Below are 56,292 nucleotides of genomic sequence, written 5' to 3' on the forward strand. Positions count from 1 at the left end.
GCCCGAAGAAGCGGTGGCCCGCGGCGCGGAAGCCGGGGGCGCGCATGGCGTAGGCGGCGCCGGTCTCCAGCAGGTCCTGCGGGCGGTCCTGGCGGCGCGGGCGGGTGGCCTTGTCGTGGTTGACGCCGTAGGCGGAGCCGCTCTCGGCGACGTCCTCGGCCGGCTCGCGCCAGATGAAGCCGTGGAAGGGGGCGACGGTGTGGGCGGTGTCGGCGCCGCCGTCGACCACCGCGGCGACGACGCCGTCGATCTCGTCGGAGGTGATGAAGGGGCTGGTGCACTGGACCAGCAGCACCACGTCGGTGCTGTCGGCGGACATCGCCTCGTGGGCGTCCATCGCGTGCAGCACCGCGGCCTCGCTGGTCGCGGTGTCGCCGGCGATGGCGACCGGGCGCAGCACGACCTCGGCGCCGGCGGTGCGGGCCGCCTCGGCGATCGACGGGTCGTCCGTCGAGACCACCACGGCGGTGACGCGGCGGGCCCGTACGCAGGCCCGTACCGCCCGCGCGACCAGCGGCACGCCGCCGACCGGCGCCAGGTTCTTCCCGGGCACGCCCTTGGACCCGCCGCGGGCGGGGATGACGGCCAGCACTCTGGCCCCGGCGCGCTCCGTCTCCGCCGTTCCCGCCGGCGGGCGCTGCGTCTCACTCATCGGGTGACTCCTGTCCTACGTGCGGCTCTTGTGCGGCGCCCCTCCGGGGAGGGGGCGCCTGACGGGCGTGCGGCCTTGTGGCGGCCGGCGCCTCCGGGGGCGCGGAAGCGGGTCACAGCTGGCCCCAGCGGCGGATGGTCGGGGCGACGCGCTGGACTCCCTGCCGGTAGGCGGTCCTGGCGGAATTGCGGACGAATTCGCGGACGGCCTGGCGGACCGGGCCCGCCTCGCGGGGCGCGAAGCCGGCGACGGGCTCGCCCTTGGGGGTGAGGCCGTGGCGGGCCAGGATGGCGGGGAGGTAACCGGGTGCGGTGCGCAACGTGTAATAAGGGGCCAGCGCCGGGAGTTCGGGCAGGTCGAGCAGCGCGGTCACCCGGCCGCGCAGGGCGGCGTAGGGGGCGCTGCCCGCGACGCCGTGGGTGGCGGTCCACTCCTCGGAGGCCTGCGGCAGGCGCCCGTCGTCCAGCTCGTCCCACGAGGCGTAGCAGCCGGAGCCCAGGAAGTGGTGGTTGCCCAGCGACTCGCGGATGCCGAGGTCGGTGAGGACCGCTGTGGGGATGCCGCGGTGCAGCGACTCCAGTGCCGCGGTGGAGCTGACGGTCACCATCAGGTCGGTGCGGTCGAGGACCTCGGCCATGTTGCCGTAGACCAGGCGCAGGTTGGGCGGCGGATCGAGGGTGGCGACCAGCTTCTGGTAGGGCTGCTCCTCGATGTGGGTGGTGTGCTCGCCGGGCTTGCTGCGGAGCTTGACCAGCACCTCGCGCGACGGGTGCAGCCGGGCGTGGCCGACGGCGCGGCGCAGCAGGTGCAGCCGGTCGGCGCGGCTGTCGGGCACCGAGGGCTGGACGGCGAAGGTGACGGTGAAGGGCCGGTCGTCGCCGGTCCGGTAGGGCTCGCCGCCCAGGAAGGGCAGCGCGGTCTCCACGATGCTGCCGGTGCGGTAGCCGACGCCGTCGTAGACGTCCCTGAACCGCCGTGCGTCGTCCGCGCTGTTGGCCAGGACGACGTCCGCGCCGGCCCGCAGCAGCAGCCCGTCGGCGAGCTTCTCGTAGACCACGCCGACGTATCCGGTCACGACGACCGGGCGGCGCTCGCGGCCCTCCCATGCGCGGGACAGGCCGTGCAGCAGCGCCTGGACGGTGCCGCCGACGCAGGAGACGACCAGGACGTCGCAGGTCCCCGCGTGGATCTCGGCCAGCAGTTCGGCCATGGTCGACTCGGCCATCGAGTCGGCGGGGATGCCGAGTTCGGCGAGCTGCCGCGGGGTGGGGGTGGCCCGGCCGCGCAGCAGCCGGGCGTCGAGGCGGGCATCGGGGTCGATTCGGCGCGCGGTCAGCGCACCCCACTTCCACCGGGTGTCCGAGTCGGCGATCACCGTGACCCGCAAGGGCCCTGTCTTACGTTCTGGCACACGCCGACAGTAGGAAGCAGGCGGGTGGAACGCGCTAATCGCAGGACAACAGGAGGTAAACAGAATGCCGCTACTTCGCGAGTATTCCCGCGCGTCGGCCACATCATCCGCTGGCCATTTTCCGTTTACCCAAACGTTCCCCTCCCGCCCATCATGCCGCGATGCGACACCTTAGGATTCGGCGGGTGTTCAAGCTCTCCGTCATCGTGCCCTTTTTCAATGTGCAGTCTTTCGTGCCAGACGCACTGCACAGCCTCCGGGCCAACGCCCGCCCGGATTACGAGTTCCTGCTGATGGACGACGGTTCGACCGACCGGACGCCGCAGCTGCTGGAAGAAGGGGTACGCACGCTCCCCGGAGCACGCATCATCCGCCGCGAGCACACCGGTGTCTCGGCGCTTCGCAATGCCGGCATCGACGAGTCACGCGGGCGCTACGTGACGTTCATGGACGGCGACGACTGGTACGCGCCGGGCTACCTGCCGCAGCTGGTCGCGGCGATGGACGACCTGGACGTGGACTTCGTCCGCACCGACCACCTCAAGTGCACCGGCAGCACCCGCAACATCATGCGGGCCCCGCACGGCCGCCGCAACGCGGTGCTCGACCCGCGCGACACCGTGCTGCCCGCCGACCGGCCCGCGCTGGTCGACTACGCCTACTGCTGGGCCGGCGCCTTCCACCGGCGCATCGTCGACAAGGGCATCGTCCACTTCCCGACCGACCTGCGCACCGCCGAGGACCGGCCGTGGACCTGGCAGCTGCACCTGGGCGCCGAGAGCTGCGCGGTGGTCAACCTGATCGGGGTCCACTACCGGCGCGGGGTCACCACCTCGCTCACCCAGATCAGCGACGAGCGCCAGCTGGACTTCATCCGCGCCTCCGAGCGGATCTTCTCGATGCTGGCGAACGACAAGGACGGCGAGCGCTTCCTGCCCAAGGCCGTCCGACAGTTCTGCGCGCTGATCGTCTTCCACCTCGACCAGATCGACCGCTTCGAGCCGGCGATGGCCCGCCGGCTGAAGTCGTCCTGCGCCGCCGCGCTCGGCCGGCTGCCGTCCGACGTGCTGGCCGGGGTGCTCGACTCGATGGACCTGGAGCGCAGTTCGAAGATCCGCCGGCTGCGCTGGCGCTTCGGCGGCAGGTCGGAGGTGCCCGATCCGGAGATCGGGGTGCCGGACAACGCCGGCACTCCCGGAGCGGTGGTCGCGTGATGGCCGCCACCCGCAGGCACACCCAGCTGCTGCTCGCCTCCACCCTCTACGGCGCCGCCACGCTCGCCGCCGCGATCGACGCGGGCGCGCTGCCCGCCGCCGACCGCCGCGTGCTGGTGGTCAGCAACAACTCCGGCGTGCCGGAGACCACGGAAAGCCTCGACCAGGCACCGGGTTTCGGCGCGCTGCGCAGCCGCTTCGACCAGGTGGTGTCCTGGAACGAGGCCATCTCCCCCCTGCACCCCGGCGGTTGGCAGCCCAGCGCCGACGAGGTGCCGATGTGGGAGCGCTACTTCCGGATGGTGTGGGCGCTCGGCGACGACGAAGTCGACCTGGTCGTGGAGTCGTTGCAGGTCGCGCCCGCGCTGTCCTTCGCGCAGGTCTTCCTCGGCTCGCCGATCTCCGTCTACGCCGACGGCCTGATGTCGTACGGCCCGACCCGCAACAAGCTCGGGCTGCTGGTCGACACCAGGATCGACCGGCTGCTGCACCTGGACCTCGTCCCCGGCCTCGAACCGCTGCTGCTCACCGAGTTCGGGGTGCCCTCGCAGATCGTGCCGGGCGCCGAATTCACCAAGGTGCTCGCCGAGGTCGCCGAGGCGGCCGGCGACGCGGGCGGCGACGCCCTGGACGAACTGCCGCAGAATGCCGCGCTGCTGCTCGGGCAGTACCTGTCGGCGCTGGGCATACTCAGCGCCGAAGAGGAGGAGCAGCTGCACCTGTCGATGGTGCGCGGCGCCGTCGCACTCGGCCACAAGAAGATCGTCTTCAAACCGCACCCGACCGCACCCGCCCACTGGACCGAGCCGCTCACGGCCGAAGCCGCCGCGCTGGGCGCCGAGTTGACGGTGCTGAACACCCCGGTGCTGGCCGAGGTGGTCTACCAGAAGGCGCGTCCCGCGCTGGTGGCCGGCTGCTTCTCCACCGCGCTGCTCACCGCGTCGGTGCTCTACGGCATCCCGGTGGCCCGCACCGGCACCAGGCTGGTGCTCGACCGCCTGGTGCCCTACCAGAACAGCAACCGGGTGCCGGTCACCATCGTGCACGCGACGCTGCCCGACCTGGCCGACCCCGCCGCCGTACGCGGCTGGTCGCCGCCGTCGCCTGAGCAGGTCGCGGCGGAGCTGACGCCGCTGCTGCACACCGTCGGCTACTGCATGCAGTCCCAGGCCCACCCGCGGCTGCGGGACGGGGCCGCGGCCTGGCTCAGCGCGAACCTGACCGCGGAGACCTGGCCGTACTTCAAGCGGCGGCGGCTGACGTCGCTGGCGTTGCCCGGCGCCGTCCCGGCCCGGCTCGCGTTCGTGCCCCGCAACCGCACCGTCCGCCGGGTCGCCCGCCGCGCCCGCGCCCTCAAGAAAGCGGCTCTCGGATGAGTCTGCACGTCCCCGACTCGGCCGGTCAGGCCACGGACTCGATCCCCCGGCCCGGCGCCGAGCCGGAAGCCGCCCCCGGCGCGCAGCCCGAGGCGCTGCCGAAGCCGCCCGCGGAGGCCGCCGCCGCGGTCCGCCCGCGCGGCCGGCTGCGCGCCCTGGACGGGCTGCGCCTGGTGGCCGCGCTGATGGTGGCCTTCTACCACTACGCCGGGCAGGACGGCATAGTCGCCGGCGCCTGGGGGGAGACGCCCCGCGACATCTGGCCGCAGGCGTCCTCGATGTTCAACTACGGCTGCCTGGGCGTCGAGTTGTTCTTCGTCATCAGCGGCTTCGTGATCTGCATGAGCGGCTGGGGCCGCACCGTGAAGGACTTCACGATCTCCCGCATCACCCGGCTCTACCCCGCCTACTGGGCGGCGCTGATCATCTCCACCGTGGTCTACGTGCTGGCGGACTACAAGCGCATCCCGAACACCGACCTGCTGGTCAACTTCTCCATGCTCCAGATGCCGCTCGGCGCGCACCGCGTGCTCGGCGTGTGCTGGACGCTGTGGGCGGAGATGCGCTTCTACGTCCTCTTCGCGCTGGTCATCGTGTGGCCGGGGGCGACCAGGAAGCGGGTGCTGCTCTTCTGCGGCCTGTGGATGCTCGCCGCGGTCTACGCGGACGCCTCCAACGCGTCGTCCTTCATCAAGGTCGCGCTGATGCCCGAGTACGCCCCCTACTTCATCGGCGGCATGGGCCTCTACCTGATCTACCGCTTCGGCCACGACGCGGTGTCCTGGGGCATCGTGATCTGCGCGTTCCTGATCGGCCAGCGCTACGCGGTCGCCGCGAACACCGTCGGCAAGCACGTGCACGTCTTCCACCACCGCACCCCGACCGGGGTGACCCTGGTGGTCTTCCTGTCCTTCCTCGCGGTGGCCCTGGTCACCCTGGTGCCGCGGATCGCCGCGATCAACTGGCGCTGGCTGACCACCGCGGGCATCCTGACCTACCCCTTCTACCTGATCCACGAGCACGTCGGCTGGGTCACCATCGACCAGTTCGTGCACCACACCAGCCTGCCGGACAACGTCATCCTGCCGCTGACCATCCTGGTCATGCTGGGGGTGGCCTGGGTGGTGCACCTGTCCGTGGAGCGCACGGTGGCGCCGCTGCTCAAGCGGGTGCTGAACCGCTCGCTCACCGCGGCGGCCCTGTCCGCCGAGAAGCCGGTACGGCACTGAGGCGCGGTCCGGCGCCGGGCACAGCCCTGCGCTGAGCCCCATGCACGGCGGGCGGGTCACCGGTGAGTCCCCGGTGGCCCGCCCGCCGGCGTGTCAGAAGGCGTCGGTGGGCACGTAGGTGCCCCACACCTCGCGCAGCGCGTTGCAGACCTCGCCGACCGTGGCGCGCGCCCTGAGCGCGTCCCTCATCGGGTAGAGCACGTTCTCGGTGCCCGCTGCGGCCTTCTGCAGCGCGGACAGCGCCGCGTCGACCGCGTCCTGGTCGCGGGCGTCCCGCAGGGCGCCGAGCCTGGCGGCCTGCTGGGCCTCGATCGCCGGGTCGACCCGCAGCGGCTCGTAGGGCTCCTCCTCGTCCAGCTTGAAGCGGTTGACGCCGACGACGACCCGCTCGCCCGCGTCGGTCTCCAGGGCGATGCGGTAGGCGTTCCGCTCGATCTCGCCCTTCTGGAAGCCGTGCTCGATCGCCGCGACCGCACCGCCCAGCTCCTCGACCTTCGCCATCAGTTCGACGGTGGCCGCCTCGACCTCGTCGGTCATCGCCTCCACCACGTAGCTGCCCGCGAAGGGGTCCACGGTGGCGGTGACGTCGGTCTCGTAGGCCAGCACCTGCTGGGTGCGCAGCGCGAGCCTGGCCGACTTGTCGGTGGGCAGCGCGATGGCCTCGTCGAAGGAGTTGGTGTGCAGCGACTGCGTGCCGCCGAGTACCGCGGCCAGGCCCTGGACGGCGACCCGTACCAGGTTGACCTCGGGCTGCTGCGCCGTCAGCTGCACCCCGGCGGTCTGGGTGTGGAAGCGCAGCATCAGCGACTTGGGATTCCTCGCGCCGAACTCCTCGCGCATCACCCGCGCCCAGATCCGCCGGGCCGCCCGGAATTTCGCGACCTCTTCCAAGATCGTCGTGCGGGACACGAAGAAGAACGAGAGCCGCGGTGCGAAATCGTCCACGTCCATACCCGCGGCGACCGCGGTGCGGACGTATTCGATCCCGTCGGCGAGCGTGAAGGCGATCTCCTGCGCGGGCGAGGCGCCGGCCTCCGCCATGTGGTAACCGGAGATCGAAATGGTGTTCCACTTCGGGATCTCCGCCTTGCAGTAGGCGAAGATGTCGGCGATCAGCCGCAGCGACGGCTTGGGCGGGAAGATGTACGTCCCCCGCGCGATGTACTCCTTCAGCACGTCGTTCTGGATGGTGCCGGTCAGCTGCTCGGCGGGCACGCCCTGCTCCTCGCCGACGAGCTGGTAGAGCAGCAGCAGGAGGGCGGCGGGCGCGTTGATCGTCATCGAGGTGGACACCTTGTCCAGCGGGATGCCGTCGAAGAGCACCAGCATGTCGTCGATCGAGTCGATGGCGACCCCGACCTTGCCGACCTCGCCGTGCGCGATGGCCGCGTCCGAGTCGTGGCCCATCTGGGTGGGCAGGTCGAAGGCGACGGACAGGCCCATGGTGCCGTTGGCGATCAGCTGCTTGTAGCGCGCGTTGGACTCCGAGGCGGTGCCGAACCCGGCGTACTGCCGCATCGTCCACGGCCGTCCGGTGTACATCGACGGGTAGACCCCGCGGGTGAAGGGATAGCCGCCGGGCTCCCCCAGCTTCTGCGCCGGGTCCCAGTCGCGCAGCGCCTCCGGGCCGTAGACCGGCTCGATCGGCAGGCCGCTTTCCGACTCGCGCGTCATGCTTCACGCCTCCGCAGTGCTGGTGGGGTGGGATAGAGGGGGGCTCCCGCCACGGACTGTAGCGGCGGGCGTGCACGCGGTGCAGCGCGGCGGGCTGGGACCTTCCTCACAGTCGGCCGTCCGCCCCCGTGTCTCCACCATGCGTGCCGCAACCGCACGCGCCGGAAACGTGTCTAGTGGTTCACAGGGGCCGACTCAGGGGGATGGAGAACGATGTCGACAAGGACCAGGGGCAGACGGCGGGTCTCGGTGACCGTGGCCGCCGCCGGCGCGGCGATCGCCATGGCGGTGCTCGCCGCGTGCGGCCCGCAGGACACCGGGGCCGACCCGAAGCCGCCCGCGGCCACGACCACCGCGGGCACGACCGAGCCGGCCACCGGCAGCGCGGACCCGACCACCGCGCCTGCCACGACCGAACCGGCCACCACGCCGCCGACCACCGCGGCCAGGCCTTCCGCACCGCCGACGACGAAGGCGCCCGCCAAGCCGCCGGTCGAGCCCGCCGTCATGAAGGTCGGCGCGAGCAGCGCCCAGGTCCGCGAGCTGCAGGCCAGGCTCGGCCAGCTGCGCCTCTTCTCGCAGAACCCGACCGGCTACTACGGCACCGTCACCCAGCACTCGGTGAGCGACTTCCAGGAGCGGCACGGGCTCGGCTCGACCGGCAGCGTCAGCCAGGCCACCTGGTCCAAGCTGCGGTCACTGACCCACCAGCCCACGCACAAGGAGCTGTACCCGCCGGTCCCGGCCAAGCCGGCCGGCAAGCTGGACCCGCGCTGCATGACCGGCCGCGCGCTGTGCGTCAGCAAGACCAGCCGCACCCTGTCGTGGGTGGTGGACGGCAAGGTCCAGGCCACCATGGACGTCCGCTTCGGGTCGCAGTACACCCCGACCCGTGAGGGCCTCTTCCATGTGAATTCCAAGAGCCGCGACCACGTCTCGACGATCTACCACACGTCGATGCCGTTCGCGATGTTCTTCAGCGGCGGCCAGGCGGTCCACTACTCGTCCGACTTCGCCGCCCGCGGCTACGCCGGCGCGTCCCACGGCTGCGTGAACGTACGGGACAAGGCCGCGATCTCGAAGCTCTTCGACGAGGTGCGTGTCGGCGACAAGGTCGTCGTCTACTGGTGACCCGCCCTCGGGCAAGGGACCCACGGGGAGGGAGCGCGGCCGGGCAGGGGGAATGCGCCCGGCCGCGCTCCGTGGTACCCGAACCCGATACGGGGAGAACCGGGATCAGGGGGCCGATGACCAGTCGGCCTTACTCCCTACAGCGCACGGACTGTCAGAAGTGTCACCTGCCCCGGGCACGTAACGCGGGGCGCCGCCCGTGGCGGCTGTGGCGGGGGCCGCCGGTGCCGTGCCCCTTTTCCACCCTTTCCGCCGACTGCGGCTTGCTGATCCGGCCGCTGCCCGCACGGCTCGCCGGAGGCACGTGGCGCCCGGCCTTCTGGTCCTTGCCGGCCGAGCGCCCGTAGCCGCTGCCCCGGCCCGATCCGTAGCCGTGGCCGAAGCCCTGGTGGCCGAAGCCGTGCCGGTGCTCGTCGGCGCCGCCGTGCACCGGCGGCGCCGGCGGGGCGGCCGGCGCCGCGGGGCCGCTGCTGTCGCGCCGCCCCGGGCCCGCCGTCCAGGGCCCGGCCGTGCCGCCGTCGGGCGACACCGCCGCGGGCGGCCTGGTGTCCAGCGGCCCGGTCCCCGCGCCTGACCCCGGTGTGAACGACCGGGCGGCCGCCGCCATCCCCACCGCCACCCCGCCGATCGCCAGCGCGGAGACCACGGCGGCGGCCATCACCCGCGGGCGCCGCACGGCGAAGGCGGTGCGCAGCACGGCCAGCGGCCCGCCGCGGGATCCGGCGGCCGCGGCCACCCCCACGGCGAGAGCCGTACGCAGCACCGTCAGCGGGCCGCGGTGCGCCCCCGCCGGTCCGTCGGGGGTGTCGGCCCGTCCCGCGGCCGCGCTGCGGAAGGCGGCGAGGGCGGCGGCCTCCCGGGCCGGGTCGAGCGGTGCGTGGCCGTCGCGGGCCGCGGCCAGCAGGCGGACGAGGCGGTCGGCGGGCACGGTGGGCGGGGCGCAGGACGCGGCGCCGGACAGCAGGACCTCGGCGGTGCGGGCGTCGGGCCAGGTCCCGGCGCGGGGCGCGGCGGCGTAGTGAGGCGGGTGGGAGTGCCGGGCCGGGTGGGGCGGGTCCGTGGATGCGGCTTCGCGTCGAGTGTTGTCGCTCATCCCACTCCCTCAGAGCGCTTTGGACGCGGAAAACGTCACATCCGCGTGCGGCCGGTCCGCGGGCCGCTGCTGGGAGACCGCGCCGGGGGCGTCGCCGTACCCGGCCGCGCGGTCGTCCCCGCGCTCCGTCCGGTCCGTTCGCTCCATGCGGTCCGTCCGGTCGGCGGAGTCGCCGGGGTCCCCGTGGTCGTACTCCAGGATCTCGGCGAGCCGTCGCAGCCCGCGGTGCGTGGCCATTCTCACCGATCCGGCGCGCTTTCCGAGCACTCGCGCAGCACTGGTCGAATCGAGCCCCATCACCACCCGCAGCAGCACCGCCTCCGCCTGCTCGCGCGGCAGCGCCGCGATCGCCGCCAGCGCCCGGTCGGTGGCGACCGCGTCCAGCGCCTCGCCCGCCGTGTCGGCCCGGTCCGGGAGCTGGACGAGGTCGTCCACCCCGCCGCCGTTCACCGGCCGGCGGCTGCGGGCCCTGATGTGGTCGAGCGCCCGGTTGCGGGCGATCCTGGCGGCCCAGCCCCTTATCGAGCCGCTGCCGGTGCGGTAGTTGGGCAGGTCGCGGGCGATCTGGAGCCAGGCCTCCGACGCCACGTCCTCGGCGTCCGCCGGCCCGACCAGGCTGCGGACGTAGTTCAGCAGCTGCGGCTGGACAGCACGGTAGACGGTACGGAACGCGGTGTCGTCGCCCCGCTGCGCCGCGCCGACCGCGGCCTCCAGAGACTCGTGCAATTCCACGTCGGGCCCCACCCCCTCGAACACACGGCCAATCCTGCCTCATGAGCGGCAGTGACACTTTTGGTCTGGGATACGCAGTACAAGTCGGCGGCCGGGGACGCTCCTGTGGGGGGAGGCGGCCCCCGGCCGTCGTCACTTCTCGTGTGCCCCGCCAAGGAGCATTCCTTCATGTCCGTGGCCCGCCTCCCCGACGGCCTCCCCCCAGGGCGGCTGATCGCCGGTTCCTCACCGGGGCTGTGGATCAGCGAGGAGCCCGTCGTCGCGCCCGGCGGCCTGTGGGCCTCCTGCCACGCCCAGCACCGCGCCACCGGCTGGCACCCCGTGCTGATGGCCTGGCCCTGCGCCCACGGCCACGGCCACCGGTCGGCGGAGATCGACACCGTGGACGTGGCCGAGTCGCTGCACGAGTCGTGGCTGACGTACCGCCAGACCGCGTTACCTCCTCCGGCACACCGGGGCGCCGGCGACCCGGCCCCGCATCCGGGCCTCACCGACCCGGCGCCGCACCACGGCCAGGGCGACCCCGCGTCGCACCACGGGCTCGCGGACCTCGCCGACCTCGCCGGGCACCCGGCCCTCGCCGACCTCAGCGACCTGACGGAACTCGCCGCCCAGCTCGGCTTCGCGGGGCCGCCGGACCCGAGGGACACCTCCGCCCGGCTCGGCCTGGCGGGCCCGCCGTACACCCGCTGGCCCGGACTCGCCGCACCCTCGGAGCCGCACCCGGGCCCGTCGCCGGACGCGGTGGCGCGAGCCGGCGTCGGCCAGATGCTGCACTACTTCACGACCCGCTTCACCGCGTATGTCGCGCTGGCGCGGGTGGACCGCAGCGCCGACCTGCCCGCCGCGGTGGGCTGGGACGCGGACGCCCCCGCGCTGGAGCTGTCCGCGCTGCTGCGCAGCTGGGAGGACCGCTTCGGCGCCCGGGTCATCGGCTTCGAGGGCTCGTCGGTCTTCGTGTCGGTGGCCTCTCCCCCGCTGACCTCCCGGCACGCGGCACACGTCGCCCTGGAGCACGTCCTGACCGGCGCGTCGAACCTGAACGACGGGACCTTCCCCTTCCCCGACTACGCGGAGGCGCTGCGCGGCGAGCGGCTCTGGTCGTTCTGGTGGGACTGAGGGACCGGCGGACCGGCGGACAGCCGTAGGGACAGAGCGGCGTACCGGCGTACCGGTCGACTCGCGACGCGCCCGGCCGCGGGGGTCGGCCAGGTCAACACCGGGCCGACCCTTGGCTCCGTACGGGTGAAGTTCGCACACCTGCCTGCGCTGTTCGAACCGGCCGCGCCTACAGTGGAGTTCTCCCCCGCCGAATCCGCCGTACGGGGATGCCGTGCGGCCGTCCCACCACGACCCTGGAGCCCCGCTGCTGCCCAGTGACACCGCGTCCGACGCTCCGCCGTCCCCGCTGACGCGGCTCAACCACGCGCCGCCCACCGCCGCCGAGACGGCGCTGCTGGCCTGCTGCGGCAGCCACCGGTGGGCGCGGCGGGTGGCCGCGCACCGCCCGTATCCGACCGTCGAGGCGCTGCTGGCCGCGGCGGACGAGGCGGCGTACGACCTGACGCCCGGCGATCTCACCGAGGCGCTGGCCGGCGAGGCGACCACGGCGCTGGCCGACCGCGGCGGCCTGACCGTGCACACCGCGCTGCGCGCCGCCCACGCGCACTACGAGGCGAAGTTCGGCCACGCCTTCATCCTCGCCCTGGACGAGCGCACCGCCGCCGACCCGGGCGCGGCCCTGGACCAGACCCTGGCCAGCCTGCGCGAGCGGCTCGGGCACGACGAGGACGAGGAGCGGGTGGTCACCGCCGAGCAGCTGCGCCGGATCTGCCGCACCCGGCTGGTCCGGCTGGCCGGCGGACCCGCGGGATCGGCGGGACCGACCGGTCCCGCAGGGCTCACGGGACCCGCGGGACCCACAGGTTCCGCTTCCGGTGGCACAGGGACGACCAGCGGCGACGGGCATACGGACCAGTCCGTGCGGGCATTCGAGCCGCCCCGTTCACCCGACCGTGCGGGATCGATCACACCTGGCCTACCCCGCGGTACCGACCCCGTATCGCGTCGCTACGATGGCCGGGGCCGGTGGACCGTACCCGGCCGGGCGTGACCGACACCCCTAGCCGGCACCCCTCGCCCCGCTCCCGGAGGGTTTTTTCCGTGCCGGCTGGAACGCTTTACCGCGGCCGGGAAGGCATGTGGTCGTGGGTGGCTCATCGAGTCACCGGTGTCCTCATCTTCTTCTTCCTGTTCGTGCATGTCCTCGACACCGCCCTGGTGCGGGTCTCCCCCGAGGACTACGACAAGGTCGTCGCCACCTACAAGACCCCGATCGTCAGCCTGCTGGAGTACGGCCTGGTCGCCGCGATCCTCTTCCACGCGCTGAACGGCCTGCGGATCATCGCCGTCGACTACTGGACCCAGGGCCCGCGCTACCAGAAGCAGATGCTCTGGACCGTGGTCGGCCTGTGGATCCTGCTGATGCTCGGCGCGATCTACCCGGTCCTGGGCCACGCCGCACGAGTCCTGTGGGGGAACTGATCCATGTCCACTGACGTCTCCGACGCCGTCGAGCTGACCGGCTCCAGCGTCGTCCCGTTCAGCCCGGAGAATCCCGCGCCGGTCATCGAGCCGCCGCGGGCCCGCACCAAGCGCACCCCGCGCGGCGGCCGCACCAACTTCGAGATGTACGGCTGGCTGTTCATGCGGCTGTCCGGTGTGGTGCTCGTCGTGCTGGTCCTCGGCCACCTGCTGATCCAGCTGGTGCTCGACGGCGGTGTGCAGAAGGTCGGTTTCGCCTTCGTCGCCGGCCGCTGGGCGTCGCCGTTCTGGCAGTACTGGGACCTGGCCATGCTGTGGCTCGCGATGCTGCACGGCGGCAACGGCCTGCGGACCGTCATCAACGACTACGCCGAGCAGGCCAACACCCGCGTCTGGCTCAAGACGCTGCTGTTCACCGCAGTGGCGTTCACCATCGTGCTCGGCTCGCTGGTGATCTTCACCTTCGACCCGAACATCCGCTAAGCCAGGGCTGGACAGGGAAAGCGACCCATGCAGATCCACAAGTACGACACCGTCATCGTCGGCGCGGGCGGCGCCGGTATGCGCGCCGCCATCGAGGCCACCAAGCGCAGCCGCACCGCCGTCCTGACCAAGCTCTACCCGACCCGGTCCCACACCGGCGCCGCCCAGGGCGGCATGGCCGCCGCCCTCGCGAACGTCGAGGAGGACAACTGGGAGTGGCACACCTTCGACACGATCAAGGGCGGCGACTACCTGGTCGACCAGGACGCCGCCGAGATCCTGGCGAAGGAGGCCATCGACGCGGTCCTCGACCTGGAGAAGATGGGCCTGCCGTTCAACCGGACGCCCGAGGGCCGGATCGACCAGCGCCGCTTCGGCGGCCACACCCGCAACCACGGTGAGGCCGCGGTCCGCCGGGCGTGCTATGCCGCCGACCGCACCGGTCACATGATCCTCCAGACGCTTTATCAGAACTGCGTCAAGGAGGGCGTGGAGTTCTTCAACGAGTTCTACGTACTCGACCAGCTGCTCACCGAGGTCGACGGCGTGCAGCGGTCCGCCGGCGTGGTGGCGTACGAGCTGGCCACCGGCGAGATCCACGTCTTCCAGGCGAAGGCCGTGATCTACGCGTCCGGCGGCACCGGCAAGTTCTTCAAGGTGACCTCCAACGCGCACACCCTCACCGGCGACGGCCAGGCCGCCGTCTACCGGCGCGGGCTGCCCCTTGAGGACATGGAGTTCTTCCAGTTCCACCCGACGGGCATCTGGCGCATGGGCATCCTGCTGACGGAGGGCGCCCGCGGTGAGGGCGGCATCCTCCGCAACAAGGACGGCGAGCGCTTCATGGAGAAGTACGCCCCCGTCATGAAGGACCTGGCCTCGCGCGACGTCGTCTCCCGGGCGATCTACACCGAGATCCGCGAGGGCCGCGGCTGCGGTCCCGAGGGCGACCACGTCTACCTCGACCTGACCCACCTGCCGCCGGAGCAGCTGGACGCGAAGCTGCCGGACATCACCGAGTTCGCCCGCACGTACCTGGGCATCGAGCCCTACACCGACCCGATCCCGATCCAGCCCACCGCGCACTACGCCATGGGCGGCATCCCCACCAACGTCCAGGGCGAGGTGCTGCGCGACAACACCACCGTCGTCCCCGGCCTCTACGCGGCCGGCGAGGTCGCCTGCGTGTCCGTGCACGGCGCGAACCGGCTCGGCACCAACTCGCTGCTCGACATCAACGTCTTCGGCCGCCGCTCCGGCATCGCCGCCGCGGAATACGCCCACGCCAACGACTTCGTGCCGCTGCCCGAGGACCCGGCCGCCCAGGTCGAGGCCCAGGTCGAGCGGCTGCGCTCGGCCACCGGCAGCGAGCGGGTCGCGGAGATCAGGCGCGAGCTGCAGGAGTGCATGGACGCCAACGTGATGGTCTTCCGCACCGAGCAGACCATCAAGACCGCCGTCGAGAAGATCGGCGAGCTGCGCGAGCGCTACCTGAGCGTGTCCATCCAGGACAAGGGCAAGCGGTTCAACACCGATCTGCTGGAAGCCGTCGAGCTGGGCAACCTGCTCGACCTCGCCGAGGTCATGGCCGTCTCCGCGCTGGCCCGCAAGGAATCCCGCGGCGGCCACTACCGCGAGGACTTCCCCACCAGGGACGACGTCAACTTCATGCGGCACACGATGGCCTACCGCGAGGTGGACGACACGACCGGCGCCGAGTCGATCCGCCTGGACTACAAGCCGGTCGTGACGACCCGCTACCAGCCGATGGAGCGTAAGTACTGATGAGCACCCCGAACTCTCCGACGCTGGACAAGCACTCGTCCGCCCTGGACGCCGCCGAGGCCTCCGCGTCCCACCTGATCACCGTCACCCTGCGGGTCCGGCGCTTCAACCCCGAGGTCTCCGACCAGGCCGAATGGGTCGACTACCAGCTGCCGATCGACCCCAAGGAGCGCGTCCTGGACGCCCTCCACAAGATCAAGTGGGAGATCGACGGCACCCTCACCTTCCGCCGCTCCTGCGCCCACGGCGTCTGCGGCTCCGACGCGGTCCGCATCAACGGCCGCAACCGCCTGGCCTGCAAGACCCTGATCAAGGACATCAACCCCGAGAAGCCGATCACGGTCGAGCCCATCAAGGGCCTCACCGTCCTCAAGGACCTCGTGGTCGACATGGACCCCTTCTTCCAGGCCTACCGCGACGTGATGCCCTTCCTCATCACGACGGGCAACGAGCCCACCCGCGAGCGCCTCCAGTCCGCCGAGGACCGTGCGCGCTTCGACGACACGACCAAGTGCATCCTCTGCGCCGCCTGCACCTCGTCCTGCCCGGTCTACTGGAACGACGGCCAGTACTTCGGCCCCGCGGCCATCGTCAACGCCCACCGTTTCATCTTCGACTCGCGCGACGAGGGCGGCGAGCAGCGCCTGGAGATCCTCAACGACAAGGACGGCGTCTGGCGCTGCCGCACCACCTTCAACTGCACGGACGCCTGCCCGCGCGGCATCGAGGTGACCAAGGCGATCCAGGAGGTGAAGCGAGCGCTCATCACGCGCCGCTTCTGATCCCCCTCCCGTCCCGAAGGCCCGCCCCCTCGTCCAGCGAGAGGGCGGGCCTTCGCGGTTTCAGCGGGTCGCGGCGGCCGCCGGGGCGCTGAATGCGCGGTGTGGGCGGGCTGAAAGCGGGCGGCGGCAAGCTCTGGTCCAGAAGGAAACGGCGCGAGCCCCGCCCGGGGGCCGCGAAGATCCCGAGGAGCACACAGCCCATGTCCGCCACCTCCACCTCCACCTCCACCACCCTCGCCCTCACCGACCAGGACAAGCTCACCCTGCGCACCGCCGCCTACGGGGCCGTCTCCCTGATGGCCGCCGCCGACGCCGCCGGCTCGCCGCACAAGGCCGCCAAGCACGGCTCCATCGCCCTGGCCACCGCGACCGGTCCGGTCGGGCACGTCCTCGCCGAGCGGTCGCGCATCGGAGACCTCGGCGGCAGGTCCACCGCCGAACTCGCCGACCGCGTCCTGCCCGCCCTCACCGCGACCATGAGCCTGCTCGCCGAGCAGTCCCCCGCCGAGGCCGACAACTTCCGCGGGACCGTCATCACCGCCATCACCACTGCCGCCGACACCCGCAAGGGCGGACCCACCCCCAGCGTCATCGAGATGACCCGCAAGATCACCGCGGCCCTCGACGCCGCCTGACCGCGCCGGAGGGGCTCCCTGCCCTACGGGCGGTCGGCCGGCACCGCGCCGAGGGCGGGCCAGCGGGCGAGCATCCGCTCGCGGAAGCTCGACGTGAGGGTGCTCGTGCCGGACAGGGCGGGGTGGCCGGCGGTCAGCCGGCCCACCACCGCCAGCCGGTGCGCGAGCCGCTCGCGGGCGGTCACGGTGCCCCAGGTCCAGTCCTCGGCGGGGAGGCGGGACAGGTGGTCGGTGCCGTCGCGATGGGCGCGCTCGACCAGGGCGTCGCCCCTGATCAGCCACCCGGCACACGCGTCGGCAAGGCCCAGGCCGAGGTCGGCGTCGCGGCCGGGGTGGGGGCCGGAGTCGGGGTCGGCGTCTCGGCCGCGGCTCTGATCGGAGTCGGGGCCGCGCCCGAGGAGGTCCGTGCCGGTCTCCTCGCGCCAGGTCGCCAGATACGCCGCCTCCGCCCGCTCAAGCAGCGCCGCCGGGGCGGCGGTGACGCACCAGCAGGTGGGGAAGCCGATGCGGAGGTAGGCGAGTTCGACCAGGCCGCTGCCCCAGGACGCCTGCTCGAAGTCGATGAACCGGACGCCGTCTGCGGTGTGCAGGTCGTTGCCGGGGCAGGGGTCGCCGTGCAGCAGGGCGTGGCCCGGGGCCTCGGCGAGGCGGTGGACGAGGGCGTCGAGTTCGGCGGGCACGCCGGGCGGGACGGGGGCGCCGAGCCGGTCGGCGAGGCGGAGGAAGGCGTCGGCGTCGGAGCCTTCCGGGCCCTGCCAGCGCGGCAGGATGCCCGTGGCCTCCGGGCCCGCGGAGGCGTGCAGGCGCGCGAGCCCGGTGGCGTAGTCGACGATCCAGTCGGCTGACGGCCGCCGGTCCTCCACGCGTTCCAGCACCATGACCCGCGCGTCCGGGTCGGTCCCCAGCAGCGCCGGCACGACGGGGGCCTTGGCGCGCAGGGCCAGCCGTATCGCCGCCACCTCGCGGTCGTACCGCTCGGCGGCTTCGTGGCCGCCGACGATCTGCTTGACGACCGCGGGCCCGGCGCCCAGCTCGACCCGCCAGACCCGCGAACGCGGACTGCTGCCCAACCGCCGCGCCCGCCGCGGCGGACCGAGCGTGTCCCGCAATCCGTCCCCGAACGGCAACCGCCTCGGCAACCGCACCGGCACCCCCTCCCTCGCCCCGAACGCGTCAAGTCCCGCACCCCGTAAACCCACCGTACCGACAGGCGTGCCGTCACAGCTGGCTCAGGATCGTCCGATCGGTGATCTCGGTGTCCCGGGCCAGCATCAGCGCCTTGCTCAATATCAGCGTGAGCGTCCTGTCCCCCTCGAAGGGCAGGTAGCCGTCGTAGACCACGCCGGGCGCGGACTTCGGGACGATGCACAGATACCGGTCGTGCGGCGCGATCAGGATGTTCCCCGACCCGAGATGGATCTTGTACGTGTGCAGGTCGCCGCGCACGTGCAAGAAGCGGTCCCGCACGCTGCACCGGTCCGCTATGGCGAGCCTCGGTATGAGACGGCTGAGCAGGTCGCGGCGTCCCTGGGCGGTCTGGGTGAGGTCGCCGAAGCCGTAGGACTCCCAGTAGGCGCGGTAGCGGCCCTCGGGCCCGCCGTCCTGCCAGGTCGGGTCGTTGCCCACGCTGGCTACGCCGACGAAGAGGTCGACGTCCCGCAGGACTTCGCTGAGGACCAGCGCGGGGACCTCGCTCAGCTTCACCGCCTCCGGGGGCGCCCCGGCGCCGGTGAAGCTGTATCCGCCGCCGCTCGCATGGCCGTGGCTGACCTCCGCGTCGATCGGGTAGAAGCGGACCTGGTCGGTGGCCAGGTAGAGGTAGCTGCCGGAGCCGGTCGTCTCGTCGCTCGCGCCCTCGACCCGGAATTCGGCCCGCAGCCCCCACTGCGGCAGCTCGCGGGACGTCGGCGGGTAGGTGTCGTCCACGCAGAGCCGCAGCACGTCGGTCCAGCCGCGGACCGCGGCGAGCGAGTGGAACTGGTGCTGGCGCAGGATGTGCGCGGCGAACCGGTTGGAATACCCGCCCGTGCCGCGCTCGGCGTCCGTCAGCAGATACACCTCGCGGTGGGCCTGCTTGAACGGCTGGGTGATCCGGTGCCGTTCGAGCCAGTCGCGCCATGCGACGACCTCGGCGGGCTCGCGGTCCACCGGATGCCACAGCTCGACGGCGGCCCCGGGCCCGGCGGCGACGGGCGCGTCCGCGAGGGTGCGCAACTCCCCGTCGGCATAGCCGCAGGGGGTCCCGTCGACCGTCCACAGCAGGCGGCGGGCGAGGGTGCCGACCAGCGGGTGGTCGAGGACGCGCTCGCGCCAGGCGGCATGAGCCCACTGCCTGCGGGCCAGGAACTGCCGGTCGAGCCGCTCCGCCTGGGCGGTGAGCATCCGGTCGATGTCCTTGGCCGCGGCCTTCAGCTCGGCGACCTCCTCCGGGTGGTCGCGCTTGACGGCCGCGGGGATGGCCTTGACCTCCTTGCCCGCCGGATTGCGCCAGCTCAGCACCGCCTTGCCGGCCCGCACCGCCAGCTCGCCGTGCTCGTGCCGCAGCAGGCCGACCTCGGTGAGGCCGTAGGCGGGCACCGCCAGCTCCTCGACCTCCTCCCGGCTCAGGCCGAGGGCGGCGGCCCGCGTCTCCAGGGCCAGGTCGAGCTGCTTGCGGGTGCCGCGGAAGGTCACCCGGGAGGCCAGCCGGGCGATCTCCCCGAGCGCCGCCTCGCCTTCGCAGCGGGACAGCGCGACCACTCCGGCATTGGCGAGCTTGGGATTGCGCGGGCCCAGACCGGGGACCTTGCGCAGCGCCATGTCCACCAGCGCGCCCAGCGCCCGTGCGACAGCGGGGTGCGGCGGCAGCAGCGAGAGCAGCCAGGCCATTCCGCGCAGCGCGTTGGCGTTGTAAGGGTCGAGCTGCGCGTCGGGGTCGGGGCTGTGGTGCAGCCCCACGAACGGGATGGTCCGCGGCCGCCCGGCCAGCGACAGCCAGTGCACCGCCTTGTCCCGCACGGCGTCGCTTCCGATCCGCTCGATCAGCGCCGCCGCGTCCTTCTCCCAGCGGGCGGACGGCTTCACAGAGGTCGCGGTGGCGGCCAGCCGCAGCAGCCGCGGCCAGGGCTCGCCGAGCAGTGCGGCGGTCGCCAGCGCGTCGTCGGCCCACTCCTCGCCGGGATTGAGCGGCGGGCCCGCGAGCTTCTTGACCACGGTCGCCAGGCCGCCCGAGGGAGGGGCGCCGAGCACGGTCCTGCGCAGGGTGGCCACGACGGCGGGCGGCAGGTCACGGCCCGCTGCGGTCTCCGCGTCGACCAGCCGGGCGAGCCAGTCGTCGTACCAGACGGAGAAGTGGTCGCCCACCTCGGCGAGCCACCCGGAGCGCTCGTCGGCGAGCGGGTCGACGCCGAGGCCGCGGCCGGCGCGGGCCGCGAGCAGCAGCAGGCCGTAGCAGGCGTCGCGATCCCGTCCCGCGTCCTTCTCCAGCGCCCGGTAGCGGTCGACCCAGTGCGCCACCAGCTCACGCCGCTGGTCCGGCGTCAGACCGTCCACCACGTCGAGCAGTTTGGCCGCGTAGTCCCCCGACCTGCCCCGCGTCGTACGGTCGAAGGCCTGGGCGAGCCGGTCGGCCAGCCCTTCGACATCCCCGGCGGCCGCCAGCCGCCGCACCGCCGCCACGTGCTCCCCCGGCGTGGCCATCAGCCACCCACCAGCGGCACGAGCTTGAGGAAGACGACCTCGGTGCCGGCCGGTAGGTCGACCTCGTCGTCCAGCTTCTCGACCTGCCGGTCGGCGACCAGCAGCAGGAAGCCGTTGCGCCCGAAGGCGTCGAGCGCCAGCTCGCACTGCCGCTCGGGGTCGAGGCGGCGCGGGGTGCGCAGCCGGTAGCCGTTGAGCACGCTCTCCGCGTCGGTCGGCTGGACGAGGCCGCGGTAGACCTCGGGCTCCCGCGCGTTGTAGTCCGCCACTTCCCGGAGGACCCGGTGCCGGATCAACTCCCGGGCGCTGAGCCGCTCCTCCGTGAACTCCAGCCCCCAGGAGTCACGGGTCTCCCCTGATGTCGTCTCGTCGACGAAGGTCACCATTCCCATGACCGCGAGCGTAGAGCCGGCCACTGACAGTCGCCCGACGGGTCTCGCCGGAGCCGGCGGGACCCGGCCGTCCCGACGACGGCAGTCCGATGATCTTACCGATTCGGCAAAGTTATCCACAGGATCTTTTTTCCCGTCCGGCAAAACTGCTACGTTGGCAAGCATGAACACCACGGACGGCCCGGCGGGGGCGGCAGAGGCGACCGACGCCGCGGAGGGGCTTCGCGAGCGCAAGAAGCGGCAGACGCGCGCCGCGCTGAGCCACGCCACGATCGCGCTGGCCGTCGAGCGCGGCTGGGAGGAGGTGCGGACCGAGGACATCGCCGCGGCGGTGAATGTCTCGGAGCGCACCTTCCGCAACTACTTCTCCAGCAAGGCGGAAGCGGTCGCCGCCACCCACCTGGACCGGATGCTGCGGGTCGCGCGGGCGCTGGACGAGCGGCCCGCGCGCGAGCCGGTGTGGGAGTCGATAAGCGCCTGCATCCAGGCCGAGTTCGTCCCCGAGGGGAGCAAACCGGTCGACCCGGTGGCGGGCAGGCGGCACACCGACGCGATCTGGAAGCTGCTGTCGGACCCCGCCGTGCAGGGCGAAGTACTGCGGGCCGACCAGTCCGCCCAGGTGGCGCTGGCCGAGGCGATCGGCCCGCGCACGGGCACGGACCCGCGGACCGACCTCTATCCGAAGCTGGTCGCCGCCTGCGTCAGCGCCGCGATCGGCACGGCGATGAACCACTGGATGCGGGCCGATCCCCCGGTCCCGCTGGGCCCGCTGATAAGCGAGGCGCTCGAACAGCTGATGGCGGGCCTGCCCCTGCCCGCCACGACCGTGGACTGACCGCCCCACTGTCGAACCGCCGAACCGCCGAGCAAGAAGAGTCGTGCACGAAGAGTCGAGAGGAGTGCGTCCTGATGGCCGATGAAGGTGAAGTCGATGTCGACGTCGTGGTTGTCGGCGGGGGTCCCACCGGACTGATGCTGGCCGCCGAGGTGGGTCTGCTGGGCGTGCGCCCGGTCGTGCTGGAGAGCCTGCCGGAGTCTGCGGACCGCGAGCCCCGGGCGAACGGACTGGTCGGGCAGGTCGTCCCGGCGCTGGACCGGCGCGGGCTGTACGAGAGCCTCACCGGCAGCGCCGGCCCGCCGGTGCCCAACAGGGCCTACTTCACCTTCGCCGGGCTGCCGCTCGACCTGAGCGGGCTGCCGGACAGCCCGGTCTACACGGTGGCGGTCCCGCAGCAGCGGATCGTGCAGGTGCTGGCGGCGCGCGCGCTCGAGTCGGGCGCGGAAATACGCACCGGGCACCAGGTGACCGGCCTGACGCAGCGGGAGGACCGTGTCGAGCTGGAGGTGGCGGGACCGGCCGGGCCGTACCGCCTGACGGCCCGCTATGCGGTCGGCGCCGACGGGGCGCACAGCGCGGTGCGCAAGCTCTCCGGGATCGGCTTCCCCGGCGTCACCTACGACCGGTCGGTCTCCCGGCATGCGCATGTGAGCGTCCCCGCCGAGTGCGTGGGCCCTGACGGGCTGCGGGTGCCCGGGGTCGGTGCGGTCCCGCCGTTCCTGCCGCGGCGCACCGAGCGCGGGTCGTTCACCTGGGCGCCGCTGCCGGGCCGACCGCCGCTGCTGGCGACCGTCGAGTGGGAGCCGGTCGAGGGCGACGAGCCGATGAGCCTGGCCGAGATGGCGGCAAGCGTGGGGAGGGTGCTCGGGGGCGAGGTGCCGGTGGGGGCGCCCGAGGGTCCGGGACCGTTCGTGCTGCGCCGGCTGGCCGGGGGCAACACGCGGGTGGCCGAGCGGTTCAGCGAGGGCCGGGTCTTCCTGATCGGCGACGCGGCCCACGTCTACGCCTCAGGTGGCGGCCCGGGGCTGAATGTCGGGCTCCAGGACGCGATCAACCTCGGCTGGAAGCTGGCGGCGCAGCTCGCGGGCACCGCGCCCGAGGGACTGCTCGACAGCTACGGGACCGAGCGGACCGCGGCCGCCCGCCGCACCCTGGTCTCCGCCCAGGCGCAGGCCGCCCTGCTGGCACCGGGTGGGGATGTGGACGCGCTGCGGGCGGTGGTCGGCGAGCTGCTGACGGACCGGAAGGCGATCCAGCGGGTCGCCGACCTGATCGCCGGGTCCGACCTGCGCTACGACATAGCCGCCGACGGCCACCCCCTGGTCGGCACCCATGCCGAGGACCTGCCGCTGACGACCCCGACCGGTCCGGTGCGGCTGGCCGAGCTGACCCGCACCGGACGCCCGTTGCTGCTCGACCTCACAGGGGCGGCGACGGCGGCCAAGGCGGCGGCAGGCTGGTCCGCCCGGGTGGACGTGGTGGCGGCCCGCGCCGAGTCACCGGCCGAGCCCGGCTTCACGGCGGCGCTGATCCGCCCGGATTCGTATGTCGCCTGGGCGACGTCGGACCCGGTCCCGGGAGCGGAGGATCTGGCGGGGCTGCGGGCGGCGGGGGGACGGTGGTTCGGGGTGGAGTAGCGCGGGGCGCTCGGGCCTTCAGGGCTGGGGAGTCGACTCGAAGGCAGGCCCGTTCGGCGACGCGGCTGCCGGCTCCCGGGTCGGAGCCGCCGGGGGGAACGGTCTGCGGGCGCGCGGGAGGGTGATGCGGACGGTGAAGCCTTTGCCGGGTGCGGTGTCGAGGGTGACGGTGCCGCGGTGGGCCTGGACGACGGCCTGGACGATCGCCATGCCCAGGCCCGCCCCGCCGGTGTCGGGGGCGCGTTCGGGGTCGGCGCGGAAGAAGCGGTCGAAGGCGCGGGCGGCGTCCTGCGCGTCGAGCCCGGGTCCGGTGTCGGCGATCCGCAGCAGGACCACGGCCGGTTCGCCCTGGACCTCGATGACCAACTGCGCGTCCGGCGGGGTGTGGATGCGGACGTTGCTGAGCAGGTTGCCGATCACCTGCCGCAGTCCCGCCTCGTCGCCGAGGGCGTACGCGGTCCGGTTGTCGGCCGGCAGCAGCAGGGTCTGCGGGCGGCCGGGCTGCTGCGCGGCGAGGTCGGCGGCGGCGTCTTCCACGAGGGCGCACAGGTCGACCGGCTGGAAGTCCAGCGTGGGGCGCTCCTCCAGCCGGGCGAGCGCGAGGAGTTCGTCGACCAGGCGGCTCATCCGCATGGCCTCGGCGGAGACCCGGTGCAGGGCGCGGTCCTTGTCCTCGGCGTCGAGCATGCCCTTCTCGTACAGCTGGAGGTAGCCCTGGACGGAGGCCAGCGGGGTGCGCAGTTCGTGGGAGGCGTCGGCGAGGAAGTGACGCAGCTGGGCGGTGGCGCGTTCGCTCTCGGTCAGGGCGGTCTCTATCTGGTGGAGCATCGCGTTGAGCGCGGTGCTCAGCTCCCTGACCTCGCTCGACCCGTGCCGTGCGGTGGCGATCCGCCGCGACAGGTCGCCCTCGGCGATGGCGGAGGCGGTCTCGACCATGGTCTCCAGCGGGCTCAGCCGCCGCCTCGCGGAGGTCAGCGAGCCGATCGCCAGCAGGCCGAGCAGGCCGAGCCCGGCGGCGCACTCCCACACCAGCAGCTTGTGGATGGCGTGTTCGAGCCCGCTGTAGCGCATGCCCTGGACGACCATGCTGCCGTCGCTGAGCCGGGTGATGATCACCCGGTAGTCGGTGCCGTCGGCGCGGACGTTGACCGCCTTGCCGCTGCGGGCGAGCGCGGCAGGGTCGGGCAGGGCGCGGTTGAGGTCCTCGCGGATGCGGCTGTTGGCGCCGCTGGTGTTCTCGCACACCGAGGAGTTGCGGCCGTCGGAGTCCAGCACCACGAAGAGGTCCTGCTTGAAGGCCTTGGCGAAGGACAGCCCGCTGTCCTTGCCGCCCTGCAGGAAGTCGGCCAGCGTGCACAGCTGCTGGAGCCCGCGGGAGGTGACCGGCGCGCTGCTCACCGAGCGCTGCGATTCGCGCAGCGTGTTGTCTATCTCGCTGCCCAGCACCGTGTAGGTGGCCATCACGCTGAAGGCGGCGGTCGCCAGCAGCCCGAGGGCGACGAAGGCGACGTTGGCCAGGGTGAGGCGGGCGCGCAGGGTCTTCGGGCGGGGCAGCAGCCGGCTGGTCACGGGGTCACGCCTGTTCCACCGCCCGCAGCCCGTAGCCGACGCCGCGCCTGGTCTCGATCATCGGCGGCCCGAAGCGGTCGAGCTTGCGCCGCAGGTAGGAGATGTAGGTCTCGACGACCGTCGAGGACACCACGGTCTCGTACTGCCAGACGTGCTGGAGCAGCTGCTCCTTGGAGATGATCCGCCCGGCGTGCCGCAGCAGGTGCCGCAGCAGGTTGTATTCGGTGGGGGTCAGCTCGACGGGCTGGCCGGCCCGGCGCACCGAGTAGGTGGCCTCGTCCATCTCCAGGTCGCCGTGCCGCAGCACCCGTTCCGCGACGCGGGTGTCGCGCCGGGTGCGGCGCAGCACCGCGTGCACCCGGGCGACGACCTCGTCCACGCCGAAGGGCTTGGTGATGTAGTCGTCGCCGCCGAGTGCGAGCCCGGCGACCACGTCCCGCGGGGCGTCGCGTGCGGTGACGAATATCACGGCGAGGTCGGCGGTGCCGGGGTCTGCGGCCCGCTCGGCGGCGTGTTCGGCGCGCAGGGCGCGGCAGACCTCCCAGCCGTTCCCGTCGGGCAGCATCACGTCGAGCAGGACGAGGTCGGGCCGGTGCTCGCGGACCGCCGCGAGCGCCTCCCGCCTTGTGGCGGCGCAGTGGACCGTGAAGCCGTTGTAGCTGAGCGTGATGCGCAGGATGTCCGCGATTCCGGGTTCGTCCTCGACGACGAGCACCGTGGGAGCCGTGCCGACAACTGTCTCCATACGGTCCAGTATCCGGTTCGGGCAAGGCCCTTGGCGGACCCGAACCTTGGAGTTCCTTGAGAGAAGTCGTTTCGGCTTGGGTCCGGGCCGCACGACCGCTGAGTCTGGAGGGGGGCGAGTGGATCCAAGACATGATCATGTGTAAAAACAAGAGGGATAGGGGATAGATCGTGGCCGCTCTGGCGCGATGGTGCTTCCGGCACAAATGGCTGGTGATCCTGCTGTGGGTGGCGGCGCTGCTCGGTGCCGGCGCCGCGGGGAAGATCGCCGGCAACACGTATTCGAATGTGTTCTCGCTCCCCAACACCGAGTCGAGCAAGGTCATGGACCTGCTGGACAAGGCGGTGCACGAGCAGTCGGGCGAGTCCGACACCGTGGTGTGGCACGTCGACTCCGGCTCGGTGCGGGACGCGCCGGTCCAGCAGCGGATCACGTCGATGCTGGACAAGATCAAGCACCAGAAGGACGTCGGGCAGGTCGTCAGCGCCTACGACCCCGCGGGGTCCGCGCAGATCACCAAGGACGGCACCACGGCGTACGCGAAGGTGACGTACGACGTGCTCGGCTCCTCCCTGGAGAAGTCGCAGGTCCAGGAACTGGTCGACACCGCGCACGACGCGCGCGCCGACGGCATCAAGGTGGAGGTGGGCGGCGACATCATCAACACCGTCGAGCAGCCGCCGGCCGGGGTGAGCGAGTTCGTCGGCATCGGCGCGGCGGCCGTGGTGCTCTTCCTGGCGTTCGGCTCGCTGTTCGGCATGCTGACGCCGATCATCACCGCGCTGTTCGCCATCGGCATCTCCTCCGCGATGATCACCCTGCTCACGCACACCATGGACGTGCCGGACTTCGCCGGGCAGCTGGCGATGCTGGTCGGCCTGGGCGTGGGCATCGACTACGCGCTCTTCATCGTGACCAGACACCGCAAGGGCATCCTGAGCGGCAAGTCGCCCGAGGACGCCGCGGTCACCGCGCTGAACACCTCGGGCCGCGCGGTGCTCTTCGCCGGCGGCACGGTCTGTATCGCGCTGCTGGGCATGTTCACGGTCGGCCTGAGCTTCCTCTACGGCGTGGCGATCTCGGCCGTGATGACCGTGGTGGTCTCGGTGCTCGGCGCGGCCACGCTGCTGCCGGCGCTGCTCGGAGCCTTCGGGATGCGGGTGCTCAGCCGCCGCCAGCGGCGGAAGTTCGCCGCGAGCGGGCCGCACGTCGGCGACTCGGTCGGTCCCGCGATGCGCTGGTCGACCTTCGTGCAGCGGCACCCCAAGGCGTTGGCCTCGGTCGCGGTCGTGGTGATGGCGGTGCTGGCGATCCCGACGCTGTCGCTGCGGCTCGGCTCGTCCGACCAGGGCAACGACCCGACGTCCAGCACCACCCGCAAGGCGTACGACATCCTCGCGGACGGCTTCGGGCCGGGCTTCAACGGGCCGCTGACCATCCTGGCGGAGGTGCCGGGCGGCGCGAAGGACAAGGCGGCGCTGGACAGCCTGGTCACCACGCTGGGCCACACCAAGGGCATCGCCTACGCCGCCGCGCTGCCGATGCAGCCGGACAGCAAGGTGGCGCTGGTGAGCGCCGTGCCGACGACGTCGCCGCAGGACAAGGCCACCACCGACCTGATCAACCACCTGCGTGACGACGTGGTGCCGGCCGCCGAGCACGGCACCACGATGAAGGCCTACGTCGGCGGTCCGACCGCCATCTTCAAGGACTTCGCTTCGGTACTGGGCAGCAAGATGCCGATCTTCATCGGGGTGATCATCGCGCTGGGCTTCGTGCTGCTGCTGCTCGCCTTCCGCAGCCTGGTCGTCCCGCTGACCGCGGCGGTGATGAACATGGTCGCGGCGGCCGCGTCGTTCGGCGTGCTGGTGGCGACCTTCCAGTGGGCGTGGGGCGGCAGCGTGCTGGGCGCGAGCCGGCAGGGGCCGATCGACGCCTTCCTGCCGGTGATTATGCTGGCGCTGCTGTTCGGCCTGTCGATGGACTACCAGGTCTTCCTGGTCAGCCGGATGCACGAGGAGTGGGTCCACACCAAGGACAGCGCCCGTGCGGTGCGGGTCGGCCTGGCCGAGACCAGCCGGGTGATCAACTCGGCCGCGGTGATCATGATCTGCGTCTTCGGCGCCTTCGCACTCAGCGGCGTCCGGGTGCTCGGCATGTTCGGCATCGGGCTGGCGGGGGCGGTGGCACTGGACGCGTTCATCCTGCGGTCGGTGCTGGTGCCGTCGCTGATGCACCTGTTCGGCAAGGCGAACTGGTGGCTGCCGGCCTGGCTGGACAAGCGGCTGCCGCACATGGCGGTCGAGGCGGCCGAGGACGAGCCGGCGCCGCCGCAGGGCGGATCGCCGGACAGGGCGCTGGTGACGTCCGCCGACTGACGCACGACCCCGCGGGGGGCTCCCCCGCCGCTCACGGCCCGGCTCCGATCCCTCGGAGCCGGGCCGTTCCGTTTTCCCTTGCGCCGCCTGGGGCGACCCCAAGCTTGAACGTGTTCAAAAACAGCGCTATGGTCATCCCGTTCGAAGTTTTGAACACGTTCAAGGAATGTTTGAGGGGTGGAATTCGTCATGGACCTGACCGTCCTCACCTATGCCGTCTACCTGGTGATCAGCATCGGGCTGACCGTCTGGGTGGCCCGGACACTCAGCACCAACGGCAGGGTCTTCCTCGCCGACGTGCTGCACGGCGACGAGAAGCTCGCCGACGCCGTCAACCATCTGCTGGTCGTCGGCTTCTACCTGGTCAACCTGGGCTTCGTCGCCCTCTACCTCAAGTCGGCCGACACGGCGGACGACGCCCGCCAGGTCTTCGAGCAGCTCTCGATCAAGCTCGGAGTGGTGCTGCTGGTGCTCGGCGTGATGCACCTCGGCAATGTCTACGCCCTCAACAGGATCCGCCGCCGCGGCCTGCTGGAGCGCGAGCAGTTCCCCCCGGTGGACCCCGACGGGCACACCGGGACGGCGGACGGCGGCTGGGGCGGCCCGAAGCCCGCGGGGGCCTAGATGCCCGCCGAGCGGACCGCGGCCGCACCCGCCCGGCGGGTGCCGCTGCGCGGGCTGACCGTGCTGTACGACCCGGACTGCCGGGTCTGCGCCTTCGTCGGCAGGTGGCTGGCCGGGCAGCGCAAGCTGATCCCGGTCCGGCTGGTCCCGGTCGGCTCGGAGCGGGCCCGCCGGCTCTTCCCCGCCCTCGACCACGACGGCGCCACCCGCCGCGAGATCACCGCCGTCGGCGACGCGGGCCAGGTCTATGTCGGCGACACCGCCTGGGTGGTCTGCCTGTGGGCGCTCGCCGACCACCGCGCCCTCGCCCACGCCATGAGCACCCCGGCCGGCCGCCGACTGGCCAGGGCCGCGGTGCTGGGCGTCGCCAGATACCGCGACTCCGCCCACGGCGCCGGGCACCACACCGGCCCGCGCTCCTACCCGGGCGCCGACCGGATACCGGTCCGCGCAGCCCGCACGGCAGGCGGGCAGCCGCCCACCGCCTGGGTCTACGAGGGCGACGGCGGCTGGACCGCGCGCGGGCCCGGCGACTGCGCGGACGGGTGCCGACCACCCGGATAGGCTCACCGTGATGGAGGACAACAGCAGCGGTACGACGACCGGATCGGCCTCGGGCCCCGCCGCCGGCGCCGCGGAGGAACTGCCCGGCGGGCGGGCGCGGCCCAAGACCGGCAAGAGCGAGCAGACCAGGGCGCTGATCCTGGAGACCGCGATGCGGCTCTTCAGGGAGCGCGGCTACGACAAGACCACCATGCGGGCCATCGCCCAGGAGGCGGGCGTCTCGGTCGGGAACGCGTACTACTACTTCGAGTCCAAGGAGTTCCTGATCCAGGGCTTCTACGACCAGATGACGTACGCGCACGCGCTGGACGCCACGGCCCGCATGGCGGGCGAGCGGGACTTCGACGACCGGCTGCGTATCGCCCTGGAGTCCTGGCTGGACTGCGCGGCCGACTACCACGGATTCGCCGCGCAGTTCTTCCGCACGGCGGCCGACCCGGACAGCTCGCTCAGCCCGTTCTCCAACGAGTCGCACCCGGCGCGGGCCACCGCCGTCGACCTCTTCCGCGACGTCCTGGCCGGCTCCGACCTGGCCCCCAAGCTCGACGCCGAACTGGCCGATCTCCTCCCCGACCTGCTCTGGCTCCACCTGATGGTCGTCGTCCTCTACTGGGTCTTCGACCGCACCCCCGACACCGCCCGCACCCGCGAGTTCGTGCGCCGCTCCACCCCGCTGGTCGTGAAGTTGATCTCCCTGTCCCGCTACCGGGTCTTCCGCCCGATGGTCCGCGACGCCAAGGGCCTGATCCAGGACTTCATCCTGCCGACCATCGGCCGCACCGCCGTCACCCGCAGCCCGGCTCCACCACGGCGCAACTGACCCCGCCGCGGGATGTCGCCGGACCCCATCGGAAAGGCCCGGCGATGTCCCGCCCGACCCGTCTCCCCGAACCCCCCGGCAACCGCGTCGGCTGCGGCGGAGCCGTGGCCTCCACGTCGCCACCCGCCGGACCCTGCGCGCGGGCATACGCGTGGCCGCTCCGGTGGCGGGCATCCTCGTGCTGGTCAGCGGCGCGTGGTGGGGCGGGCTGAGTCACGACAACGCCCGGACCGGGTCGGCACGGATGCTGTGCGTCGTGGAGGACCCCGGCACCCCCTGCGACTCCGGTCTCACCTTCCTGCCGGTGTCGGGTCCTGCGGCCGCGGCTCGGTGACCGCGGGCTGCTGCCCGCCCCGCCGGGCGCGCAGCGCCCGCAGACCCCGGAGGCCGATCACGCCGATCGCCGTGCCGAAGACCGTCGAGACCACCGCCAGCGTCAGGTGGATCCAGAAATACGCTGTCGGAGACGAGTGGTCACCGTGCCGGAAGGCCAGACCACTCGTGTCCTTCCACAAATTCTTGACAAAGGTGACCCAGACGATCCACGACCACACCCCGAAGGCGGCGAGGAACCAGGACACCGGGCGACTGAGCTTCATACGTCCCATTATGAGCGGCATCGCGCCGCGACCGGAGGCCGGGGCAGGGTGCCGCCGCCATGAGGGGAGAGCCGGGGGCGACCCCTGGGGCGGGTGGGATCACCCGGGTGCGGGGTGACCCTGGGCAGGGGACGGACAGCTGAGCCCTGTACGTTCTTGCGGGTGCCCAAGCCTCAGACCGCGCCGGCCGCCCGTAGCGGCCTGCGCCACCGCATTCCGGCAGTCGCCGCGACCGCCGCGACCGCCGTGCTGCTCGGCGGCTCCGTCCTGGCCGGGACGGCCGCGGCCGCGCCCGGGCGCGGACCGAAGGTGCCGCAGCCGCCCGCGCAGATGTCGACGGTCGGCGGCGACCGGCTGGGGGTGCCGGGCACCCAGGTGGACCTGTCGGGCGGCGCCCCGGCGCTGCCGGCCAAGCTGACCGCCCGGTCGTGGCTGGTGGCGGACGCGGAGACCGGCGACATCCTCGCCGCGCACAACGCGCACTGGCAGCTCGCCCCCGCCAGCACCCTGAAGATGCTCTTCGCGGACGCCGTGCTGCCCAGATTCCCGTCGACCGAGCAGCATGTCGTCGCCGCGAACGACCTCAAGGGCATGGGCGACGGCAGCAGCCTGGTCGGGATACAGGAGAACCAGGGCTATTCCGTGCGCGACCTGTGGCTCGGGGTCTTCCTGCGCTCGGGCAACGACGCGGTCCATGTGCTCGCGGCCATGAACGGCGGCGTGCCCAAGACCGTCGCCGACATGAACGCCCTGGCCAAGGAGCTGCAGGCGAACGACACCAACGTCGTCACGCCGGACGGCTACGACGAGCCGGGGCAGCACAGCAGCGCGTACGACCTCACGCTCTTCGCCCGGCAGGGCCTGCAGAACGCGGACTTCCGCGCCTACTGCTCCACGGTCGTCGCGCAGTTCCCCGGCGACTACAAGAAGGACAAGAACGGCAAGCCGACGAAGGTCCGCGACTCCTTCCAGATCCAGAACACCGACCGCCTGCTCAGCGGTGACTACGACCTGAAGCGCTACCCGGGCATCGCGGGCGTCAAGAACGGCAACACGACCAACGCGGGCGCCACCTACACCGGTGTGGCCGAGCGGGGCGGCCGCAAGCTGCTGGTCACCGTGATGAACCCGGCGCCCGGTCACAACAACGTCTACCGCGAGGCCGGCGCGCTGCTGGACTGGGGCTTCAAGGCGGGCGCCACCGCGAAGCCGGTCGGCACCCTGGTGCCGCCGCTGAGCCAGGTGAAGGCGTCGGCGTCGGCCACCCCCCGGCCGACCTCCTCGGGGGGCAAGCGGATCGACGCGTCTGCGAGCACCTCGTCGTCCTCGTCGAACGGCCTGTGGACGGCCGCCGGCATCACGGCGGGCACCGCGCTGGTCCTGGCGGTCGTCATCGCCGTCATCCGCCGCCGGCGTCCGCTCCCGGGCACCGCCGCCGGCAGCGAGACCGGCGGACCCAGCGGGCCGAGCCGCCGCGCGGGCCGCGGAACGGGCCGCCGCCGGCGCCGCTGACCGCGTCACCAGCTCACGGCGTCACCAGCTCACGGCGTCACCAGCTCACGGCGTCACCAGCTCACGGCGTCACCAGCTCACGGCGTCACCAGCTCACGGCGTCACCAGGTCACGGCGTCATCGCGTCCAGCGGGTCGCGCCGCCCTCGGCGGGCTCGGGCTTGGCGGGCTCTGACGGCAGCGGGTCGGGGGCGTGGCGCGGTGTGGCGGTCCAGGCGGCGCAGTAGAGCAGCAGCTTGGCCATGAAGTTGAACCACAGCAGCAGGGCGACAGGCGTGCCGAAAGCGCCGTAGATGTTGCGGCCGGCGACCCGTTGGAGGTAGCTGGCCAGGGCGACCTTGAGGACTTCCAGGCCCACCGCGCCGATCAGCGCGGCGACGATCACCGGCTGGCGCGGCGGGTCGACGCCCGGCATCAGGGTGAGCAGGTAGAGCAGGATCAGGAAGTCCGCGACGACGGCGAGGACATAGCCGACGACGACCAGCAGGACACGCCCGGCGCTGTGCTCGGACAGGCCGATGTGGTCGGCGGTCCAGTTGACGGCCGCTGTGGCGAAGCCGGACGCGCCGAGCGAGACGAGCACGGCGACACCGAGGCCGAACAGGATGCCGGCGTCGGTGAGTTTGCCCAGTACCACGTTCTGGCCGGTCTTGTCCTTGCGCCACACCGCCCGCAGGCAGTCCCGCAGCGAGCTGACCCAGCCGATGCCGGTGAAGAGCAGCACACCGGACGCGATCAGGCCGACGGTGCCGGCGTTGGCGACCAGGCCGGTGATGTCTATCTGGTCGGCGATGCCGGGGATCTGCTCGGTCAGCTTGTGCTCCAGGCGGTCGAGCTGGCTCTGCGACAACAGGGCGGCGCCCACCGCCGCGGCGACCGTGATCAGCGGGAAGAGCGCCAGGAAGCTCGTGAAGGTCATGGCGGCGGCCAACCGCGTCCAGTGCACGTCCAGAAGGTGCGCGAAGGCCCGCCAGGCGTGGGTCAGCATCAGCCGGTCGACGCGGTGCTTGAGGTGCTTGTCGTACCACGGCCCGAGCCGTGGACCGATCCACGGGATTCGGGTCAGCCAGTCCATGGAGGTCGGCTACCCTCCGCGGGCCCTCGCACGCCCCTCCTGCTCCGGGTGGCGGTACGGAAGACCAGGGTGCGGGTGCCCCAGAAGCGCAGGGCGGTGGCCAGCACCATGCCGACGCCCGCGCCGGAGACGATGTCCGCGCGGGGGCTGGTGAGGCCCAGGACGTAGTGCGACCCGGCCAGGCACAGCAGTTGGACGCCGGCGCCGGCGGCGTTGACGGCGAGGAAGACGCCGTAGCGGCGGGCCCGGCCCGCGGTGGGGGCGCGGCGGCGGTAGGTGCCGAGCGCGTTGCCGAGGTAGGCGACGGTGCAGCCCGCCACGAAGGACAGCGACTTGGCGGTGAGCGGCCCCAGACCGGTGTGGCCGCGCAGCCAGACGAAGAGGGCGAGGTCGGCGGCGAAGGCGGCGGACCCGGCGAGGGCGAAGCCGGCGATCTCGGGCAGCATGCGGCGCAGCCGGGCGGGCCGGCGGTCGCGGCCGGGCGGACCTGGCGGGCCCGACGTGCTCGACGATGTACGCCGGGATGCCCGCCGCGGTACGAGGCGCGGCGGGCGCCGCAAGGTGCGTCGGGGTGACTCGGTGCGTCCGCTCATCTGTTGACCGCGGCGAGCACGTAGAGCGCGCCCCAGGCCAGGCCGATCACCACGAGGGCGCGGTCGCGCAGCAGGACGTCCTCGGGGGCGCCGGCCGAGCCGGCGTCGGCGAAGACCGCGTAGCGCAGCACCGACAGGATGAACGGGATCATCGAGAGCTGGCGCCACGGCAGCAGCCCGGAGGCCTTACCGCCGGTCTCCATCGCCCACAGGCAGTAGGCCAGCACACCCACGCCCGCCGCCAGTTGCCACACGAAGCGCAGGTAGCCCGAGGTGTATTCGCCGAGCAGCGCGCGCGTGGCGCCGACATCGCCGCCCTCGCCCGAGACCAGCACCAGTTCCGAGTAGCGCTTGGCCGCCACCATGAACAGCGCGCAGAAGCCGGAGGTGATGAGGAACCAGCGGGACAGGCCGATGCCGAGGGCGACCCCGCCGGCCATCGCGCGCATCAGGAAGCCGGTGGTGACGATCACCAGGTCGACCACCAGCATGTGCTTGAGCCACACGCAGTAGGCGAGCTGCATGACCACATAGCCGGCCAGCAGGCCCGCGGTGTCGGCGTTGCAGGTCAGCGCGGCGGTGACGGGCGCGGCCACCGCGAGCACCCCGCCCGCGGCATAGGCCGCGCCGACGGGCACCTGTCCGCAGGCCACCGGACGCCGCCGCTTGACCGGGTGGGCCCGGTCGGCGTCGGCGTCCCGGGCGTCGTTGATCAGGTAGACGGCCGACGCGCACGCGGTGAAGAGCACCAGCACGACGCCGAGCTGGACGGAGTCGCGCAGCGACAGCAGCCGCCCCGCGGCGAAGGGCGCGGCGAGCACCAGCCCGTTCTTGACCCACTGCCGCGGCCGCGCGGTCCGTACCAGGCCCCCGGTCAGTCCCCGCGGGGGCTTCTCCCCCGCCACGGCCCCGCCCGCCGCGGCGGACCCGGCGGACTCCTCGACCAGCACGGCTGAGGGTTCACCCACGGGACCCACCGCCCGCGGCCGCGGCGGCGGACGGCACGAGGGGCGCGGCAGCGGCGGCGGCCACCGACCGGAGGCCCGCGCCGGGCGTCGTGCCGGCTGCCCGCAGGACGCGTGCCACGGCGGACCGCGCGCCCGAGCCGGGCAGCACATGCGCGGCGACCGCGGCGACGGACCGGGCGCCCGAGCCGGTGACGGCGAACCGGGCGGCGGCCGCGGCTCCCGGCAGGACGTGCCAGGCGGTTCCCGGGGGTCCCCCGGCGCCCAGCGTCCAGTTGCGGCCCGCCCGAGCCGCGGCGGCTCCGAGCAGGGCGCCGCAGGCGACGTCGCTCGGGTAGTGGACCCCGGCGACGAGCCGGGAGACGCATATGGCGGCCGCCAGGACGGGCACGGTGGCCGCGCCGGGGAGCAGCGCGCCGAAGGCGACGACGGCGGCGGCCGAGGACGCGGCATGGGAGGAGGGGAAGCTGTGCCGCCCGGCGGTCCGCACGAGGGGCGCGGCCCCGGCGATACGCGGACGGGGGCGCCTCACCAGCCGCTTGACCCCCATGCTCGCCACATGCGCGGCGGCGACGACGGCGGTGGCACGTACCCAGGCGTGGCGCCGCTCGCTGTCGCCGAGTGCGCCCGCGGCCCCCGCGGCGACCCACACGGCACCGTGCTCGCCGGTCAGCCCGAGCACCCGGACGGCGTTGGCGATCCGCGGGTCGCTGCCACAGTCCCGCAGGAGCCCGACCACCCGCAGGTCGAGGCGGGCGGCAGGCGTGACGCGGGCCTTGGGCAGGGCGGCGTCGAAGGGTGTGCGGGGGGCCGGGCGCCTCGGTCCGTTCGGCCCGGCGTCGCGGGGCGGGCGTCCCCCGTCGGGGCCCGGCGCGGCTGCCAGGTCCCGGGAGGGGCCGGGCGGGCCGGACGGGAGCGGGGTGGTGGGCCGGGATATCGAGGTGCCGCGCTGTGCGGCGGAGTCGGATCGGCGCATCTGCGGTTTTCTCCCTCCGCGTGTGGTCCGCGGCATGTCCGCGGGGCGGGTCCCGCGGCGGTGGCCGCGTGTCCCGGTCCCGCGGGTGCGGCCGCGGGTCGTCCGCGGAGCTCTTCCGCGGTGCGCACGCCGGGCGTGCGCGCACCGTCCGCACGCGGGGTGCGAGGTGCCGCACCGCGATGCGTCCAGCCCCGGGTTATTACCGTGCGGGCCACCCGCTCACGCAGCGACACTCACCCTTTACGGTGAGAAACGCCGCATAACCCCCTTTTGGTATCTTCCGGGCGATACGGTCAGCGATATGCCCGTACCCTTCGCCGCCGACTCCCCCACCGAGACCACGTCCGTCACCGGTTGGGGCCGTACCGCGCCCAGCTCCGCGCAGGTGCTGCGCCCCGGGTCGTACGAGGAGGCGGTGCGTGCCGTGCGCGAGTGCGGCGGGCGCGGGACGATCGCCCGCGGGCTCGGGCGGGCGTACGGGGACGCGGCGCAGAATGCCGGGGGCGCGGTCCTGGACATGACGGGTCTGGACCGCATCCATGAGATCGACGCGGTCAACGGCCTGGTGGTGTGCGACGCGGGGGTGTCGCTGCACCGCCTGATGCAGGTGCTGCTGCCGCTCGGCTGGTTCGTCCCCGTCTCCCCCGGCACCCGCTATGTGACCGTCGGCGGCGCGATCGGCGCCGACATCCACGGCAAGAACCACCACACCTCCGGCTCCTTCAGCCGCCATGTCCGCGCCATCGAGCTGCTCACCGGCGACGGCGAGACCCGGCTGGTCACCCCGGAGGACGAGCCCGACCTCTTCTGGGCGACGGCCGGCGGCATGGGCCTGACCGGTGTCGTGCTGGCCGCCACCATCGAGCTGCTGCCGGTGGAGACGTCACTGATGACGGTGGACACCGAGCGGGCCACCGACCTGGACGACCTGATGGCCAGGCTCACCGCGGACGACCACCGCTACCGCTACTCGGTCGCCTGGATCGACCTGCTCGCGCGCGGCGCGAAGACCGGCCGCGCGGTGCTGACCCGCGGCGACCACGCCCCGCTCGACGCGCTGCCGCCCCGCCTGCGCGCCGAACCGCTGGCCTTCAGGACCGGTGCCCGCCTCCCCGCGGCCCCCCGCTTCCTGCCCGAGGGCCTGCTCACCCGCCGCAGCGTCGGCCTCTTCAACGAGTTCTGGTATCGCAAGGCGCCGCGCGAGCAGCGCGGCAGGCTGCAGAAGCTGTCGTCGTTCTTCCACCCGCTGGACGGCCTGCCGGAGTGGAACCGGATCTACGGCCGCGGCGGCTTCGTGCAGTACCAGTTCGTCGTCGGACACGGCGAGGAGGACGCGCTGCGCCGTATCGTGCGCCGCATCGGCTCCCGCCGCTGCCCGTCCTTCCTGGCGGTGCTCAAGCGCTTCGGCGACGCCGACCCCGGCTGGCTGTCCTTCCCGGTCCCCGGCTGGACCCTGGCCCTGGACATCCCGGCCACCCTCCCGGGCCTGGCCGCCTTCCTCGACGAGCTGGACGACGAGGTGGCGGCCGCCGGCGGCCGCGTCTACCTGGCCAAGGACGCCCGGCTGCGCCCCGACGTGCTCGCCAGGATGTATCCGCGCCTCGACGCCTTCCGCGAGCTGCGCACCCGCTACGACCCGCGCGGCGCCATCACCTCCGACCTCGCCCGCCGGCTGGGCGTATGACCCCGACTTCCGTGGAGAGCCCATGAAGGACGCCTTCGGCGCGCCGCAGTCCCTGCTGATCCTCGGCGGCACCTCCGAGATCGGCCTCGCGACCGCCCGCCGCCTGATCACCCGCAGGACGCGCACGGTCTTCCTGGCCGGCCGCCCCTGCGAGCGGCTGGAGGCCGCCGCCGAGTCGCTGCGTGCGATCGGCGCGCTCGTCACGACCGTCCCCTTCGACGCGCTCGACACCGCCTCGCACGAGACCGTCCTCGGCAAGGTCTTCGCCGAGGACGACATCGACATGGTGCTGCTCGCCTTCGGTGTGCTGGGCGACCAGGCCCGCGACGAGCAGGACCCGCCGGCCGCCGTCCACGTCGCCCAGGTCAACTACACCGGCGCCGTCTCCGCCGCCCTGGTCAGCGCGGCCGCCCTGCAGACCCAGGGCCACGGCTCCCTGGTCGTCCTCTCCTCGGTCGCCGCCGAGCGCCCCCGCCGCGCCAACTTCATCTACGGCAGCAGCAAAGCGGGCCTCGACGCCTTCTGCCAGGGCCTGTCCGACGCCATGCACGGCTCGGGTGTGCATGTGATGACGGTCAGGCCCGGCTTCGTCCACACCCGCATGACCGAGGGCCGCCCCGCCACCCCGCTGTCCAGCACCCCGGGCGAGGTCGCCACCGCCATCGAGCTGGGCCTGCGCCGCCGCAGCACCACGATCTGGGTCCCCGGCACGCTCCGCCTGGTGATGGCGGCCATCCGCCACCTCCCCCGCCCCGTCTTCCGCCGTCTCCCCGTCTGAGCGCCCACCCGCACCGAAGCCGTCCCGGCGAGCGGGCCGGTGGGTGCCACTTGCTGTGGCGTCGCTTTCCTTCCCGCCTCGTCGACCAGCCACCCACACGGCGCAACTGTGGAGTCCGTAACAGCACCGCGCAGGGAGTGGCGGGGAACTGTGCGCTCAGCCGCAGCGAACCGCACCTGTCGAGTCCGTGACCCCTAGGGGACGAGAACCGCTCGGAGCTGGGTCAAGGACCAGTCCAGATCGTCCTTGGAGATCACCAGCGGCGGCGCCAGCCGAATCGTCGCGGTGTGCGTGTCCTTGGCGAGGACGCCCCTGCCGAGGAGCGCCTCGGAGACGCCGCGGCCGGTCCCGCGGGCCGGCGGGATGTCGAGGCCCGCCCACAGGCCCCTGCCCCGCACCGCGGTCAGCGCGCCGGCGCCGAGCAGCGCGCCCAGCTCCCGGTGGAGGTGGTCGCCGAGGTCCGCGGCCCGCTGCTGGTATTCGCCGGTCCGCAGCATGGCGACGACTTCGAGCCCGACCGCGCAGGCCAGCGGATTCCCACCGAAGGTGGACCCGTGCTCGCCGGGCCGGAAGACGCCGAGGACGTCGCGCGAGGAGACGACAGCCGAGACCGGCACGACCCCGCCGCCGAGCGCCTTGCCGAGGACGTACATGTCGGGCACGACGTCCTCGTGCTCGCACGCGAACGTGCGCCCGGTGCGGCCGAGGCCGGACTGGATCTCGTCGGCGACGAAGAGCACGCCGCGCTCCGCGGTGAGCCGCCGCACCCCGGCGAGGTAGCCGGGCGGCGGCACGAGGACGCCGGCCTCGCCCTGGATCGGCTCCAGCAGGACGGCGACGGTGTCGTCGTCGACGGCGGCGGCGAGCGCGTCGAGGTCGCCGTAGGGGACGATCTCGAAGCCAGGCGTGTAGGGCCCGAAGCCGGCCCGCGCCTCCGGATCGGTGGAGAAGCTGATGATCGTCGTCGTACGCCCGTGGAAGTTGCCGTCGGCGACGATGATCTTCGCCCGGCCCTCGGGCACGCCCTTGACCTGGTAGCCCCACTTGCGCGCCGTCTTGACGGCGGTCTCCACCGCCTCGGCCCCGGTGTTCATGGGCAGCACCATCTCCATGCCGCACAGCTCGGCCAGCTCCGCGCAGAACTGCGCGAACCGGTCGTGGTGGAAGGCGCGGGAGGTGAGGGTGACGCGGTCGAGCTGCGCCTTGGCCGCGGCGATGAGCCGCGGGTGGGCGTGGCCGAAATTCAGCGCCGAGTAGCCGGCGAGCATGTCGACGTAGCGGCGGCCCTCGACGTCGGTCACCCAGGCGCCCTCCGCCTCGGCGATGACCACGGGCAGCGGGTGGTAGTTGTGCGCGCTGTGCGCCTCCGCGGCGGCGATCTGCCGCTCGGTGGAGGAGGCGGTACCCGCGGCGGGAAAGCCGGAAGTGCTGGTGCTCACGTGCGTACTCCGTTCGTCGTGCGTCAGGAGCCAGGCCCATGCCTGGGAGCGGGGCGGGGTGTGCCCCTGGGGCCGTGCTGCCCCATTTCTATCGTCGCTCAGCGGTGATGGCGTGAAACCTTACGGCGAAAACGTCCTCCCGTCGCAGATCCGCCCGTTTCGATCAGGGGTGTGGGACCGTGCGCCGACCTGAGAGAATGGGGGCATGGCCCTCGAACGTCCCCGCGCCCTCTCGGGCATCCAGCCCACCGCCGGCTCCTTCCACCTGGGGAATTACCTCGGTGCGATCCGGCAGTATGTGGCGCTCCAGGAGTCGCACGACGCGTTCTACATGGTCGTGGACCTGCATGCGATCACTGTCCCGCAGGACCCGGCGGAGCTGCGCGCCAACACGCGGCTCGCGGCCGCCCAGCTGCTGGCCGCGGGGCTGGACCCGGACCGCTGCACCCTGTTCATCCAGAGCCATGTGCCCGAGCACGCGCAGCTCGGCTGGGTGATGAACTGCATCACGGGCTTCGGCGAGGCCTCCCGGATGACGCAGTTCAAGGACAAGTCCGCCAAGCAGGGCGCCGACCGCGCCACGGTCGGCCTGTTCACGTACCCGATCCTGCAGGTCGCCGACATCCTGCTCTACCAGGCCGACAGCGTCCCGGTCGGCGAGGACCAGCGCCAGCACATCGAGCTGACCCGCGACCTGGCCGAGCGTTTCAACGGCCGCTACGGACAGACGTTCACCATTCCGGCGCCGCACATTGTGCGCGAGGTCGCGAAAATCTACGACCTCCAGGACCCGACCGCGAAGATGAGCAAGTCGGCGGCGTCCCCGAAGGGCCTGGTCAACCTGCTGGACGACCCGAAGGTCTCGGCGAAGAAATTCCGGAGCGCGGTCACCGACACCGACACGGTCATCCGGTATGACGAAACGGAAAAGCCGGGCGTCAGCAATCTGCTCACTATTCACTCCGCCCTCACCGGTACCGGAATTCCGGAACTGGAACAGCAGTACGAGGGCAAGGGCTACGGTGCGCTCAAGACCGACCTCGCGGACATCTTCGTGGAGTGGGTCACACCGTTCCACGAGCGTACGAGGGAGTATCTGGGGGACCCGGAGACCCTGGACTCCGTCCTCGCCAAGGGCGCCGAGAAGGCCAGGGCCGTCGCGGCCGAGACGCTGGCGGCGGCGTACGAGCGGATGGGCCTGGTGCCGGCCAAGCACTGAGCGCCCTTGCGCGAGCGGCGGTGACAACGGGGATACGGGGTACGCACGACGCTGACGACGGCGACGACCTGTGCCGTCGGCACCGACCTGGGGGAAAGGGGTGAACGCCTTGGAGACCACCACGACGATCGGCGTGTCCATCGCGGTCCCGGAGCCGTACGGACGGCTCCTCCAGGACCGGCGCGCGGGCTTCGGCGATCCGGCCGCGTACGCCATCCCCACGCACGTCACCTTGCTGCCCCCCACCGACGTCGGCGTCGCCGACCTGCCCGCCTTCCGCCGCCACCTGGCCCAGGTCGCGGCGGACAGCCACCCCTTCCCGATGCGCCTGCGCGGCACCGACACCTTCCGGCCGCTCTCCCCGGTGGTCTACGTCCGCCTCGCCGAGGGCGCCAACGTCTGCGACGGCCTTCAGGAACTGGTCAGGTCCGGCCCCGTCGAGCGGGACCTGCAATTCCCGTACCACCCGCACGTCACCGTCGCCCACGGCATCCCCGAGGCCGCGATGGATCGCGCGCAGCGCGAGCTCGCCGACTTCTCCGCGGATTGGCTGGCCGCCGGCTTCGCCCTCTACGAGCAGGGCGGTGACGGGGTGTGGCGCAAGATGCGTGACTACCCTTTCGCAGCGGAGGTCCCTTCGGTCCCGCACCAGTCCGTCCCGGCCCCGCGTGAGGCGACGCGCCTCTGAACAGCCCCCGCGGGGTGCTGTTACGGACTCCACGGTGCCGCTGCGTGGGGGCTTGTCGCGCAGTTCTCCCCCAGGGCTTCGCGTGGGGGTACCCCCACGCGCCCCTGAGGTAGCAGCCTCCTCCTGTGCCATGCGTTCGCCCCTGGGTGAGCGTTTTTTAGGGGCGCGGGGAACTGCGCGACCAGCCGCAGCGGACCGCAACTGTGAACGCGACAGGACGAGGCTGCCACCTCAGGGGCGCGGCCAGCCACGACGGCGGCCGCGGGCAAGCAATGCACCGTAAGGGGGCAGGGGCGCATGCAAGCGCAACGGCGACCCCCGCGGGGGAGCCGTAAGGTCGGGGGGTGATCGTTGGGATGGTGGCGGGGCTGGGGGCGGCGGGGTGCTTCGGGGTGGCCTCCGTGCTGCAAGCACGTGGCGCACGCGCGGCGCAGCCGGGAAGCGGGTCAGGCGTGGACACCCGGCTGCTCGCGCGGGCACTGGCCCAGCGCGAGTACATCGCCGGCCTCGCACTCGACGGCATCGGCTTCGCCCTGGAACTGGTGGCCTTGCTGACGCTGCCGATCTACGCGGTCGGCGCCGCGCTCGCCGCGAGCCTCGCGGTGACCGCGGTCGCCGCGTCCCGGCTGCTGGGGGTGACGCTGCAAGGGGCCGAGTGGGGCGCCGTGGGGGCGGTCTGCGGCGGTCTGGCGCTGCTCGGACTGGCCGCGGGCGGTGAGGGCGACGGCCATGGCGGTCCGGCCCTGCGGTGGGGCACGCTGGCCGCGGCGGGCGCGGTGCTGCTGGTGGGAGCCGCGGGTGGGCGCCTGCCGGGGCGGGCGCGAGCCGCCGTGCTGGGGTTGGGCGCCGGGCTCGGCTTCGGGGTGGTCGAGGTGGCGGTACGGCTCGTGGACGGCGTGACCGGCCCGGCGCTCTACGCCCTGCTGCTCGGCGGCGGCGCCGCCTTCCTGTTGCTGACCTCGGCCCTGAGCCAGGGCTCGGTCACCACGGCGACCGCGGGAATGGTCATCGGGGAGACGGTCGGCCCGGCCCTGGTGGGCGTCCTGGCGCTGGACGACCGCACCCGGGCGGGCTGGGCGCCGGCCGCGGTGGCGGGCTTCGGGCTGGCCGTGGCGGGCGCCCTGGTGCTGGCCCGCTTCGGTGAGGGCGGCACTACGACCGCGTCGCCGGCGACATCCGGCACGTGACGCCGATGCGGTTCCAGGCGTTCATCGCCACGCCCATCGCGATGAGCCGCGGCATCTCGTCCTCGTCGAAGAGCTTCGCGGCCTCGTCGTAGACGTCGTCGGGCACGCCGTGGGTGCCCAGGTGGGTCATCGCCTCGGCAAGGGCGAGGGCGGCGCGTTCGCGTGCGGTGAAGAAGGGCGTCTCGCGCCACACGGTCAGGCCGTACAGCTTCTGCTCGGACACGCCGACCTTGCGCGCGTCGGCGCTGTGCTTGTCGACGCAGAAGGCGCAGCCGTTGATTTGCGAGATCCGGACCCTGACGAGTTCGCGTACCACCGGGTCAAGGCCCAGGGCCGCGGCCTTGTCGAGGGCGAACATCGCCTGGTAGAAGTCCGGCGCCTTGTCCATCAGGTCGATCCGTCGTACCGGTGCGGGAACGGCTGCGTCAGCCGGGGGAATCGTGGTCATGCAGCCACCGTATGCGCGAAGTGGCACCGCCTCGTGGTCCACTTGGGGCATGAACGAGTGGGCCATTCCGCAGCGCGGCAGCGGTAGCCACGACCTGCTGCTGGACCTGACAGGGCAGCGTACGCGGGCGGGCCTTGAGGAGGCGCTGCGCGCGGCCGTACGCGACGGGCGGCTCGCGCCGGGCACCCGGCTGCCGTCCAGCCGCGTCCTGGCGCACGATCTGGGCCTGGCCCGCAACACCGTCGCCGACGCCTACGGCCAGCTCGTCGCCGAGGGCTGGCTGACCGCCAGGCAGGGCTCGGGCACGACGGTCGCGGCGCGGCCCGCACTGCCGCCGGCGAGCCGCCCCGCCCGGCGCCCCGCGGAGCCGCCGCGCGATGCGCCGACCGACCTCGTACCGCGCACCAGCGGGCTGCCGTACGTCCTGTGGCCCGGCTCGCCCGACCTGGCGTCCTTCCCCCGCACCGCCTGGCTGCGGGCCGCCCGCCGCGCGCTGACCGCGGCGCCCAACGAGGCATTCGGCTACACCGACCCGCGCGGCCGCCCCGAGCTGCGCACCGCGCTGGCCGACTACCTCGCCCGGGTCCGCGGGGTCCGCACCGACCCCGAGCACCTGGTCATCTGCACCGGCTACACCCAGGCGGTCGGCCTGATCGGCCGCGCCCTCCACGCCCGCGGTGCCCGGCGGGCCGCCGTCGAGGCGGTCGGCCTGCCCGACACCCCGACGCTGCTGCGGGCCGCGGGGCTGGAGCCCGTGCCGCTCCCCGTCGACGCGGACGGCGCCCGGGTCGGGGACCTCGACCCCGGGATCCCCGCGGTGCTGCTCACACCCGCGCACCAGTTCCCGCTGGGGGTGTGCCTGTCCCCCGCACGCCGCACGGCCGTCGTCGCCTGGGCCAGGTCCACCGGCGGCATCGTCGTCGAGGACGACTACGACGGTGAGTTCCGCTACGACCGGCAACCGGTCGCCGCGCTCCAGGCGCTGGCCCCGGACCACGTCGTCTACGCGGGCACCGCGAGCAAGAGCCTCGCGCCGGGCCTGCGGCTGGCCTGGTTGGCGGTGCCGCCGCACCTGCTGGAGGCGGTGGTGCGGGAGAAGCGGCTGGCCGATCACCAGTCCGGGGTGATCGACCAGTTGACGCTCGCGGAGTTCATCCGGGCCGGAGCGTACGACCGGCATGTGCGGCGCATGCGGATGCGCTACCGCGCCCGGCGGGACCGGGTGGTGGAGGTTCTGGCGCTGCGCGCGCCGGGTGTCCGGGTGTCCGGCATCGCGGCCGGCCTGCACGCGGTGCTCGACCTCCCGCCCGAGGGTGCGCCGCTCGACGCGGTGCTCGCCCGCGCCCACCGTCTGGGCCTCGCCGTCCCCGCACTCACCGCCTTCGGCTCCGCCCCTTCCCACCCGCCCGCCCTTGTCGTGGGCTACGCCACACCCCCGGACCACGCCTTCCCGACGGCGCTCACCCTCCTGTGCCAGTCGCTCGCCACGCGGGCCTGACCCCCCACCGGCGTGGGGCCGGCCTATCGCGGTGTCCCCCCGCGCCCCGGGTTGCTGCCCCTTGCGGTGCGTCGCTTGCCCGCGGCCGCGTGGTGGTTGCGCGCGCCCCTGGGTGGGTGCCACGTCCTGTTGCGTTCACAGTTGCGGTCCGTCTCGGCTGGTCGCGGGTGGGGACGTAGCAGCACCCCGCGGGGGGTCTCAGGGGGCCGAGTCCTTGACGTTGGGGGAGATGGCGTACGCGTGGGAGGGGGACGTGGAGTGGCGGGGGTTGGCCGCCGTCGTGACGTGGCCGGCGGAGTCGACGCCGATCACGTCGTCGAATTTGCTCACCTGCGCACACGCACCCTTGGCACTGCCGAGCTGGGAGTTCGTCCCCTTGAGCGCCGACTTCTGGTCGGCCGCGGATATCGGGGCCTTGCCGCCGGGGAAGGTCGTGCCGGTCGGCCAGTCGGTGCCGAGGAGGAGGACGAGGCCGGTGGCGGAGGCGGACGGTTTGAGGGCCGCGGAGGGCAGGCCGAGGGCCTTGGCGACGCTCTGGGCCTGGGCCTGCTGGGCCGTGGGGTAGCTGAGCGTCGTGGTGGCGGACGAGGGGCCGTCGCCGGACGTGGTCCGGGGGGAGAAGCCGCGGGAGACCAGCTCCGCGGCGATGTCGGCGGCCCGGTGGGCGACGCCGCCGCCGTTCTGGACCTGGACCGCGATCGAGGACGGCGGGATCGTGGGCGTGGCGGAGGGCGCCGCCTTGGCGCCGCTCGCCGTGGTGAGCGACTGGTCGTCGGCGATCGTCTTGAAGAGCGCCGCCGCGCCCGGGTTGACCAGGTGCAGCTCGGAGCGGCCGTCGACCGTGACGCTGGCGGTCTGGAGGGTGGCGAAGGTGACCCGGTCGGTGGGGACCTTGTTGAGGTCGGTCCCCAGGCCGATCAGCTTGGTGACGGAGTCCAGCGAATTGTCGACGGTGAGCGCCTTGGTCGCGGCGTTGGCGACCTTCCACATCTTGCTGGGGCTGGTCAGGGTGCCGTCGTCCTTGAGCTTGTTGAGCAGCGCGGTCAGGAAGACGTGCTGGCCGCCCGTGCGGCCTTCGTTGTCGCTGCCGTCGCCGAAGCCGTGCCGGGTGCGCACGAACTCCAGGGCCGCTACGCCCTGGAGGACGTGCGAGCCCTGCTTGAGCTTGAGGTGGCTGTAGGGGTCGTAGATGTCGGCGCTCACGCAGACGTTGACGCCGCCGACCGCGTTGGACATGTCCACCACACCGGAGAGGTGCACCATCATGAAGTGGTCGATGGGTATCCCGGTGAGTTCGTGGACGGCCACGACACTGCAGCCGGGCCCGCCGGCGAGGGCCGCGTTGATCATCGTGTCGTGCTGCGGGCCCATGCTGGCGTGGCCGTCGTCGTGGCAGCCGCCCCAGTCCGCCCGCAGGTCGCGGGGCACGCTCATGACGGTGGCGTTCGTACGGTCGGCGGATATGTGGACGACCATCTCCACGTCGGCGCGCTGCCCGGTCGCCACTTTGCAGGCGCCGCCGAGCTTGCAGTCCGCCGCGTCCGTGCGGTCGTCGGAGCCGATCACCAGGATGTTGATCGGGGTGCGGCCGAAGGCGTCGGCCTTCTCGTGCCCGGCGCCGTCCTTGCCGTTCGCCGACAGGTCGTCGGACTTGATGTTGCTGTTGAGCTTCCAGTACGCGTATCCGGTGGCGCCGCCCGCGAGGAGGATGACGAAGCCCATGGCCAACCCGATGATCTTCAGGGAGCGCCCGCCGCCGCGCCGCTTCCGCCCTTTGCGGAGGGCCGCCCGACCGCCCGGCGGCCGGTGCGAGCCGGGGCCGTCGGCGGGCGCGGGGGCGCTGGGGACCGCGCCGGCGCTGTGGGCGCCGCTGCGGCGCCGGTCGGTGCCGCGCCTGCGTGATCCGCGGGAGTCGCTCATGGTCGGTTCCTTGCGACGTCGGGCCCAGCACAAACTGGGTCGGCCGACTTCTACGACCGGCGAAACCCCCGGCAGGTTGCATTCCGCTTACGATTTTCGGATTGTGTACCTGGACACACGGCGGCCCCGCCGCTGAGGACCAGCGACGGGGCCGGGGGCCGGGGCCGTACGAACGGCCGCGTACCGCTCAGATCAGGCCGAGCTCGCGTACCGCGGCACGCTCCTCTTCCAGCTCCCGCACCGACGCGTCGATCCGCGGCCGGGAGAAGGCGTTGATGTCCAGGCCCTGGACGATCTCGTAGGCGCCGTCCTTCGTGGTGACCGGGAAGGACGAGATGAGGCCGGCCGGGACGCCGTAGGAACCGTCGGAGACGATGCCCATCGAGGTCCAGTCGCCGTCGGCGGTGCCGTTCACCCAGGTGTGCACGTGGTCCAGGGCGGCGGACGCGGCGGAGGCCGCCGAGGAGGCGCCGCGGGCCTCGATGATGGCCGCGCCGCGCTTGGCGACGGTCGGGATGAAGGTGTCGGCGAGCCACTGCTCGTCGTCGACGACCTCGGCGGCGTTCTTGCCCGCGACCTCGGCGTGGAAGATGTCCGGGTACTGCGTGGCGGAGTGGTTGCCCCAGATGGTGACGCGCTTGATGTCGGACACGGCCGCGCCGGTCCGCTTCGCGAGCTGCGCGATCGCCCGGTTGTGGTCCAGGCGGGTCATCGCGGTGAAGCGCTCGGCCGGGACGTCGGGGGCGGCGGACTGCGCGATGAGCGCGTTGGTGTTCGCCGGGTTGCCGACCACCAGGACCTTGATGTCGTCGGCCGCGTGGTCGTTGATGGCCTTGCCCTGCGGCTTGAAGATGCCGCCGTTCGCCGACAGCAGGTCGCCGCGCTCCATGCCCTTGGTGCGGGGGCGGGCGCCGACCAGCAGCGCGACGTTCGCACCGTCGAAGGCGACGTTCGGGTCGTCGGTGATGTCGATGCCGCGCAGCAGCGGGAAGGCGGCGTCGTCCAGCTCCATGGCGGTGCCCTCTGCGGCCTTGAGGCCCTGCGGGATCTCCAGCAGCCTGAGCCGCACCGGCACGTCCGCGCCGAGCAGGTGGCCCGAGGCGATGCGGAAGAGGAGTGCGTAGCCGATCTGGCCTGCGGCTCCGGTGACGGTGACGTTGACGTTGACGGGAGTGCGAGTCATTGCCTTCTCCTGGCCTTTGCTGCGGTCTGCTGCGGTCTGCGCGGGCGCGGGTTGGCCGCTACGGCAGTGGCCCGAGCGGCCCAGAACGCGGATCTCTCGTCGTCAAGAGAGCCACCCGTCAGGCTATCGCGCGCCGCGCCCGCCGTCGGACCGCGGTCATGTGGCGGCGGTCACCGCCACCGCCACCGCCACCGCCTTGCGGCGCCACCGCGTACGGGCCGGCTCAGCCGAGGCAGATGCCCAGCAGTATCAGGCCCACGCACAGGCCCGTGTGCGTCGGGCTCGGCGTGGCGCTGGGGGTGGGGGTCGCCGTGGGCGTCGCGGTGGGCGCGGCGGACGTGGTGGCGCCCGGTGCGGTCGGCGCGGGGGCGCCGGGCGGCGGCGCACTCGTCGTCACTCCCGCGGGCGGCGCCGCCCGCGTGGTCCGGCCGGGCGCGGGCGGCACCGCGGAGACGGTGTCGACCGGCGCGCCCGTGCCGGCGTCGGCACCGCCGGGCCCGCCCGGGTGCTGCGCCGCCGGAGTACGCCCGCGTGGCGGCGCGGACGGCGCCGGGGCTCCCGTCGCGGCGGCGCCGTTGCCCGTGGAGTCGGCGTCGCCGCCATGGGCGCGGCCGTTGCTCGTACCTGCCATCAGCACGACCGCGAGCAGCGCGGCCACCGCCAGCACGCCGGCCGCCGCCAGCAGCACGACGCGCCTGCGGCGGGCCGGCATGCCGTCCTGCGCGCTCAGCGGGTCGAGCGGGTCCGGATGCGGCACCGGCCTGCCCCTGCCGCGGTCGCCCGCGCCGGTCGAGGCCTTCTCCGCGAGCTTCCACAGGGCGCCGACGCGGTCGTAGTCCGCGCCGCTCGCCTGCGCCAGCACCTCGACCGCGGCCAGTGGCGGCACTTTGGCCGCCGCGAGGTAGCCGGCCCACGCGTCGGCCGGTTCGGCCGTGCGCGCGGCCAGGGCGGGGACCGTCAGGCCGCTCCTGTCCTTCATCCTGCGCAATTGCGTCGCCAAGCGCCGCATGTCCAGGGGGATACGGTCTGCCAGTGGCTCCCACTGCCCCATACCGAACCCTTCGTGTCCCACCGAATACCCAGGGCCACGCTATCTCTTCGTGCCCGCACGAGTGGTCTTACCCCCAAGTTCCCACTCGCGTGGGGCATTTGTGCTAACAGGGTGCCCCGGCTCTCCCCCTCCGACCGCGGCCCGGTGGTGGGCTTGTCTCGCAGTTCCCCGAGCCCCCGAGGTCCTGCCCCTTGCGGTGCGTTGCTTGCCTGCGACGCCGTCGTGATGGGGCGCGCAGTTCCCCGCGCCCCTGGGTGATTGCCCCTTGCGGTGCGTTGCTTGCCTGCGGCCGCGTCGTGGCGGGGCGCCGAAGAGGCGGGAAAGAAAGCACCGCCACCGCAAGGGGCAATCACCCAGGGGCGCGGGGAACTGCGCGACAAGCCCACCACCGGGCCGCGGGCAAGGGACGTACCGCGAGGGGCAGGACCTCAGCGGCCGGCCGCCGGGCGACTGTTCAGCGAACGGAGAAGTGGATGATGTCCTCGAGGAAGGGGATCCGGATCAGGGGGTCCGGCTGAGCCATCAGCGCGAGCAGGACGATGGCGACGCCCAGGATCCCGTACGTGATGACGTCGGTGAACCGGCTGCGCACGGCCAGCATGCCGACCGACTGCATCGTCCACCTCAGCACTCCGCCGAGGAGCAGCGAGACCCCCACCACGACCGCGCCCGCGCGAAACGCGCCGGCGGCCGTGGTGACGAGGCCGATCACCGCGCCGGCGATGACCAGGAGGATGGGCCATTGGCGGGCGGGAGCCGGTGATGTGCCGGGGGCGGCGCGGCCGCCGCCTTCGGGGCGGGGGGTGGAGGTGGTGACGGCGGGGCGGCCGCCGGGGCCGAGGTCATCCGACATGGGGCGCCGCCCGTTCGGCCGTCTCGACCACGTTCTGGAGGAGCAGCGCCCGGGTCATGGGGCCGACCCCGCCGGGGTTGGGGGAGAGCCAGGCGGCGACCTCGGCCACGCCGGGGTGGACGTCGCCGACGATCTTGCCGTGCTCGTCGCGGCTGACGCCGACGTCGAGGACGGCCGCGCCCGGCTTGACGTCCTCGGGCTTGACGATGTGCGGCACACCGGCCGCGGCCACGATGATGTCGGCCTGCCGCAGCTGCGCGGACAGGTCGCGCGTGCCGGTGTGGCACAGCGTGACCGTGGCGTTCTCGGACTTGCGGGTGAGCAGCAGGCCGATGGAGCGGCCGACGGTGATGCCGCGGCCGACGACGACGACGTGCGCGCCGTTGACGGCGACGCCGTGCCGGCGCAGCAGTTCGACGATGCCGTTGGGGGTGCAGGGCAGCGGGGCGGACACGCCCAGCACGAGGCGGCCCAGATTCGTCGGGTGCAGCCCGTCCGCGTCCTTGGCGGGGTCCATGAGTTCGAGCACCCGGTTGGTGTCGATGCCCTTGGGGAGCGGGAGCTGCACGATGTAACCGGTGCAGGCGGGGTCGTCGTTGAGTTCGCGGACGACCGCCTCGATGTCCTCCTGCGTGGCGGTGTCCGGCAGTTCGCGCTGGATGGAGCCGATGCCGACCTGCGCGCAGTCGCGGTGCTTGCCCGCGACGTACCACTTGCTGCCCGGGTCGTCGCCGACCAGCAGGGTGCCGAGGCCGGGTGCGACACCGCGGGCCTTGAGCGCCTGGACGCGCTCGGTCAGTTCGGACTTGATCGCGGCGGCGGTGGCCTTGCCATCGAGAATCTGGGCGGTCATACCCCCATTCTCGCGGATCGGGGGCGTGCGGGACCAATCCGTCCACTTCCTGTGCATGGTTGACCCTTGCGCCCCCCACATGCTGGGCCGGACGATGTGGCGGATCCGTCCCGTCCGTCCCGCTCGCTAAGGAATCCGCACGTGAGTCAGCCTCCCGGCCCCCCGAACCCGTACGGTGGCCCGCCCCAACAGCCCTACGGCCAGCCGCAGAACCCCGGCATCCCGCAGCAGCCGTACTACGGCCAGCAGCCGGGTTACGGCTACCCCGCCCAGCAGCCGCCGTACGGTGCCTATCCGCCGGCCGGCGGGCTGCCGCCCGGCATGCCGCCGCTGGCGAGCTGGGGGGCCCGGCTGGGCGCGTACCTGCTCGACTTCCTGATGTTCAACCTGGTGCCGACCGGCCTGATCATGGCGGGGGACCTGCCGTACAGCAAGAAGGTGCAGGACGCCAAGGACGCCTGCACCGACCAGGGCATCTCGTCCAGGAACTGCGACCTGCCGAGCATGTCCAGCTCCGGTCTGACGCTGGTCCTGGTCGGCGCGGTGCTCAGCCTCGCCGTCTTCGTCTTCCTCAGCATCCGCGAGGGCAGGACCGGCCAGACGCCGGGCAAGAAGATCGTCGGCATCCGGCTGCTGCGCGAGTCGGACGGCGCCGCCCTGGGCTTCGGCCGCGCCTTCGGCCGCCGCTGGCTGCACGTCCTCGACGCCATACCCTGCGGCCTCGGCTTCCTGTGGCCGCTGTGGGACGGCAAGAACCAGACCTGGGCCGACAAGATGGTCCACACCGTGGTGATCAAGGACCAGTTTTGAGCAGCCTGGGGGGGCAGCCGGAAGAGGCGGAGGTGCCGGGCTACGCGATGGACATCGGCGCGGCGGCGTACCGCCCGGTGCTTCCGGCGTACCGCTATGAGCGGCACCAGCTCGCGCACTGGTTCGTACGGGTCGCGTCCGGCCTGACCGACGCGGCCTTGGTCAGCCTGCCGGTGGTGATCCCGTACGAGGCCATGTCGCCGGGGCACGACAGGGCGGTGATGATCGCCAACGGCATCACGGTGGTGCTCGTCCTGAATGTGCTGCTCGCCCTGTGGGAGGGGCGCACCGGGCGCAGTCCCGGCAAGGTGCTGCTGCGGCTGCGGCTGGTGGACGCCGGCGGCGGGCAGCCGCTGGGCGTCTGGCGGGCGATCGGCCGCCGGGTGGCGCACCTGCTCGACGGGCTGTCGTGCTACCTCGGCTACCTGTGGCCGCTGTGGGACAGGCAGCGGCAGACGTTCGCGGACAAGATCACCGGCGCGGTCGTGCTGGCCGAGGGGAACTGACCGCAGACTGGGCAATGCACCGAGGCCGTACCCCTGGCGCGGGGTACGGCCTCGGACTGCTCACGACGTGCCGCTGTCAGTGGAAGAAGTGCCGCGTGCCGGTCAGGTACATCGTCACGCCGGCCTTCTGCGCCGCCTCGATCACCGCTTCGTCGCGGATCGAGCCGCCGGGCTGGGCCACCGCGCGGACGCCCGCCTCGGCCAGGACCTCGAAGCCGTCGGGGAAGGGGAAGAAGGCGTCGGAGGCGGCATAGGAGCCGGCGGCGCGCTCGGCGCCGGCGCGGGCGACCGCGAGCTTCGCCGAGTCGACCCGGTTGACCTGGCCCATTCCCACGCCGACGGTGGCGCCGTCCTTGGCGAGCAGGATGGCGTTGGACTTCACGGCACGCGACGCGCGCCAGGCGAAGGCGAGGTCGGCCAGCTCGTCTGCGGGCAGTGCCTCACCGGTGGCCAGCGTCCAGTTGGCCGGGTCGTCGCCCTCGGCCTGCAGCCGGTCCTTGACCTGGAGCAGGATGCCGCCCTCGATGGGCTTGTACTCGGCGACCGCGTCGGGCGCGGCGGCGACCCGCAGCACCCGGATGTTCTTCTTGCGGGCCAGCACCTCCACGGCGCCGTCCTCGTAGTCCGGGGCGACGATGACCTCGGTGAAGATGTCGGCGACCTGCTCGGCCATCGCGACGGAGACCGGGCGGTTGACGGCGATGACACCGCCGAAAGCGGACAGCGGGTCGCAGGCGTGCGCCTTGCGGTGCGCGTCGGCGACGTCGGAACCGACCGCGATACCGCACGGGTTGGCGTGCTTGATGATCGCCACGCAGACGCCGTCGTGGTCGTAGGCGGCCCGGCGGGCGGCCTCGGTGTCCACGTAGTTGTTGTACGACATCTCCTTGCCGTGCAGCTGCTCGGCGCCGGCCAGGCCGCCGCCCTCGCCGGTGACGTACAGCGCGGCGGGCTGGTGCGGGTTCTCGCCGTAGCGCAGCGTCTGGCGGCGGGAGAAGACCTCGCCGACGAATTCCGGGAAGGCGCTGGTGTCGTCGGCCGCGTAGCCGTCGGCGAACCAGGACGCCACGGCCACGTCGTAGGCGGCGGTGTGCTGGAAGGCCTCGGCGGCGAGCCGCTTGCGGGTGTGCAGGTCGAAGCCGCCCGCCTTGGCGGCCGCCAGCACGTCGGCGTAGCGCGCCGGGCTGGTGACCACGGCCACCGACGGGTGGTTCTTGGCGGCGGCGCGCACCATCGAGGGGCCGCCGATGTCGATCTGCTCGACGCACTCGTCGTCGCCCGCGCCGGACTCCACGGTCTCGCGGAAGGGGTAGAGATTCACCACGACCAGCTCGAAGGGCTTGACGCCCAGCTCGTCGAGCTGCCGCCGGTGGTCCTCCAGGCGCAGGTCGGCGAGGATGCCGGCGTGGACCCGCGGGTGCAGCGTCTTGACCCGGCCGTCCAGGCACTCGGGGAAGCCGGTCAGCTCCTCGACCGGGGTCACCGGCAGCCCCGCGGCGGCGATCCGGCCGGCCGTCGAGCCGGTCGACACCAGCTCCACGCCCGCCTCGTGCAGGCCGCGGGCCAGCTCCTCCAGGCCGGTCTTGTCGTAGACGCTGATCAGCGCACGGCGGAAAGGCTTCGTGCCCTGTCCCTGGGTGTCTTCGGCGCTCATGCCGGAATCCGTACCTTTCGTCCTTCGATGCGGTAGCCGTCGCGCGACAGCCGCCCTACGACGTCGACCAGCAGCCGCCGCTCGACGTCCTTGATGCGCTCGTGGAGCGCGTCCTCCGTGTCGTCCGCCCTGACCTCGACCACGCCCTGGGCGATGACCGGGCCGGTGTCGACGCCGTCGTCGACGAAGTGGACGGTGCACCCGGTGACCTTGGCGCCGTACGCGAGCGCGTCGCGTACGCCGTGCGCCCCGGGGAAACTCGGCAGCAGCGCGGGGTGCGTGTTGATGAACCGGCCGCCGAACGCCGCCAGGAAGTGCTTGCCGACGATCTTCATGAATCCCGCGGACACGACGAGGTCGGGCGCGTACGCGGCTGTCGCCTCGGTCAGCGCCGCGTCCCAGGCGGCGCGGTCGGCGTGGTCGCCGACCTTCACCACGAAGGTCGGCAGTCCGGCGCGCGCGGCCCGCTCCAGACCCGCGATGCCGTCGCGGTCGGCGCCGACCGCGACGATCCCGGCGCCGTAGCCGGGGTCGGCCTCGATGGCGTCGAGCAGCGCCTGGAGGTTCGTGCCGGAGCCGGAGACCAGGACGACGAGGCGGGTCGGGGTGCTGCGGGCGGGAGTGTGGGAGGCCACTGGCGGGGCTCTTCTCTCGCTGAAATCGTTCGGATGATCGTACGAGTCGGGGATTGGCCGGATTCCGGGGAACCCTACGAGACCGCCGACCGTCAGCAACGATACCGGCACACCGCACGGCCCCCACGGGACGGGGGAGCGCGCGCGAGGTAGCGTCTGGCGGGAGCACGGGACTTCGCGCGCGCTGCGCGCGGGTGAACGTGATGTATCCGACACCTGTGTCACGTATGACTTGTAGTGCTGGCGGAGCAGGACAGAACACGGCGGCGTTGAGCCCGGTAAGAGGAGTCGAGCCCAAGGGGATGGCGCATCACATCATGAGCAGCGGCCGTAATCGTCTTGCGCTGCGCGCGCCCGAGGGCGACCAGGACCAGGACAACCCGTTCGCGCCCCCGCCCGAAGGGGCGCCGGACCGGCCCTGGCAGCCCAGGCGGCCCGACGAACCGGGCGACGCCGACTCGGGCTCGTCCGACGGCACACCCCCGCCCCCGCCCCCCGGGCGGCGGCCCGGGGCGCCCCAGGCATGGGGCAGCCAGTGGGGCAACCGGCAGCCGCAGGACGGCCGCCCCGACCCCGGCCAGGGCCCGAACGGCCCCCAGGGCACCGGCCCCCGCTTCGACCCCACCGACCCGGCACAGCGCCGCTCCCGCTACGCGCTGGTCTGCGGCGGCTGGGGCCTGATCTTCGCGGTCCTCGGCTGGGTCGAAGTCGGCCTGCTGCTCGGGGCGCTCGCCCTCTACTGGGGCATCAGCGCGCTGCGCATGTCCCCGGAGGACCGCGCCGAGGCCCGCGCCACCGCGGCGTCGGCCCTGGCCGACGCCACGCAGACGCCGCGCCCGAAGCCGCCGGCGCCAGGGCCTGACGCGCAGCGCTCCTTCATGACCGCGGCGTGGACCGGCATCGTCACCAGCGCGGTGACCATCGCGATCGTCGCCGCGTCCTTCGCGCTGCATCTCGCGTACCGCGACTACTACACGTGCAAGCAGGACGCGTTGACGACCCCGGCGTCGCAGGCCTGCCAGAAGCTCCTCCCGGAGCCTCTGCGAAGCGTCCCCGCCCTCCGCGGCTGACCCCTGCGGGGCGCTGTCACGTCCCCACCTGGGGCCCGGTGGGGGCTAGCCCCGCCACTCCCTGCGGGGGCTGTTCATTCCGGCGTCGTGGGGGGATAGGTCGGCATGGGGGGATACGCGGAGCGCCTGGTGCGGGTCCAGGCGAGGAGGGTGGAGGTGGGGAGGGACAGGGCCAGGGGCCAGGTCGTGGCGGCGGCGGCCGTGAGCCACCAGGTGGGGCCGAAAGAGGTGAAGGCGGCGACGCCGAGTGGGCCGCCGGCGAAGGCGGCCAGGACGGCGGAGGCGACGCCGCAGACGGCGGAGGCGACGGAGGTGACGAGCGCGGTGCGGCGCACCGTGAGGCGGGCCCTGACGCAGCAGTAGGCGACCGCCGCGCCGGCAAGCGCGGGTACCGCGAGTGCGGCCCAGCCCACCGCGTGGGCACCCGGCGAGGGCACCACGGCGAGGAGGGGGAAGCGGGGCAGGAGGGGGTGCGGGGAGACGCCCCCGGGGGCGACGGTGTGGCCGGCGCCGACCAGGAAGCCCGGCCCGAGGGCGTATGCGGCGCACCACACCGCGAGGTTGGGCACCAGCAGGACGCACAGCAGCGCGAGCGCCGCCTGCCCGGCGAGCGGCGCGCTGAGCCGCCCGAGGGCGTGTCCGGCGGCGCCGGCGTGCCAGGCGAGGGCGGCGGCGCCGATGAGGGCGCCGCCTCCGACGAGGATGCCGGTGGCGATGCCGCCGGCCCGGAGCGCGAGGGCGGCGTCCGCGCCCCACGGCAGGTGGCGCTCCAGCGGTGGGCGCCCGCTGCCGGTCCAGGCGCCCAGGGCGGTCACCGCGGCGGCGAAGAGCGGGACGTACACCGCGGCTGAGAGGACGTCGACCCGCAGCGGCCCGCTCGCGGCGTAGACGGTGACGGGCGCCGCCACGCCGAGGTAGCCGCCCACCGCCCACCCCGCGGAGCGGTGCGTGCTGCTCGCGACCGCGGACGCGACCCCGCGGTGCAGCAGCCACGCGGGCAGCACGGTGAGCAGCAGCGGGGTGACGCCGATGGGGGCCGGCATTCCGGAGAGCGTGCCGTCGCGCACCAGGTCGGCGCCCTGCGCGAGCAGCCACAGGCCGGTGGCGATGT

Annotated in this window: 50 protein-coding genes and 2 pseudogenes (2 of these 52 only partly in view); 27 read left to right on the forward strand and 25 right to left on the reverse strand. The window is 72.9% G+C overall.

The genetic code is table 11. The features are described 5' to 3' along the window. Together OG900_15325 and OG900_15330 are read right to left on the reverse strand one after the other, a co-directional pair. Positions 1-652 carry the 5' portion of an acylneuraminate cytidylyltransferase gene (locus OG900_15325; protein WUH91343.1) on the reverse strand. It extends 590 nt beyond the left edge of the window, so only the first 652 of its 1,242 coding nucleotides appear in the window; its start codon is at positions 650-652; its stop codon lies beyond the left edge, outside the window. A 112-nt stretch (positions 653-764) separates the two neighbouring features. Continuing rightward, positions 765-2,027: a hypothetical protein gene (locus OG900_15330; protein ID WUH95771.1), complete on the reverse strand. Its 1,263-nt coding sequence runs from the start codon at positions 2,025-2,027 to the stop codon at positions 765-767. Between the two features lie 221 nt (positions 2,028-2,248). Here OG900_15330 and OG900_15335 point away from each other — a divergent pair, with 221 nt between their 5' ends. From OG900_15335 to OG900_15345, 3 genes are read left to right on the forward strand one after another with little or no spacing between them, the layout of a single operon-like run. Beyond that, the gene (locus tag OG900_15335; protein WUH91344.1) at positions 2,249-3,277 is read left to right on the forward strand and encodes a glycosyltransferase; all 1,029 of its coding nucleotides are present in this window, start codon (positions 2,249-2,251) and stop codon (positions 3,275-3,277) included. After that, positions 3,277-4,653, forward strand: coding sequence for an alpha-2,8-polysialyltransferase family protein (locus tag OG900_15340; GenBank protein ID WUH95772.1), 1,377 nt, complete (start codon positions 3,277-3,279; stop codon positions 4,651-4,653). The genes OG900_15335 and OG900_15340 overlap by 1 nt, the downstream gene beginning before the upstream one ends. After that, entirely contained in the window at positions 4,650-5,882 is a 1,233-nt protein-coding gene (locus OG900_15345) for an acyltransferase (GenBank protein ID WUH91345.1), read from the forward strand. Before OG900_15340 ends, OG900_15345 begins: the two co-directional genes overlap by 4 nt. Before the next feature lie 93 nt (positions 5,883-5,975). Here the strand turns inward: OG900_15345 and OG900_15350 are convergent, their stop codons facing one another. Then, positions 5,976-7,556 (reverse strand): methylmalonyl-CoA mutase family protein, encoded by a 1,581-nt coding sequence (locus OG900_15350; GenBank protein WUH91346.1) that lies wholly within the window; start codon positions 7,554-7,556, stop codon positions 5,976-5,978. 213 nt (positions 7,557-7,769) lie between these two features. Here OG900_15350 and OG900_15355 point away from each other — a divergent pair, with 213 nt between their 5' ends. After that, complete coding sequence (locus tag OG900_15355) at positions 7,770-8,687, forward strand: L,D-transpeptidase family protein (GenBank protein WUH91347.1); 918 nt, start codon at positions 7,770-7,772, stop codon at positions 8,685-8,687. Positions 8,688-8,850: 163 nt separating this feature from the next. Here OG900_15355 and OG900_15360 read toward each other — a convergent pair whose 3' ends face one another. Together OG900_15360 and OG900_15365 are read right to left on the reverse strand one after the other, a co-directional pair. Continuing rightward, the gene (locus OG900_15360; GenBank protein ID WUH91348.1) at positions 8,851-9,780 is read right to left on the reverse strand and encodes a hypothetical protein; all 930 of its coding nucleotides are present in this window, start codon (positions 9,778-9,780) and stop codon (positions 8,851-8,853) included. Between the two features lie 9 nt (positions 9,781-9,789). After that, positions 9,790-10,536 carry an RNA polymerase sigma factor gene (locus OG900_15365; protein ID WUH91349.1) on the reverse strand — a complete coding sequence of 249 codons (747 nt, stop codon included), beginning with the start codon at positions 10,534-10,536 and terminating at the stop codon, positions 9,790-9,792. Positions 10,537-10,680: 144 nt separating this feature from the next. Here OG900_15365 and OG900_15370 point away from each other — a divergent pair, with 144 nt between their 5' ends. The 7 genes and pseudogenes from OG900_15370 to OG900_15400 all read left to right on the forward strand — a co-directional run bounded on the left by OG900_15370 (position 10,681) and on the right by OG900_15400 (position 16,741). Next, a complete protein-coding gene (locus OG900_15370) occupies positions 10,681-11,631 on the forward strand; it encodes a DUF4253 domain-containing protein (GenBank protein WUH91350.1) in 951 nt (316 codons plus the stop codon). A 289-nt stretch (positions 11,632-11,920) separates the two neighbouring features. Continuing rightward, positions 11,921-12,367 (forward strand): annotated as a pseudogene (locus tag OG900_15375) (2-oxo-4-hydroxy-4-carboxy-5-ureidoimidazoline decarboxylase). Between the two features lie 308 nt (positions 12,368-12,675). Next, on the forward strand, positions 12,676-13,056 hold the full coding sequence (gene sdhC, locus OG900_15380) for a succinate dehydrogenase, cytochrome b556 subunit (GenBank protein ID WUH91351.1): 381 nt from the start codon (positions 12,676-12,678) through the stop codon (positions 13,054-13,056). Positions 13,057-13,059: 3 nt separating this feature from the next. Continuing rightward, positions 13,060-13,539: a succinate dehydrogenase hydrophobic membrane anchor subunit gene (locus tag OG900_15385; GenBank protein ID WUH91352.1), complete on the forward strand. Its 480-nt coding sequence runs from the start codon at positions 13,060-13,062 to the stop codon at positions 13,537-13,539. Between the two features lie 27 nt (positions 13,540-13,566). Beyond that, positions 13,567-15,324, forward strand: a complete 1,758-nt coding sequence (gene sdhA, locus OG900_15390; protein WUH91353.1) for a succinate dehydrogenase flavoprotein subunit — start codon at positions 13,567-13,569, stop codon at positions 15,322-15,324. Continuing rightward, on the forward strand, positions 15,324-16,106 hold the full coding sequence (locus tag OG900_15395) for a succinate dehydrogenase iron-sulfur subunit (GenBank protein WUH91354.1): 783 nt from the start codon (positions 15,324-15,326) through the stop codon (positions 16,104-16,106). Before sdhA ends, OG900_15395 begins: the two co-directional genes overlap by 1 nt. Positions 16,107-16,306: 200 nt before the next feature. Next, complete coding sequence (locus OG900_15400; protein ID WUH91355.1) at positions 16,307-16,741, forward strand: hypothetical protein; 435 nt, start codon at positions 16,307-16,309, stop codon at positions 16,739-16,741. Positions 16,742-16,764: 23 nt separating this feature from the next. Here the strand turns inward: OG900_15400 and OG900_15405 are convergent, their stop codons facing one another. The 3 genes from OG900_15405 to OG900_15415 all read right to left on the reverse strand — a co-directional run bounded on the left by OG900_15405 (position 16,765) and on the right by OG900_15415 (position 20,811). Further along, entirely contained in the window at positions 16,765-17,880 is a 1,116-nt protein-coding gene (locus OG900_15405; GenBank protein ID WUH95773.1) for an aminoglycoside phosphotransferase family protein, read from the reverse strand. Positions 17,881-17,959: 79 nt separating this feature from the next. Beyond that, a complete protein-coding gene (locus tag OG900_15410; protein WUH91356.1) occupies positions 17,960-20,419 on the reverse strand; it encodes a DUF4132 domain-containing protein in 2,460 nt (819 codons plus the stop codon). Continuing rightward, entirely contained in the window at positions 20,419-20,811 is a 393-nt protein-coding gene (locus OG900_15415; protein ID WUH91357.1) for a hypothetical protein, read from the reverse strand. The genes OG900_15410 and OG900_15415 overlap by 1 nt, the downstream gene beginning before the upstream one ends. Positions 20,812-20,974: 163 nt before the next feature. On the opposite strand from OG900_15415, the gene OG900_15420 reads away from it, so the two are divergent. Both OG900_15420 and OG900_15425 read left to right on the forward strand, forming a co-directional pair. After that, positions 20,975-21,646 (forward strand): TetR family transcriptional regulator, encoded by a 672-nt coding sequence (locus OG900_15420; protein WUH91358.1) that lies wholly within the window; start codon positions 20,975-20,977, stop codon positions 21,644-21,646. Positions 21,647-21,720: 74 nt separating this feature from the next. Beyond that, positions 21,721-23,286, forward strand: a complete 1,566-nt coding sequence (locus OG900_15425; protein WUH91359.1) for an FAD-dependent monooxygenase — start codon at positions 21,721-21,723, stop codon at positions 23,284-23,286. An 18-nt stretch (positions 23,287-23,304) separates the two neighbouring features. Here the strand turns inward: OG900_15425 and OG900_15430 are convergent, their stop codons facing one another. Both OG900_15430 and OG900_15435 read right to left on the reverse strand, forming a co-directional pair. Then, positions 23,305-24,855 (reverse strand): HAMP domain-containing histidine kinase, encoded by a 1,551-nt coding sequence (locus tag OG900_15430; protein WUH91360.1) that lies wholly within the window; start codon positions 24,853-24,855, stop codon positions 23,305-23,307. Positions 24,856-24,859: 4 nt separating this feature from the next. Continuing rightward, positions 24,860-25,600: a response regulator transcription factor gene (locus tag OG900_15435; GenBank protein ID WUH91361.1), complete on the reverse strand. Its 741-nt coding sequence runs from the start codon at positions 25,598-25,600 to the stop codon at positions 24,860-24,862. A 170-nt stretch (positions 25,601-25,770) separates the two neighbouring features. Between OG900_15435 and OG900_15440 the strand changes: the two genes are divergently transcribed. The 4 genes from OG900_15440 (at position 25,771) to OG900_15455 (ending at position 29,986) form a co-directional block, all read left to right on the forward strand. Next, a complete protein-coding gene (locus tag OG900_15440; protein ID WUH91362.1) occupies positions 25,771-27,978 on the forward strand; it encodes an MMPL family transporter in 2,208 nt (735 codons plus the stop codon). 189 nt (positions 27,979-28,167) lie between these two features. Next, entirely contained in the window at positions 28,168-28,602 is a 435-nt protein-coding gene (locus tag OG900_15445; protein WUH95774.1) for a hypothetical protein, read from the forward strand. After that, entirely contained in the window at positions 28,603-29,166 is a 564-nt protein-coding gene (locus tag OG900_15450; protein ID WUH91363.1) for a DCC1-like thiol-disulfide oxidoreductase family protein, read from the forward strand. It abuts the gene before it with no gap. Positions 29,167-29,176: 10 nt separating this feature from the next. After that, complete coding sequence (locus tag OG900_15455; GenBank protein WUH91364.1) at positions 29,177-29,986, forward strand: TetR family transcriptional regulator; 810 nt, start codon at positions 29,177-29,179, stop codon at positions 29,984-29,986. A gap of 290 nt (positions 29,987-30,276) precedes the next feature. Here the strand turns inward: OG900_15455 and OG900_15460 are convergent, their stop codons facing one another. Beyond that, positions 30,277-30,585 (reverse strand): hypothetical protein, encoded by a 309-nt coding sequence (locus tag OG900_15460; GenBank protein WUH91365.1) that lies wholly within the window; start codon positions 30,583-30,585, stop codon positions 30,277-30,279. Positions 30,586-30,852: 267 nt separating this feature from the next. On the opposite strand from OG900_15460, the gene OG900_15465 reads away from it, so the two are divergent. Further along, entirely contained in the window at positions 30,853-32,097 is a 1,245-nt protein-coding gene (locus OG900_15465; protein ID WUH95775.1) for a D-alanyl-D-alanine carboxypeptidase, read from the forward strand. A gap of 117 nt (positions 32,098-32,214) precedes the next feature. Here the strand turns inward: OG900_15465 and OG900_15470 are convergent, their stop codons facing one another. The 4 genes and pseudogenes from OG900_15470 to OG900_15485 form a co-directional block, all read right to left on the reverse strand. Continuing rightward, positions 32,215-33,171, reverse strand: coding sequence for a YihY/virulence factor BrkB family protein (locus OG900_15470; GenBank protein WUH91366.1), 957 nt, complete (start codon positions 33,169-33,171; stop codon positions 32,215-32,217). Then, positions 33,159-33,617, reverse strand: a complete 459-nt coding sequence (locus OG900_15475; GenBank protein ID WUH91367.1) for a GtrA family protein — start codon at positions 33,615-33,617, stop codon at positions 33,159-33,161. The genes OG900_15470 and OG900_15475 overlap by 13 nt, the downstream gene beginning before the upstream one ends. A 143-nt stretch (positions 33,618-33,760) precedes the next feature. Next, positions 33,761-34,669 (reverse strand): decaprenyl-phosphate phosphoribosyltransferase, encoded by a 909-nt coding sequence (locus OG900_15480; protein WUH95776.1) that lies wholly within the window; start codon positions 34,667-34,669, stop codon positions 33,761-33,763. Between the two features lie 349 nt (positions 34,670-35,018). After that, positions 35,019-35,513 (reverse strand): annotated as a pseudogene (locus OG900_15485) (phosphatase PAP2 family protein). 493 nt (positions 35,514-36,006) lie between these two features. Here OG900_15485 and OG900_15490 point away from each other — a divergent pair. Both OG900_15490 and OG900_15495 read left to right on the forward strand, forming a co-directional pair. Then, complete coding sequence (locus tag OG900_15490; GenBank protein WUH91368.1) at positions 36,007-37,389, forward strand: FAD-binding oxidoreductase; 1,383 nt, start codon at positions 36,007-36,009, stop codon at positions 37,387-37,389. A 22-nt stretch (positions 37,390-37,411) separates the two neighbouring features. Beyond that, positions 37,412-38,167, forward strand: coding sequence for a decaprenylphospho-beta-D-erythro-pentofuranosid-2-ulose 2-reductase (locus OG900_15495; protein ID WUH91369.1), 756 nt, complete (start codon positions 37,412-37,414; stop codon positions 38,165-38,167). A 194-nt stretch (positions 38,168-38,361) separates the two neighbouring features. Here OG900_15495 and rocD read toward each other — a convergent pair whose 3' ends face one another. Further along, positions 38,362-39,546, reverse strand: coding sequence for an ornithine--oxo-acid transaminase (gene rocD, locus OG900_15500; protein WUH95777.1), 1,185 nt, complete (start codon positions 39,544-39,546; stop codon positions 38,362-38,364). Positions 39,547-39,811: 265 nt separating this feature from the next. Here rocD and trpS point away from each other — a divergent pair, with 265 nt between their 5' ends. The 3 genes from trpS to OG900_15515 all read left to right on the forward strand — a co-directional run bounded on the left by trpS (position 39,812) and on the right by OG900_15515 (position 42,700). Next, positions 39,812-40,825 carry a tryptophan--tRNA ligase gene (gene trpS, locus OG900_15505; protein WUH91370.1) on the forward strand — a complete coding sequence of 338 codons (1,014 nt, stop codon included), beginning with the start codon at positions 39,812-39,814 and terminating at the stop codon, positions 40,823-40,825. 109 nt (positions 40,826-40,934) lie between these two features. Beyond that, positions 40,935-41,513, forward strand: a complete 579-nt coding sequence (locus tag OG900_15510) for a 2'-5' RNA ligase family protein (protein ID WUH91371.1) — start codon at positions 40,935-40,937, stop codon at positions 41,511-41,513. A 356-nt stretch (positions 41,514-41,869) separates the two neighbouring features. Beyond that, on the forward strand, positions 41,870-42,700 hold the full coding sequence (locus OG900_15515) for a hypothetical protein (GenBank protein ID WUH95778.1): 831 nt from the start codon (positions 41,870-41,872) through the stop codon (positions 42,698-42,700). Here OG900_15515 and OG900_15520 read toward each other — a convergent pair. Then, the gene (locus OG900_15520) at positions 42,666-43,148 is read right to left on the reverse strand and encodes a carboxymuconolactone decarboxylase family protein (protein WUH91372.1); all 483 of its coding nucleotides are present in this window, start codon (positions 43,146-43,148) and stop codon (positions 42,666-42,668) included. The two genes, OG900_15515 and OG900_15520, sit on opposite strands and share 35 nt — an antisense overlap. A 49-nt stretch (positions 43,149-43,197) precedes the next feature. On the opposite strand from OG900_15520, the gene OG900_15525 reads away from it, so the two are divergent. Continuing rightward, positions 43,198-44,646, forward strand: coding sequence for a PLP-dependent aminotransferase family protein (locus OG900_15525; protein ID WUH91373.1), 1,449 nt, complete (start codon positions 43,198-43,200; stop codon positions 44,644-44,646). Positions 44,647-44,844: 198 nt separating this feature from the next. On the opposite strand, the gene OG900_15530 is transcribed toward OG900_15525, so the two are convergent. The 5 genes from OG900_15530 to OG900_15550 form a co-directional block, all read right to left on the reverse strand. Further along, complete coding sequence (locus tag OG900_15530; protein WUH91374.1) at positions 44,845-46,566, reverse strand: LCP family protein; 1,722 nt, start codon at positions 46,564-46,566, stop codon at positions 44,845-44,847. A gap of 187 nt (positions 46,567-46,753) precedes the next feature. Then, entirely contained in the window at positions 46,754-47,749 is a 996-nt protein-coding gene (locus OG900_15535) for a malate dehydrogenase (GenBank protein WUH91375.1), read from the reverse strand. A gap of 223 nt (positions 47,750-47,972) precedes the next feature. Continuing rightward, positions 47,973-48,728, reverse strand: a complete 756-nt coding sequence (locus OG900_15540; GenBank protein WUH91376.1) for a hypothetical protein — start codon at positions 48,726-48,728, stop codon at positions 47,973-47,975. A 526-nt stretch (positions 48,729-49,254) separates the two neighbouring features. After that, complete coding sequence (locus tag OG900_15545; GenBank protein WUH91377.1) at positions 49,255-49,653, reverse strand: DUF3017 domain-containing protein; 399 nt, start codon at positions 49,651-49,653, stop codon at positions 49,255-49,257. Continuing rightward, on the reverse strand, positions 49,643-50,506 hold the full coding sequence (locus OG900_15550) for a bifunctional methylenetetrahydrofolate dehydrogenase/methenyltetrahydrofolate cyclohydrolase (protein ID WUH91378.1): 864 nt from the start codon (positions 50,504-50,506) through the stop codon (positions 49,643-49,645). The genes OG900_15545 and OG900_15550 overlap by 11 nt, the downstream gene beginning before the upstream one ends. A gap of 141 nt (positions 50,507-50,647) precedes the next feature. On the opposite strand from OG900_15550, the gene OG900_15555 reads away from it, so the two are divergent. Both OG900_15555 and OG900_15560 read left to right on the forward strand, forming a co-directional pair. Further along, complete coding sequence (locus OG900_15555; protein WUH91379.1) at positions 50,648-51,316, forward strand: RDD family protein; 669 nt, start codon at positions 50,648-50,650, stop codon at positions 51,314-51,316. Then, positions 51,313-51,822 carry an RDD family protein gene (locus OG900_15560; protein ID WUH91380.1) on the forward strand — a complete coding sequence of 170 codons (510 nt, stop codon included), beginning with the start codon at positions 51,313-51,315 and terminating at the stop codon, positions 51,820-51,822. Before OG900_15555 ends, OG900_15560 begins: the two co-directional genes overlap by 4 nt. Before the next feature lie 76 nt (positions 51,823-51,898). On the opposite strand, the gene purH is transcribed toward OG900_15560, so the two are convergent. Both purH and purN read right to left on the reverse strand, forming a co-directional pair. Continuing rightward, positions 51,899-53,476, reverse strand: a complete 1,578-nt coding sequence (gene purH / locus OG900_15565; GenBank protein ID WUH91381.1) for a bifunctional phosphoribosylaminoimidazolecarboxamide formyltransferase/IMP cyclohydrolase — start codon at positions 53,474-53,476, stop codon at positions 51,899-51,901. Beyond that, complete coding sequence (gene purN, locus OG900_15570; GenBank protein WUH91382.1) at positions 53,473-54,111, reverse strand: phosphoribosylglycinamide formyltransferase; 639 nt, start codon at positions 54,109-54,111, stop codon at positions 53,473-53,475. The genes purH and purN overlap by 4 nt, the downstream gene beginning before the upstream one ends. A 302-nt stretch (positions 54,112-54,413) precedes the next feature. On the opposite strand from purN, the gene OG900_15575 reads away from it, so the two are divergent. Beyond that, positions 54,414-55,181 carry a hypothetical protein gene (locus tag OG900_15575; protein ID WUH91383.1) on the forward strand — a complete coding sequence of 256 codons (768 nt, stop codon included), beginning with the start codon at positions 54,414-54,416 and terminating at the stop codon, positions 55,179-55,181. Between the two features lie 74 nt (positions 55,182-55,255). Here the strand turns inward: OG900_15575 and OG900_15580 are convergent, their stop codons facing one another. Further along, on the reverse strand, positions 55,256-56,292 hold the 3' portion of the coding sequence (locus OG900_15580; GenBank protein WUH95779.1) for a DUF6350 family protein. The gene runs 184 nt beyond the window's last position; 1,037 of the gene's 1,221 nt are visible here — the last part of the coding sequence; the start codon falls outside the window, past its right edge; the stop codon is at positions 55,256-55,258.

This window comes from Streptomyces sp. NBC_00433, assembly GCA_036015235.1.
Taxonomy (GTDB): domain Bacteria; phylum Actinomycetota; class Actinomycetes; order Streptomycetales; family Streptomycetaceae; genus Actinacidiphila.

What these genes read in the sequence shown, in the direction of transcription:
- OG900_15340 (WUH95772.1), top strand. Translation starts at nt 3,277, where the DNA reads ATGGCCGCCACCCGCAGGCACACCCAGCTGCTGCTCGCCTCCACCCTC.
- OG900_15345 (WUH91345.1), top strand. Translation starts at nt 4,650, where the DNA reads ATGAGTCTGCACGTCCCCGACTCGGCCGGTCAGGCCACGGACTCGATC.
- OG900_15350 (WUH91346.1), bottom strand. Translation starts at nt 7,556, where the DNA reads ATGACGCGCGAGTCGGAAAGCGGCCTGCCGATCGAGCCGGTCTACGGC.
- OG900_15355 (WUH91347.1), top strand. Translation starts at nt 7,770, where the DNA reads ATGTCGACAAGGACCAGGGGCAGACGGCGGGTCTCGGTGACCGTGGCC.
- OG900_15360 (WUH91348.1), bottom strand. Translation starts at nt 9,780, where the DNA reads ATGAGCGACAACACTCGACGCGAAGCCGCATCCACGGACCCGCCCCAC.
- OG900_15370 (WUH91350.1), top strand. Translation starts at nt 10,681, where the DNA reads ATGTCCGTGGCCCGCCTCCCCGACGGCCTCCCCCCAGGGCGGCTGATC.
- OG900_15385 (WUH91352.1), top strand. Translation starts at nt 13,060, where the DNA reads ATGTCCACTGACGTCTCCGACGCCGTCGAGCTGACCGGCTCCAGCGTC.
- sdhA (WUH91353.1), top strand. Translation starts at nt 13,567, where the DNA reads ATGCAGATCCACAAGTACGACACCGTCATCGTCGGCGCGGGCGGCGCC.
- OG900_15395 (WUH91354.1), top strand. Translation starts at nt 15,324, where the DNA reads ATGAGCACCCCGAACTCTCCGACGCTGGACAAGCACTCGTCCGCCCTG.
- OG900_15400 (WUH91355.1), top strand. Translation starts at nt 16,307, where the DNA reads ATGTCCGCCACCTCCACCTCCACCTCCACCACCCTCGCCCTCACCGAC.
- OG900_15410 (WUH91356.1), bottom strand. Translation starts at nt 20,419, where the DNA reads ATGGCCACGCCGGGGGAGCACGTGGCGGCGGTGCGGCGGCTGGCGGCC.
- OG900_15415 (WUH91357.1), bottom strand. Translation starts at nt 20,811, where the DNA reads ATGGGAATGGTGACCTTCGTCGACGAGACGACATCAGGGGAGACCCGT.
- OG900_15420 (WUH91358.1), top strand. Translation starts at nt 20,975, where the DNA reads ATGAACACCACGGACGGCCCGGCGGGGGCGGCAGAGGCGACCGACGCC.
- OG900_15425 (WUH91359.1), top strand. Translation starts at nt 21,721, where the DNA reads ATGGCCGATGAAGGTGAAGTCGATGTCGACGTCGTGGTTGTCGGCGGG.
- OG900_15435 (WUH91361.1), bottom strand. Translation starts at nt 25,600, where the DNA reads ATGGAGACAGTTGTCGGCACGGCTCCCACGGTGCTCGTCGTCGAGGAC.
- OG900_15445 (WUH95774.1), top strand. Translation starts at nt 28,168, where the DNA reads ATGGACCTGACCGTCCTCACCTATGCCGTCTACCTGGTGATCAGCATC.
- OG900_15450 (WUH91363.1), top strand. Translation starts at nt 28,603, where the DNA reads ATGCCCGCCGAGCGGACCGCGGCCGCACCCGCCCGGCGGGTGCCGCTG.
- OG900_15455 (WUH91364.1), top strand. Translation starts at nt 29,177, where the DNA reads ATGGAGGACAACAGCAGCGGTACGACGACCGGATCGGCCTCGGGCCCC.
- OG900_15460 (WUH91365.1), bottom strand. Translation starts at nt 30,585, where the DNA reads ATGAAGCTCAGTCGCCCGGTGTCCTGGTTCCTCGCCGCCTTCGGGGTG.
- OG900_15470 (WUH91366.1), bottom strand. Translation starts at nt 33,171, where the DNA reads ATGGACTGGCTGACCCGAATCCCGTGGATCGGTCCACGGCTCGGGCCG.
- OG900_15475 (WUH91367.1), bottom strand. Translation starts at nt 33,617, where the DNA reads ATGCTGCCCGAGATCGCCGGCTTCGCCCTCGCCGGGTCCGCCGCCTTC.
- OG900_15490 (WUH91368.1), top strand. Translation starts at nt 36,007, where the DNA reads ATGCCCGTACCCTTCGCCGCCGACTCCCCCACCGAGACCACGTCCGTC.
- OG900_15495 (WUH91369.1), top strand. Translation starts at nt 37,412, where the DNA reads ATGAAGGACGCCTTCGGCGCGCCGCAGTCCCTGCTGATCCTCGGCGGC.
- trpS (WUH91370.1), top strand. Translation starts at nt 39,812, where the DNA reads ATGGCCCTCGAACGTCCCCGCGCCCTCTCGGGCATCCAGCCCACCGCC.
- OG900_15515 (WUH95778.1), top strand. Translation starts at nt 41,870, where the DNA reads ATGGTGGCGGGGCTGGGGGCGGCGGGGTGCTTCGGGGTGGCCTCCGTG.
- OG900_15520 (WUH91372.1), bottom strand. Translation starts at nt 43,148, where the DNA reads ATGACCACGATTCCCCCGGCTGACGCAGCCGTTCCCGCACCGGTACGA.
- OG900_15525 (WUH91373.1), top strand. Translation starts at nt 43,198, where the DNA reads ATGAACGAGTGGGCCATTCCGCAGCGCGGCAGCGGTAGCCACGACCTG.
- OG900_15530 (WUH91374.1), bottom strand. Translation starts at nt 46,566, where the DNA reads ATGAGCGACTCCCGCGGATCACGCAGGCGCGGCACCGACCGGCGCCGC.
- OG900_15535 (WUH91375.1), bottom strand. Translation starts at nt 47,749, where the DNA reads ATGACTCGCACTCCCGTCAACGTCAACGTCACCGTCACCGGAGCCGCA.
- OG900_15540 (WUH91376.1), bottom strand. Translation starts at nt 48,728, where the DNA reads ATGAAGGACAGGAGCGGCCTGACGGTCCCCGCCCTGGCCGCGCGCACG.
- OG900_15545 (WUH91377.1), bottom strand. Translation starts at nt 49,653, where the DNA reads ATGTCGGATGACCTCGGCCCCGGCGGCCGCCCCGCCGTCACCACCTCC.
- OG900_15550 (WUH91378.1), bottom strand. Translation starts at nt 50,506, where the DNA reads ATGACCGCCCAGATTCTCGATGGCAAGGCCACCGCCGCCGCGATCAAG.
- purH (WUH91381.1), bottom strand. Translation starts at nt 53,476, where the DNA reads ATGAGCGCCGAAGACACCCAGGGACAGGGCACGAAGCCTTTCCGCCGT.
- OG900_15575 (WUH91383.1), top strand. Translation starts at nt 54,414, where the DNA reads ATGGCGCATCACATCATGAGCAGCGGCCGTAATCGTCTTGCGCTGCGC.